This window comes from Pseudogracilibacillus sp. ICA-222130 (assembly GCF_037892545.1).
Lineage (GTDB): Bacteria > Bacillota > Bacilli > Bacillales > Amphibacillaceae > Pseudogracilibacillus.
Genome location: NZ_JBBKBG010000001.1, coordinates 173,014 through 230,684, shown reverse-complemented (window position 1 = coordinate 230,684; position 57,671 = coordinate 173,014). Strand labels below are relative to the sequence as shown.

The following is a 57,671-nucleotide window of genomic DNA, read 5'->3' as shown; positions in this document are numbered from 1 at the left end:
GATTGTATAGACGACGAGTAAATGTTCCTTATTTTTATCAATTAATATAAGAGGCATGAGGCTCTTCTCTATATTTTTCATCTCTGTCATTGGAATGATATAATTTTTATACAGCCCTTCCCAAAGATGGCCAATGATAATATCTGTATCGTTTTGGTTCATGTTTGGGAATGGGGTTTGTTCATATAATGGCAAATCAATTAAAGGGAATGTATGATATAAATTTGGATCAATCTGTAGTCTTTGTAAAATGGAATTCATTTTATACATATATTTCATTTTTGTCTGTTCATCAGCAAATGTTGTTCGATTTTGTAAGGTGTCTCCGTTAAAAAATGATGATTGGTAGGACATTTTTCCAATAGAAGTAAATGCTTCATCTCGTACGACCTCACCATAATGGTATGAAAGCACATCAATAGGGCTGTTTTTTGTTAATAAAACTGATTGTTCCATTTTCAGTTCATCTATGTTTTCCTTCCAAATGTTTCCGATTCCTTTTACATACATATGAATAAAAACGATAAAAACATCTTGTCTTAACCGTACTGGAGTATTCGTTTTTGATTGGACCTGAATCAGTAAATTATTATTATGTAATTGAATTACAGATGACGCTTCAGTCATCGTTACATGCGGGTCTTCAGGAAAATATGTAATGGTTTCCATTGTGTTATGTTCATAGATGAAAAAAAGGATAAATATTTGTATGATAATGAATAAAGAAGTAACTTTTTTATACATAAAATCAACCTCAATAAATATGTTTTTTTCCTCTGGTGAAAACATTCTGTGTGTAAGGATTTCATGTGATTATGTAAGGTGGTGATGATGGATGGAAACGATGTATGATGTCCAACAACTGTTAAAAAGATTTGGAATTTTTATCTATACGAAAGATCGGATCGCAGACTTAGATTTAATGCAGGAAGAAGTTAAAAATTTATACGATGCAAAGTTAATATCAATGACAATATATCAACAAGCAATATTATTAATTCGAAAAGAGATGAGAATTGTAAAGAAATTGTAATGTTTTAAACAAACACAATTCGGGAATCAATCATATGAATGAGTATGTCTGTAGGAGGATTATTATGCTACATCGGCGAAGGAAAGTACCACTTTTTGTCCTTGCTGCATTATTGTTCGGTTTTAAAACGTATGTCGTTTATCGTTTTGTTTTTGATATTGAACTTGACAATCTATTGCAGGAAATTATTATTTTCATCAACCCATTTATCGCATCCATTATATTTTTTGGACTGAGTGTATGGTTTAAAACAGAAAAACAACAAAAACTATTTGTTCAGTATAGTGCGTTAATTGGAACGATAATTATTTATTTTAACGTTGTATTCTATCGCTCTTTTACTGACTTTTTAACCATTCCACAATTATTCCAAACGAGTAATATTTCAGATCTTTCTTCTAGTATATTAGAGTTAATTAAACTATATGATATATTTATTTTTGTTGATGTGATGATTATTTGGTATATAACGAAGAAAGTAACAAATATTTATGTCCCAGTTTATTCACGTCGGAAAAAAATATTTACACTCGTTGTTTCCTTGCTACTTTTATCTGGTAACTTTTTATTAGCGGAGATGGAAAGGCCCCAATTATTATCGAGAGCCTTTGACAGGGAATATTTAGTGAAAAATATTGGCCTGTTTTATTACCATGTCTATGATGCCGCATTACAATCTAAAATGCGTACACAAAAAGTAATTGCAGATGATAATGATCTCGTAGAAATTAAGAAATATATTCATGAAGAAGTGCGAAGTGATGAACAATCATCACTATATGGTATTGCGAAAGATAAAAATGTTATTTTTGTCTCTGCAGAATCATTGCAATCATTCGTTATTGAAAATACATTACATGGGGAGGAAGTAACGCCATTTTTAAACCGATTGATTGATGATCCAGGAACATTCTATTTTGAAAACTTTTACCATCAAACAGGACAGGGGAAAACATCTGATTCAGAGTTTATTACAGAGAATTCATTGTATCCTATTGCAAGTGGGGCTGTCTTTTTCACTCACGCGGATAACAATTATTATGCAATGCCTGAAGCATTAAAACAACATGGTTATCAGTCAGTCGTCTTCCATGCGAACACGGAAACATTTTGGAATCGAAATCAAATGTATGAAAGTCTCGGTATAGATACGTTTTATGATTATGATTCTTATGATGTTACAGAAGAAAACTCCATCGGATGGGGGCTAAAAGATAAACCGTTTTTTGAACAAACGATTCCATATATGAAAGAGTTGGAGACACCATTTTATGCGAAGTTAATTACGATTACGAATCATTTTCCTTTTGATTTAGAAGAGGAAGATAAAACGTTAGCAAACTATGATTCAAATTCTAAAACATTAAACCAATATTTCTCAACCGTTCGCTATATGGATGAGGCTATTGAACAGTTTTTCATGCATTTAAAATTAAATGGATTATATGAAGATTCGATTATTATTATAATGGGAGACCATGATGGAATTAGTGCCAACCATAATAAAGCGATGGCACAATATTTAAATAAAGAAGAAATTACGCCATATGATTTATTACAATTGCAAAGAGTACCATTTTATATTCATATTCCAGGGTATGAACATGGTGAGCGTATGGATAAAATAGCAGGGCAGGTCGATATTAAGCCGACTGTTTTAAGGCTTTTAGGTCTTGATACGAGTAATGATTTATATTTTGGTAATGACCTGTTCCATGATGATCGAAAAGGATTTATTACACTAAGAAATGGCGATTTCATTAGTGATGATTATGTGTTTGCTAGTGAAATTTGCTATGATCGTGAAACAGGGGAACCGATAGATGCATTAAATATGTATGGAGAAGAAGAATCAGCCTGTGCTGAAGTTTCGAAAAAAGTTACAAAAGAGTTACAGTATTCGGACGCAATCATTTATGGTGACTTATTCAGGTTCGTCGACTTTCAGACGAAATAGGGGATAACAAACAAAAATAGAGGCTAAGGTATTATACCTTAACCTCTATATTTGTTTGTAATATTAAGGACAGATTCCAGCATCTGTTAATCGACAAATAATCTCCATGACTGAGAAATACCCAAAGCAAAGAGTTGCTAGTGCAGAGAAAACTATAGCTAAGTAGTTTTTAATTTTAAATTGTCTAATTAACGACACAGCTGAAAGTAAAGCAACGACTAAAAAGATGATTGCTAGTACCATTTTAATTACATCCTCCTTATGACCATGTTAAAATGAAAGTTAATCAAGCTTCATATATGTAATAAATAGCATGATAGCTAATACTTATTCTATAATATTGCTTGATGTTTGTCGAGTTATATTCATTTTTATTTTTAGAAAAGGATATTGGAGGAAAAAAGATGCGAATTGATACATTTTCTTTAGGACCATTAGGAACAAATTGTTATATTCTTTCCAAGGATGGAAAATGTCTTATTGTAGATCCAGGTGGTGAGGCACATATTGTGAAACAACATCTTAAAGCCCAACAATTAGAACCGTTAGCTATTTTATTAACACATGCCCATTTTGACCATATCGGTGCAGTAGATGAGTTAAGAAATGACTTACAGTTAGACGTATATTTACATGAAAGTGAAGAAGAGTATTTGTTGGATGCGACAGTAAATCGATCAGTTATGTTTTTAGGAGAAGATTTTAAAATTGAAACGTCCGCACCAGAACACTTTTTAATCGAGGGAACTTTAACCATTGGACCATTCACGATGGAATGTGTTCATACGCCAGGACATTCTCCAGGAAGCATGTCATTTATTTTTGCACATGATAAATGTGTTGTAAGTGGAGACGTATTATTTCAACAAGGCATTGGTCGAACGGATTTACCTGGTGGTAGTATGGACGTATTAGCAAATAGCATCGTTCATAAATTATATACATTAGAAGACGATGTCATTGTGTATCCTGGTCATGGATCAAGCACAACTATCGGGGATGAAAAGGATACAAATCCTTTTACATTACAATTTTATCAAAGGTAATTGATTGAAAAAATTATACATGAGATGAGTGTAGGACGAGAGGAAAATATGATTCCATTTGTCTACACTCATCTTTTTTTATATGTCCAATAGATGATGTTGGTAGAAAATTGGATTTTCTTCATAAATAATTTTCCAAAATTTAAAAATAGCTACGATAGTTATTTAGAATTACAAATTTGGTGAAATAGGCAATTTTTCATTGAATAATAAAAAATTGTTTATTAAAATATTATATAAATTAGCATATAAGCACTAAAAGGAGGTGAAGAAAATAAATCGTACAGAAAAAGTTACCCATATGCTCTTGGAAGAAGCATGTAAGAAACAGGCATCCGATATTCATTTTTATCCCAGTCATGATGAAGACCACGTAGATATTTTTTATCGCCTACTTGGTAAAAGAGTATATATTCGGTCGGTTAAAAAGAAGTTATATGCAATTATTTTAGCTTATCTTAAATATAGTGCTCATATGGATATTAGTGAAAAAAGAAAGCCACAAAGTGGGAAGATGCACTATACGACAGAAAACAAGGAATTATACGCATTACGTTTATCAACACTTCCGACAATGCAGGAAGAGAGTTTAACGATACGTCTGTTACCACAAAGCAATTTTAAAATTGACGAACTATTTGTCTTTCCATATCAATTTAAACGAATGAAACAATGGTTTCATCAACAAGCAGGGCTCATACTCATCACAGGGCCGACCGGTTGTGGCAAATCCACTACAATGTATGCATTGATGCAAGCGTTAACAGAAAAACAATCATATCAAGCAATTACATTGGAGGATCCAATTGAACGGACACTCGATAATGTCATCCAAGTAGAAATGAATGAAAAAGCGGGTGTAACCTATCATACAGGATTAAAAGCCGCCTTAAGGCATGATCCGGATATTATTATGATAGGTGAAATAAGGGATGAAAAAACAGCGAAATTTGCTTTAGAAGCCTCTTTAACGGGACATTTAGTCGTGAGTACCATTCATGCTAAAAACGCGGTTGGGACAATTGATCGTTTACTCGATTTAAATATATCGAAAAACGATATTGCACAAACCTTGCTTGCGATAGCCTCCATACAATTGATTCCTATTTTTACAAAAGGGGATGTGAAACGTGGTGCGATTGTGGAATTGATTGATGGAAGTAATATAACCTCCATTTTATCCGGAAACAAAGAAGCACAACAACTGAATATGGAGACTTTTGAACAATTAAAGGAGAAAGTGAAAAGATATGGATTTTTACAAGATGATTCAATGGATGAAACGTCGAAAAGCGTATAAATATTTTTTCCCAATCGAAAAGCAATTACAATATTTAAAACATGTACATTTTTTAATGTCTCACGGTTATTCGTTTAAAGAGGCATTAGATCATTTGTATTACAATACAGATTATGAAGCACAAACAAAAGAGATAATTACAGCATTTAAACGGGGAGATTCATTAGATAAAGCATTTGAACATGCAATGTTTCATCATTCTATTGTTGCATATTTACAGTTTTCACAAGCACATGAAAGCATGATAGATAGTATTAAAAATTGCGTAGATATGGTGGAATATCGATTGAGTTATATTGAAAAATTAAAGAAAACGATTCGTTATCCATTGTTTTTACTCATTATTATTGTGTTGCTACTTATTAGTCTCAATCGTTATGTGTTGCCAATGTTTTTGGACTTGTTCCAATCACATGCTTCATCATCCAAAACATTGTTACTTTCTATCTCCTTTATTGAATTTATTACTACATTTTTTTTAGTACTCCTATTGACACTTTTTATTTTTTCTTTCATATGGAAAAAATATAAACCACAAATACCTATAGAAACCCAATTAAATATATATAAAAAAATCCCATTTTATCGTTCATTTTTAACATTATATACATCGTATTATTTGGTCACATATATCAGTATGTATTTAAAAGCAAGTTTACCTATGCGAGAAGTAGTGAAACAACTAAAAAGTCATGATCGTTTAACGATCTTAGCATATTATGGTGAGGAAATTGATATGCAACTAGAGGCTGGACAATCATTAGCTACGGCTGTTAATCAATTATATTTTATTGATCGTCATACGAAAGGAATTTTTAGTAGAAGTATGGACCATCGTAGCTTTGAAAAAGAGTTATCAGTTTATGCCGTATTTTTAGGTGAGAAAATTCGCAACAAATTAGCGAAAATGATTCAATTTATTCAACCGATTATATTTTCTATTGTCGCGTTTTTTATTATTTTTGTTTATCTTACATTAATGATTCCAATGTATCAATTAATTCAAACAATTTAAAGAGAGGAGAACATATATGAGACATGTAAAAGGGGAAGGTGGATTCACGTTAATCGAAATGCTCGTCGTACTTCTTATCATTACTGTTCTAATTTTGTTGTTGTTACCTAATTTAACGAATCGGAGTAGTGATGTACATGAAAAAGGCTGTAAAGCTCTAACTTCTACGGTTCAGAGTCAAGTATATGCATATCAATTAGAAGCAGGGAAGTTACCAACTAGTTTAGATGATTTAGTACAAGAAAACTACATTGAAGCAAGTCAGAAAAAATGTTCAAACAATACCCCATTACAATACAATGTATCGAGTGGGAAAGTGTATGTGAATGAATAAAGAGGCTGGTTTCACATTGTTAGAATTACTCTTTGTATTGCTTATCATTTCCATTTTCATTTTATTAACTACACCAAGTATGGTTGCATTAAAAGAAAAATCAGAAGTGAATGCATTTAAACATTTGCTGGATGCGGATATTTTGCATATTCAAAATAAAGCATTTCATCATAGAAAAGAGTATACTTTAGGTTTTTTAAGAAATAATCAATATGTGCTGCACTATGGTAAAACAGGCGATAGGGAAGTAGTAAGACAGATTCCTCCGACGGTATCGTATTCAATGAAGAACACGAATATAGTGTACAATTTAAAAGGAACAATTGTCCAACCAGGCACATATGTTTTTATCGCAGATGGTCGTCTATACAGGCTTGTATTTCCATTGGGGAAAGGTAGGCATTGGATAGATGAATCGTAATGGTTTTACATTTATTGAAGCGTTAGTTTCTTTAAATATTATCATTTTTATTAGTCTCACGGTTGCACCGTTATCAACACTAGTCATGCAAGAAAGAGTAAATGCATTATTAAAGCGAGATGTTGTACATATGTTGTATGAGGATTTATTGTATAGAGCGAATGGAAATGATGCAACAATGCACTACGAAAAATCGATACAGCAGACAAATGTACAATTTACATTTCAATTAGAAAACGAATATATGAGGGGTTGTGCAAATTGGGAAAATAAAAAGACACGAAAAGAAACGTTTTGCTTATATAGCGATTACAAGTGATGAAAAAGGCATGACACTACTTTCTGTTCTATTTGGATTAACCGTGATCGTAGTTACGTTTCCATTGTTCATGTATATCTTAAAGAATTTGTCGGAAACAAATTATTCAGAAGACTTATCGTATCGCCAGTTTTTTCTTTTCGTTCGGCAAGAAAATTTAGATGCAGAAAGAATGTTCGAACGAAATAATACTTTATATTTCCAATTGAATGAAGATGAAGTTTCTATGATAGAACAATATCAGGATGTTATTCGAAGGCGCGTAAATTATTTAGGTCATGAAATATATTTGCGTGATGTACAAGCATTTGAAACCGAAACATTGGATTACGGTATTAAAATCACTGTAACATCCAGCGAAGGGGGAATTTATGAAAAAACAATCCCATTTGAACGATAATGAACGAGGCTTTTTCTTACCATATGTGATGGTTTTGAGTACCATTATTTTAATTTTTGTTACGAATGCTATTTATATTTATGAAAACGAATTGGAGATTTCTAGTAATGTAATTGATCAAATTACGTACGAAACACAGTATAAAATGGCAATTAATAAATTATTACGAGAACGACCATTTGAACATACGAAAGAAGGAATGGAAGCTTATTATTTACCTAATGGTAAAACAGATGTATTTTATACAAAAGAACATGGTCGTTTACAAGTAAAAGTACAAGTTTATGGGGAAGATGATTATATGTATCCATTTCATCGGACGATTCATTTAAAAGAAGATATCATGACAGAATGAGGAAAAAATCATTGTTCTAACATATGTTTCATTTACAATATTCATTTCCTAGTTTATAATGATATTTGTATTAGGTTACGTTAAAGGAGGGGAAAAAGCATGGATCGAATGTTTCGAGTGCTTGCCTTTTGGACAGGAGTTTTCATGGTAATGTTCTACGTTGGAGAAATGTATAATACTGCTGTATTATTCCTAGTACAAACGGCTTTTTTCCTAACACTAAGTTATTTAAAGCTTTCAGAACGAATGTACTTATATTTGTTCGGTGCGTACTTAACAGTGTTTATGATCGGATTTACTTGGTATACAGAATTTATTATGATTCCAAGCTTCGGTTAATAAACAGAAAAACACCTCTGCTATATGCAGGGGTGTTTTTCATGTCGTACGAAATTGGTTATTCCTTATATAAATGAGCGCACCTTGTAATACTTCTACGTGAATTTTTGGTTGTAGCCTTTTATACATAGCCGCCTTTTCATTATTAAGTATATTCGTATCATGTTTTTCCCATATTTTTTCTTCTAATTTCATCTCATGATAACTTGTCATTGCCCATTCATATGATTTTGATTCTAAGTATTGATTAATTGCCTTGTCCATTTGTTTGTATCCATTTAACACAGAAATTATTGGCGCAATGGTGTAACAATAATCATTCGGTTTTTCTTGTAATGATTTTTCCGCTAGTTTTTCCATCATATGAAACTCGATAATACCGTGTATTAACTGTAGCCCAATAGAAATGATTTCCTCTGTATGTATTTTACCTTCATAACCAATTTTTACATTTAATAATAGCCATGGATATAACATCGTCTCTGTATTTGTATGAATGGCTTCATAATAAACTCCATAAACTGTATTTTTCTGTAACCATGACATTGTACGATTGTAGAGTGGAGTGTCGTACTGGAGTGTATACCCATTCGCAGTTTTGTCGTTCGTTGTAAAGCACACTTTTTGGGGAATTCCTTCTTGTTGTATTGTTTCCATATATGTCCAATAATATGGACGGTGCATGATTGCTTTATCTATTTCTTTCGTTAATTGCACCGTTATGGAATCCTTTTCTTCAGACAAAATATTACAGTTTGTCATGCGAAAAAAATTTTTATAAAATGTTTGCAGAAAAGATAGAGTGGACATCTTTTTCACGTCCTTTCCATATGTACTTTTGTTTATGAATCAACCATATATTCATTCATTGTTTGTTCTAACAGTTTATCCATTCCACCAATTGATGCTTGAAAGACATTTATTTTTTGGTAAATGACACGTAAAATATGAGCTTCAATCGTATGTTCAAGTACGAGATGAATCATCCGTACATCATTTTTTTGCCCGAAACGATGAATCCTACCAATCCGTTGTTCTAAACGCATTGGATTCCAAGGTAAATCATAGTTAATTAAAATATGGGCGAAATGTAAATTGATTCCTTCACTACATGCGTCTGTTGCTACTAGTACTTGTTTATCATTTTTAAACTGTTCCACCATCCACTGTTTATTTGATTGTGATAAATCTCCTGAAAAGGCAACACTCTGTATCCCGTGTTGCTGTAAATACCACTGAATATAATATTGGCTCGGTTTATATTGGGTAAAAATAACGACTTTTTCATTTTGTATCGTTTGAAACAGATCTATCAACACTTTTGCTTTTATATGATGGGGGAGACTTGCAATTTCAGATAATAATTGTTTTTCAGATGGTTCGTTTTTTTGTAGTGATAGATAACATGCTTCTCTAGAAGAACAGAATTGCTTTAGATAAACCCAATGAGGTGTTTTAGATTGGATCATTTGTTTTTTTAGTTGATCGTATACCGCTTGTTCTTCCTCTGTAAAGTAGATAAATTTAGTTTCTATATTTCTTTCAGGGATAAAATTTATATGGTCCTGTCGTTGATTGCGAACGAGTACACGACTTAACCTTTCTCTGAATATGGACTGATTGGATGTATATAATTGTCGAAATGAATCGATGTCTGCAAATAATGTCGGTTGTACGATTTGAATTAAATAATAAATATCATCGAGTGTATTTTTCATTGGGGTAGCAGTTAATAGTAGACAATATTTCTTGTTTATTTGTTGGACCATTTGATAATTGATCGTTTTTGGATTTACAACTTTATGCGCTTCATCAATGATGAGCAAATCAAAACAATGTTGCTCAAATATTTTTCGATTCCGTTTTACTTGTTCATATGAACAAAGAACGATGTCGTCTAAATGGGAAGCATTAATTTTTTTATAAACGGTTGGAAAAATAAAAAACTTTAACCGTAATTCTTTTTCCCATTGATAAATAAGAGAGGCTGGAACAATAATTAATATTTTTTTCGCCATTTTACGAACTAGCAATTCTTTCATAATAAAGCAAGCTTCAATTGTTTTACCTAAACCTACTTCGTCAGCTAAAATAGCTCTTCCGTTCATTGAAAAGAGTACCTTTTCACATACTTCCTTTTGATGAGGTAACATCGTAGTATTTTTAATATAATGTGTACTTTCTAATTGATTCATCGTTTTATGTGCACGTTTTTGTAACATATTATAATAGAGGGAGAATAACCCCCAATTACTATTTGTTGATTGAAGCTCATTTTCTTTATACCATTGTATCCAGTTATGATCTTTATGTACTTTTATTTCCATATAAAATATAACCTCCATTATGGTTAGGATGGTTCGGAATGTATAAAATATACAAAAAAACATATATAGGATTTTTGTCATCCTATATATGTTTTTCGTTTATTTTTTTTGGTCAATTTTTCCAGTCCATTTTTTAAAGCCACCTTGCAACATATAGATGTCTGTAAAGTGATGCTTTTTTAAAATAGCTGCGGCTCTCGTTGAACGAGTTGTGTTTTGACAATATAAATAAACAGGCTTGTCAGGGCGTAATGCATTAATACTCTGTTTAAACGTTGTTAAAGGAATATTTCTAGCACCACGAATATGCCCGTTATCAAATTCTTTCTGTTCTCGAACATCGACAAGTTGAGCCTTACGATATCCTTCTATAAATTGTTCTTGCGTTAAAACGGTTAAATATTTTCTTTGACGAAAATAATTAAACAAGGCATAAAGAATGATTAAAAGTAAAACAATTAGTAAACCCCAAAGCATGTAATAATCCTCCAATATAAAATATAGTAAATAAGGTTGCCACATATACTATATATATTATATGAATTGATACATCTTTTTACAAATAATCAGTAGATTTTTTTCTTTGAAACAGGTAGAATACTGTATTGTCGGCTTTTATGTAAAAAATTTATTTCAAACATAGAATGATCATTTTTTCAATATATAGCACTTTATAACCTTTTTAAACACAACATATTGATTTATTGTCATTTTTTGTGTACATTAGAAATAGAATAATTTACAAAAGCAACGAGAAATACGTACGTAGGGAGCGATCAATAGTGGCAACAAATTTATCAGTAAAAGAAAACATTAACATTGCGTCTTTAAACGAGGATATAAAACAATTTAAGCAAGTTGAACCCATTACAGATGATATGAAAATTATGCATGAAGGCGTTTCAAGACTAGTAATGTTAGACCGCTATGCATTTAAAGATACAGAGAAGAAAACATTAAAAAAAGGGGATTTTGTCGTTTTAACCGTAAAACCAGATCCTAAATTCCCAGCACGTGGTTATGGATTAGTAGAATCGATTGATTGGGAAGAAAATAAGGCTGAAATTAAGATAGCGGAAGAATTTATTGCCGTACTAGATGATGAACAAGAAGTTAAAACAGGTATCATTAAACGTGACCTAGATACGATTGATAAACCTTTAGAAATTTTTTATGAACAAATTGCAGCACGAAATGCGAAAGGTCTATCATTAGTTGAAACGACTGAAGAAAAAAGACAAGCATCTTATGAGATGTTTAAAGAACAATTAGAAACTTTACGTTTTGTTCCTGCGGGAAGAGTGTTATATGGGGCAGGATCAGAAACGGATGTAACTTATTTTAATTGTTATGTAATGCCTTATATTCAAGATTCAAGAGAAGGGATTTCAGATCATCGTAAGCAAGTAATGGAAATTATGTCACGCGGTGGTGGAGTTGGAACGAATGGTTCCACATTACGTCCACGTAATACGTTAGCACGTGGTGTAAATGGTAAATCTTCAGGATCTGTTTCTTGGTTAGATGATATTGCTAAATTAACACATTTAGTTGAACAAGGTGGTTCACGTCGCGGAGCCCAAATGATTATGCTCGCAGACTGGCACCCTGATATTATCGAATTTATTATTTCAAAAATGCAAAATCCACGTATTTTGCGCTATTTAATTGAAAATACGACAGATGAGCAAATTAAACAATTAGCAAATGAAAAATTAAAATTTACACCTTTAACCGAAACAGAAAAAGACTTATATCAAGGGATTGTGAACTATAAAAACATGCCTGGTTTAGGTGGATTTACAAAAGAAGCAGTAAAAGAAGCAGATGAAAAATTAAAAACTGGCGGAACATACGACGTACATCAATCAGAATTTTTAACGGGAGCGAATATTTCTGTTTGTTTAACGAAAGAATTCATGGAAGCTGTTGAAACAGATGGGGAATATGCTTTACGTTTTCCAGATGTTGAGAACTACACGCAAGAAGAAATGAAACAGTATAATGAAGAATGGCATAAAATCGGGGATGTACGTAAATGGGAAGAAAAAGGTTTTCGTATTCGGACATATCGTAAAGTAAGAGCAAAAGAATTATGGGATTTAATTAATATTTGTGCGACATACTCAGCTGAGCCAGGCATTTTCTTTATCGATAATGCAAACGATATGACAAATGCGAAAAGTTATGGTCAACAAGTTGTTGCTACGAATCCATGTGGGGAACAACCACTTGCACCTTACTCTGTATGTAATTTAGCTGCAATCAACTTAGCTGAAATGGCGAATAAAACAACGAAACAACTTGATGTAGAAAAGCTAAAAGAAACCGTCCGTGTTGGTGTGCGCATGCAAGATAATGTGATCGATGCAACTCCATATTTTTTAGAGGAAAATAAAAGACAAGCACTTGGTGAGCGACGTATCGGATTAGGTGTAATGGGATTACATGACTTATTAATTTATTGTGAAACACGCTATGGATCGAAAGAAGGTAACCAATTAGTAGATGAAATATTTAAAACGATTGCTGTCACGGCTTATCGTGAATCTGTAGAACTTGCAAAAGAAAAGGGAAGCTTCCCATTTTTAATTGGAAAAACAGAAGATGAAACAAAAAAACTTCGGGAAGCATTTATCCAAACAGGATTCATGAAGCAAATGCCTGAAGATATTCGTCAGGATATTGTAACGTATGGAATTCGTAACTCTCATTTATTAACGGTCGCTCCGACAGGGTCAACGGGAACGATGGTCGGTGTAAGTACAGGTTTAGAACCATATTTCTCCTTTTCATATTACCGAAGCGGTCGTTTAGGGAAATTCATTGAAGTAAAAGCTGATATTTTACAAGAGTATTTAGATCGTCATCCTAATGCAGATGAAAATAACTTACCAGATTGGTTTGTATCCGCAATGGAATTAAGTCCAGAGGAGCATGCAGATACACAATGTGTTATCCAAAAATGGATTGATAGCTCTATTTCAAAAACAGTTAACGCACCAAAAGGATATTCTGTGTCACAAGTTGAACAAGTTTATCAACGCTTATACAAAGGTGGCGCAAAAGGTGGAACAGTATATGTGGATGGGAGTCGTGATTCACAAGTACTAACGTTAAAAGCAGAAGAGTCTACATTTAATGAAGTGGAAGAAACTAATGAAGCATTTGATGTTGTGAAACCAAAAGTAGTTTTAATGGAAACTATTCAAGAATTAGATAAAACGACGGTCAACATAGGTTCTGAAGTTGGCGATCGTTGCCCTGTATGTCGTAAAGGACATGTTGCTGAAATCGGTGGGTGTAATACGTGTACAAGTTGTGGTGCACAACTTAAATGTGGTTTATAATCCATTCGATTTTAAATAAATAGAGACTATTTCTATAAAAATGACGGTCATGTTTATCATAAAAAGATGGCTCTACAATATATGGTGTTGGTGGAAAAAATCCACTGGCACCTTTTTTATGCATAAAAATAAAAAACAAGTAAAATTCCCTTCAGAATTAAAGTCGATGAAAACAAATCTAGGAAGGAAACCACTTGTCTTCTATCAATTATCAATACTTTTTTAGCGTCGGAAGATATTTCTTCCTATCTTCGTCATGTGATCCATGTTTCTGGACAATAGACGTAGACGCACTGAATGTGCTATTACATGCTTTACAGTAGAAACGTTGCTTTTCAAGTTTAAATCTATTGGGTACAACCCTGAAATAGGCAATGTAATCCGTGAGTTTTTCTTGTATATCAAGAAGTATTGGGGCGCTTATTATTAAAAAGTAAGAACAACGTATCTCGCACAGATTATAACTATTTAAAAATAGAATCATTTTACATTTTAAATGAAGGTCTATCATTTAGAGAAAAGAAACCTCCTTCGTGTCATAAGCCACAAAGGAGGGGAAAATAAATGTGTACACAACAAAATGAAACGTAGGAAATGTACGTAGACTCCTGCGTGAGGATAGGCATAGATAAGACAAGGGAAGGCAAAGCCTGAGCTTGGCTTAGCAGCCGCACGCGGAAAGCGGAGTACATTTCCGAAGTGACATATTTACACAAACTTATGAATAGGTCTATACATTTACATATAAAGTAACTTTAATTGGCCACCAACACCATTTGTAAAAGGGCCAAATAGATTAAGTAAGAAAAATTCGAGTTCATTCTCTATATTGCCTAGATTTTAAACCATCATATGAGTAAACGATAAAATACTTAATTGGCTAAGTCTTATCTACGGAACGTGAAGCAGATTGAAGGTGTGAGAAAATAAGACAAACAAAAGGAGTCCCAATAATATTTTACTGAAACTCCCTTTTCTACTCAACAAGCTATTGTCCTAGGCTCTATAGTGATTTATTGTGAAGCTAATGGATTGTTTCGGTTTTTAAGAAGATGTGCCTCTCTTTTTTGCAACATACGCTGATATAAGTTATTTAAAATGATCATCGAACAAACAATGGCAGCACCTGCCCATTCATAACCTGTTATTGTATGTCCTTGGATCAAACGAATAACAATAGTCGTTACCGGTGCCAAGTTAATGAATAAAATAGCATTAATTGGTTTTAACATGACAACTCCCTTATTCCAAAATAATAAAGCAAAAATACCTGGTAAAGTTATCATAAACAACATATTGTATCGAACGGTATATATTTCTTGGAGTGTTGGAACTTCTACATATCCAAAAATACTACTGAAAATGACAACAACTGTAGCTGTTAATGTTCCATATAAACAAGTTAAAGTAGAATATCTTAGAACAGACCATTTAGGGAACTGACTACCACCGAATGTATATAAAGCCCAACCTGCAGCAGCTAAAAATAAAATGATCAATGGAATGAATCGACCAGGACCGAACAAAGCTTGAAAGTTGCCATTCGTTACGACTAATAATACGCCAATAAACGCACCAAATACAGTTAAAATGGTAAAAGTGTAAGGACGTTTTTTCGTTAAAATCCAAACAATTAAAATCGATATAATTGGTGCTAAGGCTTCCATAATGGAGGCTAATAAAACACCAGCATCGCCTAATAAATTTTGACCCCAGAAAATGAATAAATTATAAATGGTAAAACCCATTGTTCCGAAAAACCAAATCATGAACCCATGACCTTCTAATTTAAACGCTTGTTTTCCCTCGATAAAATATAGGAAAATTATTAATAGAACAGTTACAGGTAAATAGCGAATGATCGTAAAATAAAATGGGTCAATGTATTGAAACGCGTGATCTGCAACAGGGAACATAGCACCCCATGACATACTCGCAACAGCACAAAGAATTGCTCCGATTAAAATACTGTTTCTCATTTTAATATCCCCAATCAAAAATAATATGTATATATTAATGGTTACTTATTATTTAACAATAGAACTACTATCATGTAAAATGATTATAAGAGATAATATGTATCTCGATTAGTGATAGGGGTGATTCAAATGAACATGAAAGATTTACAAATATTTTATACAGTTGCACATTGTGGAAGTATTAATCAAGCAGCAAAACAATTAAATTATGTCCAATCAAACGTAACATCCCGTATAAAAAAACTCGAACAATCATTGAACACAACATTATTTCATCGGCATCAAAAAGGAATAACATTAACAAATGAAGGCCATGCAATGCTGCCATATGCAAAAAAAATTCTTTCTTTAATAGAAGAAATGAAAATGATTTCATCCGATAGTGAAAATCCTACAGGAAAATTAGATATTGCATCCGTAGAAACAGTGATTAAATTGCCATATATTTTATCACGCTATTTAGAAAAATATGACCTTGTAGATTTAACATTATCAACAGGTGTAACGGCAGAATTAAAAGAAAAAGTGATGAATTATGAGTTAGACGGTGCATTCGTTACGAAAAGCGAGATTACGAATGACCCGAATTTACACCAAATGGAAGTATTCCATGAAAAATTAGTGCTTATTTCAAATGATCCAGATATGTCTATGGATGATATTTTAGAAAAACCAATTTTACGTTTTAGTGAAGGTTGTGGCTACCGGCAAAAATTAAATGAATGGTTGCATAATCAACAAATAATTCCGAAAAAAGTGATGGAATTAGGCACTTTAGAAACAACATTAGGATCCGTTATATCTGGATTAGGGGTTGCTTATGTACCATATGCGGCAGTGGAGGAATATGTAAAACAACATTTAATTCATTGCTATGAATTACCGGAAAAGTATAGCCATATTACAACGGTTTTTATTTATCGTAAAACAGACCATCATACACCGGCATTAAAGAAATTTATTGATACGATTGAAGAAGTTACAGAATTTTACGTATAAAGAAACACTTTTTCTTTAAATTGTTTATCCATATCCTTCTATATCCATACTTGTCAGTTAAACATATTTACGGTATAGTAATAATAGAAAAAATGTTGCCCTTACTAAAAACAGAAAAGAGGAAATCATTTGCCAGTACCAACTCCTAGTATGGAAGATTATATTGAACAAATTTACAATTTAATTGATACAAAAGGCTATGCACGGGTAACAGATATTGCGGAAGCATTACTCGTACATCCATCTTCTGTAACAAAAATGATTCAAAAATTAGATAAGGACAATTATGTCCACTATGAGAAATATCGAGGTTTTATTTTAACGGAAAAAGGAAATAAAATAGGAAAACGCCTCGTATTTCGACACGAACTTTTAGAAGACTTTTTAGAAATTATCGGAGTAGATGAGGATAAAATTTACGAAGATGTAGAAGGAATTGAGCATCATTTAAGTTGGAATGCAATTGACAGGATTGCGGATTTAGTTCAATTTTTTGAAGAAGACTCATCCAGAATTGCTCGATTACAACAAATTAATAAAGAGAGTAAGCAACAAGAAAACGATCTAGAACAAAAATGACCAAGCATTAATTAGAAGCTTGGTCTTTTTTGTTCTCTTTTATTGATTTTTTCCCTTCAATCACAGTTAAGTGTGGCGCATTTCTTCGACGTTTACGTTTCTTTTTTTGTTTTTCGATTTCCTGTTTATTGTACTGTCTTGGAACAAACTTTTCTGCCATACTTTTTGATTGTTTTTTTCCGAAACGTTCGTTCGATTGTTTTGCCGCTTTTCGGTATTTTTTCATTTCATCAGATGTTTCGCCAGTTCGTCTTTGTAGAAAATATGATAACACTTTAAAAAGGACATATGCTATCACAATCATGATGACGATTTGAATGAAAAACTTTCCAGGGTTTCTCACTAAGGATGCACCTAAACCGATTGCCGCTAAACCGATAAGCATAAGTATAAATATAGGGGGCTTATTGCGTTTCATTCACATATACCTCCTTTACAAAGCTAATATTACATGACTTGATTACTTTCTTCTAATACAATTGCTTCCGCTTCTTTTACGTCGTCATTTTCTAACACTCTTTTAAATGAATGTAATGCAACCTCAACTTGCTCATCATCAGGTTCTTTCGTTGTTAGTAATTGCAACCATAATCCAGGGTACCCTAATACATGTAAAACTGGAATGTTTCGAAGTTTGTTTGTTATATATAATACTTCAAATGATAACCCAATTACGACAGGGATTAAACAGATACGGTTTACAATTCTCCACCATAATGGGTCTGTTGCTACGAACATATAGACGAATATGCCGACAAATACTGTAAACAGCATGAAACTTGAACCACAACGATAATGTAATCTTGATTGACTTTGTACATTTTCAACAGTTAATGGTAGATTACTTTCATAACAATTAATTACTTTATGTTCTGCACCATGATATTGAAAAACTCGTTTTATTAGTGGTGTAAGTGAAATAATGTAAATGTAACCAAGTAATAAAATGAGTTTAAATAAACCTTCTAATAATACTTGCCCCGTTTTGGTCGGAACAAGATCGGTAAAGAAGTTTGCTACAATAGCAGGTGTTACCGTAAAGATTAGTTTACTGACGATAAAAGAAAGTACGCCAACTACTCCAATCCCTAACATCATTACGAGCTTCGAGGTTTCTTTTTCCTCTAACATTTTTTCATCATCTTTCGGGTCGACATCGTAACGATCAGAGGCGAAATCTAAATGTTTAATTCCGTTGGCACTAGCTTGAACAAGTGCAACAATCCCACGAAGCAACGGAATTCTTTTTAATTGTTTCGCTATATTTGATTCTTCCCGTTCTACCTCAAAATATTCAATACTATTGTCTTTTCTTCGTATAGCAGATACGAAACTGTTTTTACCGGCAAACATAACTCCTTCAACTAATGCTTGCCCACCGTAATTCGTTTCTCTTTTATTCAACAGTGATCACCAACCTTATCTTTATTTTACTAGAAAAAACAGAATATCACTAGTAGAGATAACTTTTTTATGATGAAAATTAAAAAAATGGATATATTAATGAATAAAAGGAGGATTTTTTCATGCAAAAAAAGTTATCTACCTATGATGTATTTCTATATTCGATATTGGTTGGATGTGTTGCGACGATTTTTTTACTATTCTTTTTACTTTTTTTCCATACGTTTCATTTTATTACGTTTCATCCATTTTTTATAACAGAAAAGGTTATTATAAAAGACCATTGGTTCATCCGATTATTATATTACAGTTGTCTTTTTATTGTATATTGTATATGTTCCGTCGTCTTATCGTTAATTTATTTTCTGTTTTGGCGAAAAAGAAAAGAATGGCAAATAGGTGTCGTTTACGGCATCGGCTTATGGGCAATTTTTTATATATTATTCCCATACTTCTTTGTCGATAAACTGTATATTATCCATTTGCCTTTGAAAATGACTGTATCGATGTTATGTTTAAGTGTTTTGTATGGCGTGTTTGTAGGGTATTCGATATCTTATTATGATCAAAGTGTTTCCGTATCAACTTCTACGTAATAGTTCACACACACTTCGTCTTTATGCTAAAATAAGAAAATATAGGAAAGGAAATGTTTCGGTTGAATCATGATAGATGCATGATTAGTTTTTTCATTTTATGATGCAACGATTTTCTTTTAACCTAAACAAGTACAGATGAATTTATAGAAAAGAAGGTGAAAAAGTGAAACTTGAACAAGTAAGAAAAAAACTAACAGAACAAGACCTGGATGCTATACTCGTTACAAGTCCTTATAATAGAAGATATATGACAAATTTCACTGGTACAGCTGGCGTAGCAATCATTACGCAAACAGAAGCATTATTTATAACTGATTTTCGTTACACAACACAAGCTACAGAAGAAGCGAAAGAATTTACAGTGATTGAACATACAGGGTTATTATTAGATGAAATTGCAACTCAATTAAGCATGCTTCGAGTTGCAAATGTTGGTTTTGAAGCAGATGATATGACTTATGATCAATATAAAACGTATGAAGCAAAAATTAACGCAAAACTAGTTCCATTGAAAGGTTTTTTTGCATCATTACGTGAGATCAAAACTCTAGATGAAATACATATTTTAGAAGAGGCTGCTAAAATTGCAGATGATGCATTTGAACATATATTAACTGTTATAGAACCAGGAATATTAGAAATCGATGTAGCAAATGAATTGGAATTTTTCATGCGTCGTAAAGGTGCGTCTTCTTCCAGTTTTGATACCATTGTTGCATCTGGTTGGCGCTCTGCATTACCTCATGGGGTTGCTTCTCAAAAAAAGATTGAAACGGGAGAACTCGTTACATTAGATTTTGGTGCTTATTATAAAGGATATTGTTCAGATATTACAAGAACAATTGCAGTTGGTGATATTAATGATCAACTAAAAGAAATATATGACGTCGTTTTAGAAGCACAAAAATTAGGAGTAGCAAACATTAAAGCTGGAATGACAGGAAAAGAAGCAGATGACACTACGCGAGATTATATTACAGAAAAAGGATATGGACAATACTTTGGTCATTCAACAGGACATGGAATTGGGTTAGAAATTCATGAAGGTCCTGGTTTATCTCAACGTTCATCCACGGTGTTACGACCGAATATGGTTGTAACCGTAGAACCGGGAATTTATATTCCAGATGTGGGTGGATGTCGAATAGAAGATGATATTGTGATTACGGAAGACGGGAATCGCGTTATCACACATTCGCCAAAAGAATTAATTATTGTGTAATAATGTATAATGGATGATAAGGAGGCTACAAAAAATGATTTCAGTAAATGATTTTAAAACAGGTTCAACTATCGAATATGAAGATAATATTTGGCAAGTGATTGAGTTCCAACATGTTAAGCCAGGAAAAGGAGCAGCTTTCGTTCGTTCTAAATTACGTAATTTACGTAATGGGAACATACAGGAGAAGACATTCCGAGCTGGTGAGAAAGTAAAACGTGCCCATATTGAGCATAATAAAATGCAATATTTATATGCATCAGGAGATGTACATGCATTCATGGATACAAATACATATGAACAAATTGAATTACAAGCATCTCAAATTGAAAATGAATTAAACTATATTATTGAAAACTCCTTTGTTGATATCATTATGTATCAAGGAGAAGTAATTGGAATTGACATTCCAAATAATGTAGATTTAACTGTGACAGAAACAGAACCTGGAATTAAAGGGGATACGGTAAGTGGTGGTTCAAAAGCTGCTAAATTAGAAACTGGTTTAGTGGTGCAAGTACCATTGTTTATTAATGAAGGGGATGTTTTAACGATTAGTACTTCAGATGGTAAATATGTGTCTCGTAAAAATTAATATTGTATGGAAAAACTAGCAAATGATCATCATTTGCTAGTTTTTTTATTTTTCCTTCATATTTATTTTAAGACGAACATATAGTGAAGAAAGAAGGGAAAAGGTGTGTTGCAGATGGAAGAGATTTTCCAATTGTTTTCACCGAATGTGAAAAAGATGTTAGAAGAAAAAGTGTACAACCAATCAAACCAACTAGAAGAAATACGCCTCCGCATTCAAAAACCGATTGAATTAAATTTTTTTCAAAACCATATATTGCTAGATTATACTTTCACAGAACAAGAGCGAATGTATTTTTTAAGGCAATTAACGAATCATTCTATTTATCGAATGGACGAACCGTTTAAACAAGGTTTTTTAACGATTAGCGGAGGGCATCGAATCGGATTTTCTGGAGAAGTATTAACAGATGAAAAAAAGATTAAAGAAGCAACTTTTTTTAATATTCGTATTGCACAAGAAATAAAAGGAATCGCCAAACCATTATTAAATAATATTAAAGAAGGAAATACATTGCAACATACCATCATTTTTGGCGCACCACAAACAGGTAAAACGACTTTACTCCGAGATCTTGCAAAACAAATAAGTGATGATGGGATGATTTCCCAAAAAGTTGCGATTGTAGACGAGCGTTCAGAATTGGCTGCATGTAAAAATGGAATCCCTCAATTAGATATCGGTGTACGCACGGATATAATGGATAATTGTTTAAAACAATTTGGGATGTTTATGATGATTCGTTCCATGTCACCACAAATATTAATTATAGATGAAATAGGAAGCATAGAAGATGTACAGGCAATTTTAGAAGCGATTCGAACTGGTGTAACGATCATCTGTACCGCGCACAGTAACAATATGGACGAATTGATGGAAAGGCCGCAGTTAAAAAGTTTATTTGAACAACAGTTGTTCAAACGTTTTGTTCATGTAACTCGAGATACAAATGGTGCTTTTTCATTTACGATGTTCCATAAAAAGAATGAAAAAATGAACTTTTATAAGGTGCATAAAAGATGAAATGGTTTGGTGCATGTATGATTTTACTATGTACTTCATGGTTCGGTCACCGCTACAGCATGTTGTATACAAAAAGAGAAAGACAATTAAAACAATTAATTTTTTCATTTCATATCATGGATGCAGAAATCGTACATAATCAACGCCCACTACAAGAGACTTTTTCTATTATAAGTGAAAAAGTTGCAGACCCGTTAAAACAGTATTATCAATCATTAGTAAATGAAATGGAAACGATTATTACAAATTTATCTGTTATTTGGGAAAAAGAAACAGATCATTTATTACAAATAAGTGCGCTTCAAAAGGATGAAATAATTGTCTTAAAGCAATTTGGCCATACATTAGGTGATTATACTCTCATGAAACAACATGAACAAATCACATTAACAATTACTTATTTGGAACAAATTTTAGAACAAGCAATGGAAGAACGTAAGAAATATAGCAAACTATATACGAAACTTGGTATATTTCTCGGTATTTTCCTTGTCATTTTACTTATGTAATGACGATATATTAAATGTACATGAAGCTAGAAAGGGGTTATGTTTATGTTGGTTGACGCTACCATATTATTTCAAATTGCTGGGATTGGGATTGTAACAGCGTTAATCCATACTGTTCTTAAGCAGATGGGCAAAGAAGACATTGCTCAATTTGTATCCCTTGTCGGTTTCATTATTGTTTTATATTTTGTTGTAAATCATTTATCACAATTATTCCAACAAATGAAATCCATTTTTTTTATGTAGGAATAAAACATGACTATTATACAAATTATCCTCATTTGTATCGTTGCAGCATTTTTATTTATCGTTGTAAAAGAAGTAAATGCATCTATTGCCTTTGTGATCGTTCTTTGTACAAGCATGTTTGTTTTGTTTATCGTCATGTTGGAAATAACGAAAATCATCCAATTGTTACAATCATTAGCACAACTAGTTCGTATTGACTCCATTTATATCCAAACCATCTTTAAAATTATTGGAATTGCTTATGTAACAGAGTTTGCGGCAAATATGATGCGTGATGCTGGATTATCATCCATTGGTTCAAACATAGAACTTGCAGGAAAAGTCTTCATTTTAATTTTAGCAATACCTATTATTCAAGCGGTCATTCAAATTATTTTACAATTTATCCCAACGGAATATCCTTTTTAAAAGGAGTGGAAAGGATCGAAATAAATGTATGAAAAACAACATCCTCCTTATTGTTATATTGATTCTAATTCATCCATCTCAAGTGGTTGCGGAAGATAGCTTAACGGAGAAAGGCATTCAAATTGAAGACGAATTATTACAGTCGATTCCACTGGAAGATATCGAATTATACTGGGAAACAATCCAAAAGGAGTACGGAGCGTATTTTACTGAATTAACGAATAAAGATATAAAAGATTTAATTATGCAAGATGGAAGTTTTTCAATTAAAAATATGGCAAAAGGATTGTTTCATTATTTGTTTCATGAAATATGGATACAATCTACACTCCTTTCACAATTATTGCTCCTTGCGATATTACATTTACTTTTACAAGCAATTCAACATGCATTTTTACATGAAACAGTAAGTAAAGTAGCCAATTTCATCGTTTATATCGTGATTTTATATATTTCACTTCAAAGTTTTCACCACGTGTTTACATATACAAAAGATACGATTTTAATGATGAATAATTTTATGATAGCACTTTTACCAATCTTACTCTCCTTACTAGCAACTTCAGGACAATTACTAACCGCTGCATTTTTTCATCCAACTATTATATTTTTAACACATATAAGTGGACTATTAATGACTAGGCTCGTCCTTCCATTTTTGTATATCGGTCTACTATTAACGATGGTGAGCCAATTTAATGAACGGTTCCAAGCAACTAAATTAGCGCATTTATTTAAACATGTAAGCATAGGAATAATTAGTGTATTTTTCACTGTTTTTCTTACCGTTTTATCCATACAAGGGGCGGTTCATACAGTTCAGGATGGTTTGCTTTTAAAAACGACAAAATTTCTATCGAGTAATATTATTCCGATAATTGGGCGGACCTTTACCGAGGCGACCGACACATTTTTATTTGCAGCACAATTGTTAAAAAACGGAGTTGGAATTGCCGGAGTTGTGATACTTGTAATGATTGCGATATTTCCTTTAATTAAGATTGTCATTATTGCATTTCTATATAAGTTAGCTGCCGCACTTATTCAACCTTTAGGAAATAAAGAAGTGAGCGCCATGTTACAAACTGTTAGTCAATATATGATGTTCTTATTTACATGTTTGCTTATCGTGTCCTTTATGTTTTTTATTTCGGTCGTCATTATGATTGTTTTGAGCAATATTCCGCTATTTTTGAGGTAGGGATCATCATGCAGTATATCGTTGATTGGGTTACTCAAATAATAATTTTTATTTTTATTGGAACTATTATTCAAATATTATTACCAGAAAATCAATTTAGAAAATATGTAGAAATCGTGCTTGGGCTCTTTTTATTACTTATCTTTTTACAACCGATTGTTAGTTTAATGAATATATCCCTTGATGTATCTTGGCAAAAAATGGAACAGATACTAATACCGGAAAATGTAGAAGAAAATATTGGTTGGAATGGTTTAGAATCAGAAAGAGATGCATATATATGGAATGAGTCAAAAGAAATTTTAATCGATGAAGCAAATCGACAATTAACTGGACAAGTAATACATGATATAGAATTTATCATGGAAGAATCGAGTTTGCAGGAAATAGTTGTTTATATGGATGAAGAATCAGAGCAATTTATTCACGTTGATAAAATCATTGTAAATGACGATACATCCTATTCAACCCAAACGGATAAAGACGAAAAACTAGTGAAAAAATTACAACAAATATGGGAAGTAAATGATGTGCCAATTAAAGTAAAGTGGGGGAGGCGATTATAATAAAATGGATCAAATATGTTGTAAGTTGGATAGAAAAGGATAAAAAAAATAAATATATTTTACTTATTGGCTTAATAGGGATGCTCGTATTATTTATTGGAAATAACAACAAAAAAATAGAGGAACCGAATGATGTATACATACAAGAACAAGACGCACAAAAAGAGACGGAAACCATACATGTAGAAGACGAACATATTCGTGTATTAGAGGAACAATATGAACAATCACTGCAACATATTTTGAATAAAATGAATGGAATACAAGATGCAGAAGTAATGATCAACATTGATTCAACTAATGTGCAAATATATGAAAAAGATCATTTGACACAAAAACAACAGACAGAAGAACAAGATACAAATGGTGGGACTCGTCAAGTGGAGGACGAGTCTAAAGAAACAAAAATTGTCTTTGTAAGGGAGGGAGAAAAAGAAGTACCATTATTAACTCAATTAAAAAAGCCAGAAGTAAGAGGCGTATTAATTATTGCAAATGGAGTCCAATCTGCTAATAAACAAAAAGAAGTAATTGATGCCGTTGCAAAAGTGTTAGATATACCAACATATAAAATTTCTGTACAACAAAAATGAAAGGGGTAAGTAAATGAAACGACAAACAGTTTGGTTATTGACGATGTTAAGTTTAATGATTGTTTTAAGTGTATATTATATTGTATCTGATAAAGAAAACATGACGTTTCAAGAAGTAAATGATGACTTTTTGGAAGAGGAAATAACGATTGAAGATATTGAAGAGGTCAGTGTGAATGAATTATATACGACGATTCGTATGGAGTTAGAAGATGAACGAAATTTAAAAAAGGAGCGTTTAAAAGAAATCATCGCTTCAAATGATGCAACAACAAACGAAATAAATGAAGCATTGAATGAGATGTCTACATTGGAGTCATTATCAACGAAGGAACAAATATTACAAGAAATGATCAAAACGAATTATGAAAATTTTAAAGATGTGCTCGTTCGAACAGATGATGACAAAGTCCATGTACACATATTATCTGATTCATTAGAAAAGCAAGAGGCAGTACAAGTGATGCAAATGGTAAAAGATGAATTTACCGAAAAAGAAATCGATGTAAAACACGAACTGATCACGAAATAATGCTGTACATACAAAGTGGATATTAACTTTATTTTTTCTGTAGCGATGTTTATATAATATATTTGAAACGAAATAATGGGTGCATTGAATATTTTCATGCTATCTATTGTTTCGTTTTTTGTGTAAGGGTTGAAAAAGAGCATACTATGTTTATTTTTTCAAAACAACCTTTCTATGGTAAAATTATGTTTACATTTAATTTTAAATCGTCCATTTATGACCGAATAACGGTGGATGTAAACAATATAATTAAAATTAAGTGTATTTTGAATATTTGTGTTAAAATGAATATCGAATGAGTTAATTATTTGAAAAAGGGGAGTTATACATATGTTTAAGGTACAAGAATTAAGAGAATTAATTAGATTAATCGACCAATCGTCTATTAGTGAATTCACGTATGAGAACGATGGATCTACGATGACAATTAAAAAAGAAACTAAACAACCGATCGTAAATCAAGTAGAAGAGGTAGTACAACAAGCGGCACCAGTACAAACTCAAGCTGTTGTAGAAGAGAAGAAGGAAGAAGTTGTTTTAAAAGAAATTCCTAAACAACAGGCAGTTCCTGCACAAACAGAAGAAGATGACTCTATTATTGAAATCGTTTCCCCAATGGTTGGAACGTTTTACCGTAAGCCATCACCAGAAAGCGATGCATATGTTGAAGTTGGATCAACAATTAATGAAGAAACAATCGTTTGTATTGTAGAAGCAATGAAGTTATTCAACGAAATTGAAGCAGAAACAACTGGTGAAATCGTAGAAATTTTAGTTGGTGATGGAGAATTAGTTGAATATGGACAACCATTATTTAAGGTGAAAACTAAGTAAAAGTAAGGGGACGATATAACGTGATTAAAAAATTATTAATCGCAAATAGAGGAGAAATTGCTGTAAGAATTATTCGTGCATGTAAAGAATTAGGTATTCAAACCGTAGCAATTTACTCTGAGGCAGATAAAGAAGCATTACATGTACAAATCGCAGATGAAGCTTATTGTATCGGACCTGCGCCTGGACCAGAAAGTTATTTAAATATGACGAATATTTTAACGGTAGCAAAATCAACTGGTGTAGATGCCATTCATCCTGGGTATGGATTTTTAGCAGAAAACGTAGATTTTGCAGAATTATGCCAAGAATGTAATGTGAAATTCGTCGGTCCGACACCTGAAGCGATTCAAAAAATGGGAATTAAAGATGTAGCTCGACAAACGATGAAAGAAGCAGGAGTACCAATCGTTCCTGGTTCGGATGGAATTTTAGCGAATGAAGACGAAGCAGTAAAAATAGCGAATGAAATTGGTTACCCAGTCATTATTAAAGCGACAGCAGGTGGGGGCGGTAAAGGTATTCGTATCGCCAAAAACGAAGAAGAGTTAATTAACGGTTTCCGTATCACACAAAAAGAAGCAGAAACATCATTTGGTAACCCTGGTGTGTATTTAGAAAAATGTATTGAAGATTTTCGCCATGTTGAAATTCAAGTAATGGCAGATGAACACGGTAACGTCATTCATTTAGGGGAGAGAGATTGCTCTATCCAACGCCGTTTACAAAAATTAGTCGAAGAAACACCATCACCAGCAATTACACCTGAGCTTAGAAAAGAAATGGGAGAAGCATCTGTCCGTGCTGCTAAAGCTGTAAATTATGTTGGTGCTGGAACGATCGAATACATTTTCAACCGTGAAAATAATGAATTTTATTTCATGGAAATGAATACTCGTATTCAAGTAGAGCACCCCGTAACAGAAATGGTTACTGGTGTTGATTTAATTAAAGAAATGATCCGTGTTGCAAACGGGGAAGAATTGGCCTATAAACAAGAAGATATCGAATTAAACGGTTGGTCAATTGAATGCCGAATTAATGCGGAAGATCCATTTAATAACTTTATGCCTCAACCTGGTAAAGTAGACATGTATTTAGCGCCAGGAGGTTTAGGAGTACGTGTTGATTCAGCAGTTTATCCTGAATACTTCATTCCACCTTTTTACGATTCCATGGTAGCCAAGTTGATTACACATGGTAGAACGAGAGAAGAAGCAATTCAGCGGATGAAACGTGCATTAGATGAATTTGTAGTAGAAGGAGTTAAAACGACTATACCGTTCCATTCAAGAATTATGGAACATGATGTATTCGTTCAAGGGGATTTTAACACAAACTTCTTAACAGATTATCCGATCACACCAAAAGATGAGTAATACGATGAAGGTTGGAATGAAATTATTCCAACCTTTTTCTTTGTTCCTATTAGTAACTTTTAATCTGTCATGGTATGATAAAATCATGATAAAGATTAACAATGATAAGTAGAAGGGAACAAAATTCATGGAGCGAAGAGCTGCTAGAGAAGAAGCATTTAAACTTTTATTTTCTGTAGACTTAAATGAAGAGGGAGTCACGGAAGAATATATAGAGGATACATTCGTTAAAACAATCGTACATGGAGTTATTTCGTATAAAGAAGGTATCGATCATCAACTTGAAGAACATTTAACGAATTGGACCATTGACCGGATTGCATTAGTAGAAAAAACCATTTTACGTATTGCTATCTATGAAATTGAGCATATAGAGGATGTACCAACAGCTGTTTCGATTAATGAAGCAGTGGAATTAGCACATAAATATGGTGATGAAAAATCAGGTAAATTTATTAATGGAGTTTTAGCAAAATTAATTAAGTAGTTAGGGAGGCATTTTTATGACAGCGGAAGTAATAAACGGACTAGAATTAGCGAGTAATTTACGTGAAGAAATGAAACAAGAGGTTGCAGCATTAAATAACAAGAAGATTTTCCCAAAATTAACCGTCATTTTAATAGGAGATGACCCTGCATCACAATCTTATGTAAAAGGAAAACATAAAGCATGTAACGAGGCTGGGATTATTTCAGAAATTATCCGCAAAGATGCATCCATTTCAGAAGCGGAATTATTAACAGAAATTGACCGTCTAAATAACGATAAAACGGTACATGGGATTTTAGTACAATTACCAATTCCAAAACATATTGATGAACAAAAAATAATTGAAGCGATTGATCCCAAAAAAGATGTAGATGGATTTCATCCAATTAATGTCGGGAAAATGATGACTGGTCAAGAAACATTTTTACCTTGTACACCACATGGAATTATACAAATGATTCAATCAAAACAAATTGAAACAGAAGGAAAACATGCGGTTGTAATCGGAAGAAGTAATATTGTCGGTAAACCTGTTGGACAATTATTACTAAATGAAAATGCGACAGTGACGTACTGCCATTCACGAACAAAAAATATGAAAGACATTACAAAACAAGCTGACATTTTAATTGTCGCGGTTGGAAAAGAACATGTAATTGATGCAAGTTATGTCAAAGAAGGTGCCGTCGTGATAGATGTCGGAGTGAACCGTACAAAAGAAGGTACTTTAACAGGAGATGTGGACTTTGAAGATGTAAAACAAGTTGCGTCATACATAACTCCAGTACCAAAGGGTGTTGGGCCAATGACCATTACGATGTTATTAAGAAATACGATTGAAGCAGCGAAAAGGATCGAACAATAGTGCAAAAACGCTATGTAACCATCACTGCTTTAACAAAATATTTAAAGAAAAAGATGGATATTGACCCTCATTTACAGGAACTTTATATAAAAGGGGAAATATCGAATTTTAATTTACATCGAAATGGGCATATGTATTTAACTTTAAAAGATGATGGCGCGAGAATTCCTGCTGTTATGTTTTACGGTGATAATCGTCATGTGAAATTTCGTCCAGAAAATGGAATGCACGTACTGATAAAAGGGCAAGTAACGGTTTACGAACAATATGGACAATATCAACTATACATAAAAGACATGGAACCTGATGGAATTGGAGCACTTTATTTAGCGTATGAGCAATTAAAGAGTGACTTACAAAAACGTGGGTTATTTGATATGCACCATAAAAAAAGTATTCCTCAATACCCAACTTCCATCGGCCTTGTCACTTCGCCGACAAGTGCCGCTGTACGTGATATGATCACGACTATTAAAAGAAGGTACCCCATTGTGCAAATAACCGTTATTCCTGCAATTGTACAAGGAAATGAAGCGAAAGAATCGATTGCACAAGCGATTGAATTAGCGAACCGAGTTCATACGTTTGATACGCTAATTGTTGGTCGTGGTGGTGGCTCATTAGAAGATTTATGGGCTTTTAATGAATTGCGAGTGATTGAAGCAGTATTTGCATCAAACATTCCTATTATTAGTGCAATAGGACATGAAACAGATACGACATTAACAGATTTTGTATCAGATTTACGTGCACCGACACCAACTGGTGCAGCGGAATTAGCAGTACCTTCCATCATCGATGTAGAAGAAAATCTACTACATATGTCCGTTCGTTTAAAGCAATTACTACAACTAAATATTGCCCGTCGGAAAGAATTATTACAAAAGATAGAACAATCACCGTCATTTCAAATGCCAAAACAAATTATCTATGAAAAACAACAATTTGTCGATACATTGGATGATCGTTTACAACAGCAAATAGAGGAAAAATTATATCGAACACAACATTGTGTACAACAAATAGAGACAAAATTATCCTTTTATCATCCTGACCGTAAGTTAAAACAACTACATGAAAAAGTACAATTATTAAGTAGCCAATTGGAGGATAAAACAGCACAACATATCCGTCAGTCTACACAACAATTTGTACACATAATAGATAAATTATCACTCGTCAATCCCCTACATATTTTAAAGAGGGGATTTGCATTACCTTATGATGAAGAGAATCGAGTCGTTAAGTCGATAAACCATGTAGAAACTAAAGATTCTATTAGACTTAAATTGCATGACGGTGACTTATACTGTCAAGTACAGGAAATACGGAGGGACCCAAAAAATGAGTGAACAATTGAATGAACTTTCGTTTGAGGAAGCATTAAAAAAATTAGAGGAGATTGTTACATCTTTAGAAAATGATGATATCCCATTAGAAAAATCGATGGCTTTATATGAAGAAGGTATGAAGTTATCCAAACAATGTAATCGTATGTTAAAAAACGCAGAAGAAAAAATGACAGAATTAATGCAGGCTGATGGAACGACAGAACCTTATGATGAAGTATTGGAGGATTAATATAATTGAATAATTCTATAAAAAATTATATACAACATGGGAAAGAATTAATTGAACAGAAGCTATCATCCTTATATACGGATGCGAATATTCCAAAAAACTTAAAGGCTTCCATGGAATATTCATTGCTTGCAGGTGGTAAAAGATTACGACCGATATTGCTACTTGCAAGTTATCAATCGTTTCATAAAACAGATGAAGCGAAAACATTACGTACTGCAGCAGCATTAGAAATGATTCACACATATTCACTCATTCATGATGATTTACCTGCGATGGATGATGATAATTATCGTCGTGGTGCTTTAACGAACCATAAAAAATTCGATGAAGCTACAGCCATTTTGGCTGGAGATGCATTATTAACAAACAGTTTTGAATTAATTGCAAAAGACGAGTTATTAACGGCAGAAGAAAAAGTCTTTTTAATTACTGAATTATCCCATGCAAGTGGACCTGAAGGAATGGTCGCGGGGCAGGTTTTAGATATGGAAGGAGAAATGAGTCCTCTGTCATTAGAAGAGCTTGAAAAAGTACACGAACATAAGACAGGGAAGTTAATTTCTTTTGCGATTATTGCTGGAGCGTATTTAGGTAATGCGACAGAGACACAATTAACACATCTGAAAAAATTCGCTTACTATTTAGGGATTATTTTTCAAGTACAGGACGATATTTTAGATGTGATTGGTGATCAAGAAAAATTAGGAAAACCTATCGGTAGTGATGAAGAGAATAAAAAGAGTACATATCCAAATTTACTTGGATTAGAAGGTGCAAAAAATCATTTAACTGCATATACAGAAAAGGCTTTACACGCATTACAAGAGGCAAATATAGAACAATCCTATTTAGAACAACTTCTATATTATTTTGGTGAACGTGACCATTAATAAAAACTGTTTCGTTCATGGAATTCTAGCTTTTTTCATGATATAATGTTTCTAATAATGGAATGGTGCAGTATCCTAGTCAGTCCCCCTGTTTTGAAGGCGGGCCTAAAAATCCGCCAAAGGGCATATCGATGAAGTTCCTTGTGTAGGCTTGAGGCGCCCAGCCTTGGGTCGATGCTGGGAGTTAAGGTTTATGGGCGATCCACAAAGGCATGTGGGCGTTGACCCATTTACCGCGGAGGCCCATCTCTGTCACGGTCTACCGATTCGGAGACATGATGGAATGGGGTATGAACCTGTCGAAAGATTAAGTTCTTTCATAAAAAGACAGAGTAGCCTGCCTTGAGTGATTGCCGAGAGGATTAAAGTTTTTAAAATAATAAGTAGGTGGCCACTACTTCATTATTTTGTAGCGCTTTATGAAATCGGAGTTGCAAAAGAGGCTAGAAACAGGTTAAAGACTGTTAGAGGAAAGCTCCTAGGCTGTTCATGTTGACATTTATAAGGGATTATAGTGCGGACTAAGTGGTAATCCAGTCTAACTTCTGGCAACAAGTTAAGATAGATTTAAAAGGGAACTGCCTTAGTGGCGACACTAGGTATCTATCTGGGAAAACCTACTGGACCTAAGCCGCAGTCTTAACTTTATAAATGACCATTCCTTCTATAATACGATGACTCAAATAAGGTATGATATACATATGAACGATAAAATAAAAAGATCGATAAAATTTAGTTTAACGATAGCCGTTATCACGTTCGTGTTAGCGGCTATTTTTTCAAGTTTTTCTTCTACTATCTTACCGAAAGTCTCTTGGATGATTGGTATGATACTTGTTTTATTTTTTGTCCTAATTGGCATCTTTTTTGATATGTTAGGTATTGCAGCAGCTGCAGCAGATCAAAGGCCACTACATGCGATGGCGGCAGAAAAAGTTACAGGTGCAAGAGAAGCTGTTTTAATTTATAAAAATGCGGATAAATTCGCCAGTTTTTGTAATGATGTGATTGGGGATATATCTGGTATTATAAGTGGTAGTGCACTAGCAGTTGTTATTATTGAAATAGGTAATTTAATGAATGAGAGTCCCGAATCCCCGATGCAATTAGCATTATCCATTGTATTAACGAGCCTGATTGCTGCATTAACAGTTGGCGGTAAAGCATTAGGAAAATATTTTGCGATGAATGCATCGACAAATATTTTGTTAATGACTGGAAAAGCAATTTATTTTATTCAAGAGAAAATGAAAATAAATATCTTTTCATCGAAAAATAATCAAGATAAAATTAAGAAAAAAGGAAGAAAAAAATGAGTAAAGAACGACTAGATGTACTATTAGTTAAACGAAATTTAATCGACACACGTGAAAAAGCGAAACGACTAATTATGGCCGGACAAGTGTTTTCTGAAAATGAACGCTTAGATAAACCAGGAGTAAAAGTCGATGAAAGTATTCCACTTACTGTTAAAGGACAGTTACCATACGTTAGTCGTGGTGGATTTAAATTAGAGAAAGCATTACAAATATTTGATGTATCTGTTGAAAATAAAATCATGGTAGATATCGGCTCTTCCACTGGCGGTTTTACAGATTGCGCTTTACAAAATGGAGCAAGTTTAGTGTATGCTATAGATGTAGGATATAATCAATTAGATTGGAAATTACGTTCAGATGATCGTGTCATCGTTCGTGAAAGAACAAACTTTCGTCATGTAAAACAATCATTTTTTGATCAAGGTTTACCGAATTTTGCAACGATTGATGTATCATTTATTTCATTGAAAATTATTTTGCCAGTATTAAAAACGATTGCGCAAAATGGGACAGATGTCATCGCATTAATTAAACCACAGTTCGAAGCAGCTCGAGAACAAGTTGGAAAAAAAGGGGTCATCAAAGATAAAAAAATACATGTAGAAGTGTTAGAAAAGATTATTTCATTCGTTGAGAACGAAGGGATAATGTGTAAAGATTTATCATTCTCACCGATTACAGGTGGTGAAGGAAATATTGAGTTTTTAGCACATTTATATATCGATGAAGTGGTTGATTCTTCTACGTCCATAATGGATAAGATCCCAGACATTGTCAATGAAGCACATGATACACTTAAATAATATCGAGCAGGAGAGAAGGAAATGAGTAAATCAAAGCGACATTTTAAAATTAGGGAAATAATTTCCGAAAACGAAATTGAAACACAAGATGAACTTGTAGAACGTTTAAAAAATTTAGGATTTAATGTAACACAAGCGACTGTATCACGTGATATAAAGGAATTACATCTTGTCAAGGTACCATCAAAAGCAGGTATATATAAGTACAGCTTACCAACAGAACAACGTTTTAACCCACTAGAGAAATTAGAACGATTAATTATGGAAGCATTCGTTAGTATTGACCATGCGAAGAACTTTATCGTATTAAAAACACTTCCTGGAAACGGAAATGCTATTGGAGTATTAATCGATGATATTGAATGGGAAGAAGTTCTCGGTACAATTTGTGGGGATGATACGTGCCTGATTATTTGTCGAGAAGAAGAACATGCGGTAGAAGTAAAAGAACGTATCGTGCAAATGTTATAAAGTAACAAATTGCGAGGTGATGACCGTTGTTAACTGAACTATCGATACGAAATTTCGCTATTATTGATGATATTTCGATCACATTTCACGAAGGATTAACGGTACTAACTGGAGAAACAGGTGCTGGAAAGTCGATTATTATTGATGCAGTAGAATTATTAGCAGGTGCTCGTGCATCTGTTCATTATGTCCGTCATGGAGAAAAAAAGGCAGAAATTAGCGGTTTATTTTCATTAAAAGATGGGGATGACCATCTAAAGGATATGGCAAATTTTTATGACATTGATATCCACGACCAAATGCTAGTACTTGAGCGAACCATTACAAAACAAGGAAAAAGTATTTGTAAAATAAACAATAAAATCGTAACTTTATCTGTTTTAAAAGAGATTGGTCAAAAAGTAGTGAATATCCACAGTCAGCATGATACTATTCAGTTAATGGATGAAGAAACACATATACAATTATTAGATGCTTACGATGAAAAACAAATTGATCCATTAATAAAAATGTATGATGCACTGTATACGAAATTAAATACATTGAAAAAAAAGCATCTACAATTACAAACGAATGAACAGGATATGGTACATCGTTTAGATTTCATTCAATTTCAATTACACGAAATAGAAGAAGCGAATTTGCAAATTGGGGAAGATGAAGCATTAACAGAAGAAAGAAATAAATTACATCATCATGAGAAGTTATATCGGACAGTTGATGAGGCATATAGTTTGTTAGCTGGCGAAAAACACGCACTTGAATTACTTGATATTGCTCAAAATAATTTGCAACAAGTAAAGGAATTAGATGAGAATTTAGAACATCATGCAGATGATTTGTCATCTTTATTTTATCAACTAGAGGAAATTAGCTTTTCATTGCGTCAATATATTGATACTTTATATTATGATGAGAACGAACTAAACGACATAGAAAGCAGACTAAATGAAATAAATCATTTAAAGAAAAAATATGGTTTAAACATAGATGAAATTTTTAAGTATAAAGTAAAAATTGAACAGGAAATCGATGAAATTGAACATAAAGAAGATCATCTACTTCAATTAGAGAAAGAAATAACGGCTATAGAAAACGAAGCATTCATTATTGCGGAACAATTGCATAACGCAAGGAAAAAAGCAGCTTTGTCATTGGAAAAAGAAATTGAAGTGGAATTAAAAGATCTCTATTTAGAAAATGCGACTTTTTCTGTGCATTTCGAAAAAAATGACACCAATACATTGTATGCAAACGGAATAGATCAAATTTCTTTTATGGTTAGTACGAATATTGGAGAGCCGTTAAATGATTTGGCGAAAGTTGCCTCTGGCGGAGAACTATCACGAATTATGCTTGCATTAAAAAATATTTTTTCTAAACATGATCAAATCCAAACCGTAATTTTTGATGAAATTGATACAGGTGTTAGTGGACGCGTTGCACAGTCCATTGCCGAAAAAATGTATGAAATTACAAAAAATGCACAAGTTTTATGTATTACACATTTACCTCAAGTTGCTGCCATGTCAGATAACCATTTACTTATCGAAAAACATGAAGTAAATGAACGTACAGCAACAAAAATAACGGATTTATCCAATAATGAAAAAATAAATGAAATTGGTAAAATGTTTACTGGAACCGAATTAACGGAAACAGCAATTGAACATGCTCAACAATTATTGCATTTAACAAATAAATTTAAACGAACGGTATCTTAAAAACTGGATGGTAATGGCACCATTCAGTTTTTAAGATGGGATTACTTCACACTTGCTACCCTCCTCACATTGCCTCATTTTTTATTCATCCAAAATTACACAAATTTGCTTAAGTTTTGCTCGTTTAAAATAGAGCCATTTTGGTCACATTAAACATATCGAAACAAAAACGAATGAGGAGCTGACCAAAATTGCATGTACAGAAAAAAATCATTCGTCTTTTTTATTTTTTTACTCTTTTACTCTTTCTATACACACCGTTTTCTTCCATAACATCTATTTTTACCGATATTCCAAACACTGTTGAAACAAACCTCCAATACTTCAGTGACAAATCTTATGAAACAGAAGTTACGACCACTACATCTACAGATGAAACAGAAATGACATTTTACGCGAATCAAGTGCCATTGAAGAAAATCCAAGCTACAAATGAAACACGAAAAAAAGTAGTACCAGGTGGTGAATCGATCGGAATACAATTACAATCAACAGGTGTGGTCGTCGTTGGCCATCATGCATTAGATGGAAAAGATGTAACATCACCAGCAAAACAGGCAAACATAAGAGTAGGTGATATTATTTTATCCATGAATGATGAAAAAATTAAAGACATTAACGAAATTCCTACGATTGTTAAAAAGTATGCAGAAAAAAATGAAGATATTGCCATTACATTAAAAAGGAATGGAAAAGAAATTTCTACCAACGTTAAACCTGTAAAAAATAAAAAAGAAAATAAATATCAGATTGGGCTCTATATGAAAAATGCTTCTTCTGGTATTGGCACCATTACTTTTTATGATCCGACAACCAAAAAATATGGAGCATTAGGACATACAGTAAATGATGCTGCAACAAATAAACCTGTAAATATTCATGACGGAAAAATTGTTTTATCAAAAGTAACGAGCATTAAAAAAGGAAATAAAGGAATTCCTGGTGAGAAAAAGGCAACATTTTCAATGAAACAAAATAAATTAGGAAATGTTGTAAAAAATAGCCCTTTTGGTATTTATGGTACTTTAAACGACAATTTATTAAAAAGTGAAGAACCATTAGATATTGCCTTTGCACATGAAATCGAAAAAGGTCCTGCTGAAATATGGACGGTTATTGAAAAAGATAAAATCGAAAAATTTGATGTGGAAATTTTACACGCATCCAAACAACCGTTCAAAGCGACGAAAGGAATTGTATTAAAAGTAACCGATAAACGCTTATTAGATAAAACTGGCGGGATTGTCCAAGGAATGAGTGGAAGTCCAATCATTCAAAATGACAAAATAATCGGTGCGGTGACACATGTTTTCGTCAATGATCCAACATCAGGTTATGGTGTGCATATCGAGTGGATGTTAGAGGAAGCGGAATTAACATTAAAAAAGAAGAATGATGCGGCATAAACTTTCTGTCTCCAGGCAGAAAGTTTTTTCTTCTTTGTGAAGGAATAAATGTAATCTTGTCGAATAATACATATAGAAAGCAATTTTATAAGGGGTGTGGATGATTGGGGAAAATTAAGATTTCTGTTGCCGATGACAATCGAGAGCTAGTCAATATTTTACACACGTATATTTCTGAACAAGATGACATGGAAGTAGTTAGTATTGCACATGATGGAGTAGAATGTGTCGAAAAATTAATGAGTGTAAAGCCAGATGTTGTATTACTTGATATTATTATGCCACATAAAGACGGACTGGCTGTATTAGAGTGGATGAATGAATCGATGGAAGAAAAACCTAAAGTGATTATGCTAACGGCATTTGGACAAGAAGAAGTAATGCGACAAGCATTAAATTATGGTGTTTCTTATTTTATGTTAAAACCATTTGATTTCGAACATTTAATGACCAAAATTCGTGAAGTGATGGATCGTGAAAGTACTTATGCAACACAATCACTTGTTTCAAATGAAAAGACAAAAAATGTATCGAAAGAAAATATTGAGACGACCATTACGAATATCATGCACGAAATCGGTGTACCAGCACATATTAAAGGATATTTATATATACGTGAAGCAATTCAAATGGTGTACGAAGATGTTGAATTACTCGGGGCAATTACAAAAATTTTATACCCAGATATTGCAAAAAAATACAATACGACTCCATCCAGGGTGGAACGGGCGATACGACATGCAATTGAAGTGGCATGGGATAGAGGGAATATCGACTCTATTACGGAAATGTTTGGTTATACAGTGAATATTGCCAAAGCGAAACCGACAAACTCTGAATTTATCGCCATGCTCGCTGACAGATTAAGATTAAATGCAAAAGTGAGTTAATTGTTTACCTCTTCCGAAATGATTATTTTAATATGTATTATTTAGTTGTAAAAATTTTATCAGGTAATTTATATATGTCATCATTGTTTCTTTATCATGCATAAAAAGTTTGGAATAGGATGGGAAGTAAATAAAAACACGAATAATGAGACGGAAAATGAAAGCTAATGTACATAATTTATGGTCACAGAGTAAATCATAATTTACAAAGTCAATAGGGGGGCGTATCATGTGATCCCTATTGACAAAGTTTTACCCATGTATATGACTTAGTACATTGATATCGCATTTATCCAAAATCAATTATTCGTGTTTTATTTATTTTTACTATATGTTTCAAACTTTTTTAATAACTTTATATACTATTCGAAGTAAGCTCTATATAATGCTTTAATTGCTCGATGTAAATCATTTGCTTTAATACCGAACATCATAGAAACCTCAGATGAACCTTGGTTGATCATTTCTAAGTTTACATTCGCTTCGCCTAAAGCAGTTGTTGCTGTTTGTGCCATACCAATTGCTTCGTTCATTCCTTCACCAACGACCATAATTAAAGCTAAATCACGATGAAATGCAACAAAATCAGCATGTAATTCATCATAAATACGTTTGACAATTTTTTGTTCCTTTTCCTCTGTTAATTGACTGTCTCGAATAATAATGGACATGTCATCAATTCCAGAAGGGGAGTGTTCAAATGATACTTGTTCATTTTCGAGAATTTGAAATAATTTTCGTCCAAACCCGATTTCACGGTTCATTAAAAATTTACTTACATATAAACTGGAGAATCCCGTGTCACTTGCAATTCCGACGACACATCTATCATCTACTTCACGGTCTGCAACAATCATTGTTCCTGGAGCAGATGGATTATTCGTATTTTTAATACAAACAGGGATACGTGCATTAAATGCAGGTATTAAAGCTTCATCATGGAATACGGAAAATCCAGCATAGGATAGTTCGCGCATTTCACGATATGTAAGCTGTTTAATTTCATGTGGATTTTCAACAATGGATGGATTCACCGCATAAACTGAGTCAACATCTGTAAAGTTTTCGTATAATGTTGCTTCCACGCCTGCTGAAATAATTGCCCCAGTTATATCAGACCCTCCTCGTGAGAATGTTGCCAATTGTCCGTCTTTTGTGAAACCAAAAAATCCTGGGATAACTGAAACACCATCTTTTTCACGTAAAGTATAAATTTTTTCATAACTATCTTCCAGCAATTGAGCACCATGTGGATCATTTTTGACGATAATCCCGGCATCTTTAGGGTTTACGTAATGTGCATTTACACCTAATGTTTGTAAATAGGCACTTAAAATTTTTGCCGAGCTATCTTCACCTAATGCTTTAATTTGATTCATTAAATCTTCATAAGATAAAGAAGCATCTAATGTCGCATCAATTTTCGCTTTAATTTCTTCCACTAATGCATCATCCACATTTAATTCATTGATTATTTTTGTAAATCGATCAATAATCGTAATGTAATAAGATTTATACTTATCTTTATTGTAAAATGCATTTCCTAAATTAATTAATAAATCTGTTATTTTATAATCTTTATCATGTCTTTTTCCAGGTGCAGAAACAACAATAAACTTACGTTCTTCATCCTCCATTACAATATTTGCTACTTTTTTAAATTGTGTTGCATTTGCTAATGAACTACCACCGAATTTTGCTACTTTCATGTTTATTTGGTCTCCTTCTTCCTTATTTCTCTGTATATTCTTTTTCTTTGACTAAATTTCGTTTTTTATCACGATGATAAATAAATCCTCCAATAAAAGCTAAACCGAATAAAAATAAAATTAATCCAACAACAAACTGAATACCTTCATTTATTAATAACGCATATACTTCATTAAAAACTGCATCACGCATCAGTTTAATTCCAAATGCTCCAAGAATGCCAGGAATAAACAAAATTGCTGCAGCGATAAATCTTATCATTTTCTTCCCCTTTTTCTAGATAGAATACTATTATTATATCAAACCTTCTCTGTTTATTAAAATGTAAAGGAATAGTTCTTGTTATTATACGTAAGTTCTATTATGATTAAAGTAGGTTCTTGCAATTTATTTCAAGGTGGTGACTATGATGCATGAAATTTTAATCAATGGTACAAATAAATTGGGTCAAGATTTTGCAAGTTTTATTGATAAATTACCGAATATGCATGGCGTCGTCTTGGATGAGAAAACATTTGATCATTATGTTACAAATGAATTATTCGTCCACTTTGATTATATTTTAGATGCAGTCGGAAACCCGGAAACATTGTCGATATTGCGACAACTTAAAAGAGAAGATGCGATGCTTATACAAAAGGATACATTAATGGCATTTCGTCCAATCTTAAATGAAAAAAAGTTGCATATGATGCATATAGAACTTCTATTAAACCATATACAAGACGGGATTATTTTCATTAATATTGATAGTAATATTCAAATGATGAATAAAGCGGCAAAAGAAATGATTGGGTGGAAGGACGACCCGATTGGTACTCATATCTTAGATGTGATTCCAAATAGTAAATTACCTGAAGTGTTACATAGACAAGAAATTGAATTACATAAAAAATTAACGTTACAAAATAATAGGGAAATTATTACAACACGAATGCCGCTTCGAAATAGCTCGAATCAATTAGTTGGGGCATTTGCGATATTTAAAGATGCAAAACAATTGAAAGAAATTGCAGAGGAAAATACGGACTTAAAAGAAATTAAATCGATGTTAGAAGCAATTATTTATTCTTCAGACGAAGCGATTAGTGTCGTAGATGAAAATGGAATTGGATTAATGATCAATCCTGCATATACAAAAATAACAGGATTAACGGAAAAAGACGTCATTGGACAACCAGCTACTGTTGATATTTCTGAAGGGGAAAGTGTTCATATGAAAGTTTTGCAAACTCGTCGGCCTATTCGAGGTGCTAAACTATTTGTTGGTCCGAATAAAAAAGAAGTTGTCGTCAATGTTGCGCCGATCATCGTTCAAGGAAAATTAAAAGGGAGTGTCGCTGTTATTCATGATATGTCTGTCATACATGAATTAACAAATGAACTAAATCGCGTCAAACAAATTATACGTAGCTTAGAAGCGACCTATACATTTGAAGATATTATCGGAACATCTCAAGAAATGAAACTTTCCATTGAACAAGCGAAGATTGCAGCAAACACACACGCAACTGTTTTGTTAAGGGGAGAATCAGGAACGGGGAAAGAATTGTTTGCCCACGCTATTCATAATGCAAGTAATCGAAGGCATCGCAAGTTTATTCGAGTAAATTGCGCTGCTATTGCAGAATCTGTGTTAGAAAGTGAATTATTTGGTTATGAAGACGGTGCTTTTACTGGAGCAAAACGTGGTGGGAAAAAAGGCTTGTTTGAAGAAGCGAATTACGGCACGATCTTTTTAGATGAGATTGGTGATTTATCGCTCCATATGCAGGCGAAAATTTTACGAGTGTTGCAAGAAAAGGAAATTACAAAGGTAGGGGGCACAACCTCTATTCCACTAGACATTCGGATCATTACAGCAACAAATGTAAATTTAGAAAAAGCGATTACAAATAAAAAATTTAGGGAAGATTTATATTACAGACTAAATCGTTTGCCTATTTTCATTCCACCATTACGTGACAGAATAGATGATATGCATCAATTAGTTCATTATATGATTGAGAAGGTAAACCAACAATATGGTAGAAATGTTCAATCTATTTCTGCTGTGGCAATGAAAAAATTGAAACAATATAGCTGGCCAGGAAATGTAAGAGAACTAGAAAATGTGATAAGTCGTGCGATTATATTTATGGATATATCAGAAGAAGAAATATTGTACACACACTTGCCAATGTTAGAATTTGAAACCGATAAACAACAAACTCAGTTTCAAGTAGAGGATCATCTTTCACTACAAACTGCAACAGAACAGTTTGAGAGAGAATATATTTATAATGTGTATAAAAATAATGATTTTCATAAAACGAATACCGCAAAACAATTAAACATTTCTGTTCGAAACTTATATTATAAGTTAGAAAAATATGGAATCGATTAAATTAAGCGCATTTTTTCATGCAATAATTTGCATGTTTTGCAAAAATATGCGAAATTCATTCCACTAAATCATTGATTTATCTAGTATTCAAAGTTGGTACGATAATTGCATATATAAATAATAAAGAGAAGGGGTAAAAAATGATGGCTATTTTTAAAATGATGGAACAGGACGATTATGAGCAAGTAATCTTTTGTTATGAGAAAAGTAGTAACTTGAAGGCGATTATTGCAATTCATGATACAACACTTGGACCAGCATTAGGTGGTACGAGAATGTGGAATTACACTTCAGAGGAGGAAGCATTAGAAGATGTGCTTCGTCTTGCCAAAGGGATGACATATAAAAATGCAGCAGCTGGATTAAATATCGGTGGGGGAAAAGCAGTCATTATCGGAGACCCGAGTAAGGATAAATCCGAAAGTATGTTTCGTGCATTCGGGAGATATGTAGAAAGCTTAAACGGCCGTTATATTACAGCGGAAGATGTTGGAACAACCGAACAAGATATGGATTATATTCATATGGAAACAAATTATGTTTGTGGCACATCTTCAGGAGGCGTCGGTGATCCATCACCAGTAACTGCATTAGGTATTTATAAAGGGATGAAGGCTGCCGCATTTGCTGCATTTCAATCTGACAGTTTACAAGGGAAAAGAATTGCCGTTCAAGGTGTCGGTCATGTTGCTTATGCATTATGTACCTATTTACACGAGGAAGGTGCACAATTAATCGTTACAGATATAAATGAAGCGCAAGTGGAACGAGCGGTGAAAGATTTTGGTGCAGAAGCCGTTGCACCAGAAGCTATTTATGATGTGGATTGTGATATTTATGCACCGTGTGCTTTAGGTGGCACCATCAATGATGATACGATTAAGAGATTAAAAGCAAAAGTAATTGCCGGTAGTGCGAATAATCAATTAGCAGAAGCACGTCACGGAGAAATATTACATGAAAAAAATATTATCTATGCACCAGATTATGTAATTAACTCAGGTGGAGTCATAAATGTGGCAGATGAATTAGAAGGTTATGATGAAAAACGTGCATTAAACAAAGTGGAAAATATTTATCATGTGCTTACAGCTGTTTTTGAAAAATCAAGAAAAGAAGATATCCCAACCTATAAAGCAGCGAACAAAATTGCAGAGGAACGGATCGAAGCGGTGCAAAAAGCACGTGGACAGTTTTTACCGAAAAACAAAAATATTTTAAGTTACTAATAGAGATGGGGCGTTGTTGTGCAAAAAAGAAGTAGAACATTAATTATGATACCGAAACCAACGTCAACGATCATTGCAGTCTATTTACAAGATGTTTGTATTTTAAAGGAGACTATTTACCATCACTCTACTCCAAACGAACGAATAGAAGATCAGGTAAAAGTACGAAAAAAGGCTATTATACAATTGCTAATTGATGTAGGTATTAACTTATCAAAACTGGACGCCATTACAACGACTGGCGGATTAATTCGAGCTGTAGAAGGTGGAACATACATTGTAAATGAACAAATGTATGCAGATTTAAAAAATAATTATAATGGAAAACATATTTCGAATTTAGGTGGTTTAATCGCTTATTCCATTGCCTCAGATTTAAATTTACATGCATTCATTGTCGATCCACCAGTAGTGGATGAGCTAGAAAACATTGCGCGTATATCTGGCGCCCCTTTTGTCGAAAGGAAAAGTGTTTTTCATGCTTTGAACCATAAAGCTGTAGCACGTCTTGCTGCAGAGGAACTATCTGTTCGGTATGAGGAAGCAAATTTTATCGTAGCCCATTTAGGGAATGGGATTACTATAGGTGCTCATCGAGAAGGTAAAGTAGTGGATGTAAATAATGGCCTACATGGTGAAGGCCCTTTTTCCTTAGAAAGAGCAGGTTCCATACCAACGGAAGATGTACTTCATGTGGCATTTTCAAAAGAGAGTGATGAAGCTTCATTTATTCATCAAGTAACTTTTGAAAGTGGATTAAAAGGATATTTACGTATCGACACATTGGACCAATTATTACGTGAGATAGAGAAACAAGAACGACAAACACTGTTCTATGTAGAAGCGATGGCATATCAAATTGCAAAAGAAATAGGTGCAATGTCCACTGTATTACACGGGAAAGTTGATGGCATAGTGTTAACAGGACAATTATCGCATGTCAATGAGCTTGTAGCATCCATTTCGAAAAATGTCCAATGGATTGCGGATATACATGTATTTCCCGGAGATTATGACTTAGTCGCATTACAATCTGGAACTTTACGTGTATTACAAGGTTTAGAACAACCAAAGCGATATTTTGAATAGAAGGAGTATGTTTATGTCAAAAGAATATGACCTAGTCATTTTAGGTGGAGGAACAGGTGGCTATGTTGCTGCAATTAAAGCAGCACAATCAGGCATGTCTGTAGCCATTGTTGAACAAGACAAAGTTGGGGGAACTTGTTTACACAAAGGTTGTATTCCTTCAAAAGCATTATTACAATCTGCTAATGTTTATCGAGAAACAAAAGAGGCAGCACAATTCGGTGTGAGTGTTTCGGATGTGTCATTTCAGTTAGATATTGCACAGAAAAGGAAAACAGAAATAGTAGAGAAACTATATGCCGGTGTGCAAGCGTTGTTGAAAAAAGGCAATATTACTATTTATAAAGGGAAAGGAAGAATTTTAGGACCGAGTATTTTTTCTCCACTTCCCGGAACGATTTCTATCGAACATGGTGAGAATGAAGAAAACACGATGTTAATTCCAAAATATATTATTATTGCTACTGGTTCGCGGCCTAAAGAATTTGCAACATTACCAGTGGATGGAACCTATATCGTACATTCAGATCATATTTTGCAACTAGAAAACATTCCTACCTCTGTTGCGATTGTTGGCGGGGGTGTCATAGGAATAGAATGGGCATCATTATTGCAAGATATCGGTGTTCAAGTAACTGTTTTTGAAGCAGGTAACGATATTTTGATGACAGAAGACAAGGAAATTCGTACACATGTACAACGAGCCCTTGAAAAGCGTGGTGTACATTTTGAAACGAATTGTACAATAGACAGTTATGCCATTGATGAAAAAGCAAATAATATCACGATTACGTATATGGATGAAACGTCAAAACAACTAACCGTCGATAAAGTGTTACTGTCTGTCGGAAGAGAAGCAAATACGGATGATATTGGTTTAGAGAACACAAATATTAAACTAGTACATGGAAACATTCAAACAAATGAATATTTTCAAACAGAGGAAAGCCATATCTATGCAGTTGGAGATTGTATTGGTGGCCTACAATTAGCACATGTTGCATCTGCCGAAGGAATGGTAGCAGTAGAACATATGTTAAATAAATCACCACATATAATGGAAGAATTGAATGTCCCTCGTTGTATTTATAGTTATCCGGAAGTTGGTGCGATTGGTTTAACAGAAGAAGATGCAAGAAATGCTGGCTATGATATTAAAATTGGACGTTTTCCATATCAAGCAAATGGTAAAGCGCTTATTAAAGGAGAAACGGAAGGGTTTGTTAAATTCATTTCGGATAAAGAAACAGACGATATTTTAGGGATTCATCTTGTAGGACCACAAGCGACAGATATGATTTCTGAAGGAAGTTTAGCAAAATTATTGGATGCTTCAACATTTGAATTTCAACAAGTTGTCCGACCACATCCATCTTTATCAGAAATTTTTACAGAAGTTGCATTAGATGCAGATGGAAAACCAATACATTTATAGAGGAGGATTAAAATGAAAACAGTGGAAAATGAACATGTTCATTTAGGTTTAACGGATGAAGATGTCTTAGAAATGTATAAAAAAATGTTGTTAGCTCGTAAATTAGATGAACGAATGTGGTTATTAAATAGAGCTGGAAAAATTCCTTTCGTTATTTCATGTCAAGGCCAAGAAGCGACACAAGTTGGTGCGGCTTTTGCTTTAGATCGTGAAGTTGATTATATTGCTCCATATTATCGAGATTTTGGGGTTGTACTATCATTTGGTTTCACAGCAAAGGATATAATGTTATCAGCCTTTGCTAAAGAAGAAGATCCTAATTCAGGTGGGCGTCAAATGCCAGGTCATTTTAGTAGTAGAAAACATCGAATTATTACAGGTTCATCTCCTGTTACGACTCAAGTACCACATGCAGTCGGTTTTGCTTTAGCAGCAAAAATGAAAAAAGAATCTTTTGTTACATTAACTACACTTGGAGAAGGGTCCACCAATCAAGGAGATTTCCATGAAGGTTTAAACTTTGCAGGCGTGCATAAATTACCTATTATTACCCTTGTTGAAAATAATAAATTAGCAATCTCCGTTCCTTATGATAAACAAGTTGCAAGTGAAACGGTTGCGGCACGTGCTGAGTCTTATGGAATGTATGGGGAAAAAATTGATGGGACAGACCCATTACAAGTATTTAAAGTGATAAAAGAAGCAAGAGAACGTGCAATAAATGGGGAAGGACCATCATTGATTGAGGCGGAAACTGTGCGTCTGACAGCACATTCTAGTGATGATAATGATGCTGCTTACCGCACAAAGGAAGAAAAAGAAGCGGATAGAAAAAATGATTGTATGGTGAAGTTTGCAGATTACTTAAAATCATGTGGAATTTTAACAGATTCAATAGAAAAGAATTTAGTAGAAACGATTCAGCATGAAATTAATGAAGCGACAAAATATGCAGAAAACGCACCGTTTGCACCTGTTGCATCATTGACAGACTACGTATATGAACAGTAAGGAGGGGAAACAATGACCGAATTAAATTATATTCAAGCAATTACATTAGCAATGGAAGAAGAAATGAATCGAGATGAGAATGTCTTTGTTGTCGGAGAAGATGTCGGCATCAAAGGGGGCGTATTTCGAGCGACAGATGATTTATATAATAAATTTGGAGAAGATCGTGTGATTGATGCACCACTTGCAGAATCAGCAATTGTCGGAGTAGGTGTTGGAGCGGCAATGTATGGAATGCGACCAATTGCGGAAATTCAATTTGCAGATTTTATTTTTCCAGCAGTAAACCAAATCATTTCAGAAGCAGCAAAAATAAGATACCGCTCGAACAATGATTGGAATTGTCCGATAACCATTCGTGCACCATTTGGCGGTGGTATAAGTGGGGCGCTTTATCATTCACAATCTGTGGAGGCAATATTTAATAGTACACCTGGATTAAAAGTCGTTGTTCCTTCTTCTCCAAGAGATGCAAGAGGATTGTTAAAAGCAGCAATTCGTGATAATGATCCTGTATTATTTTTCGAACATAAACGAGCATATCGTTTGTTAAAAGAAGATGTACCAACCGAAGAAGATGAAATTATCCCGATTGGGAAAGCAGCAATCAAACGTGAAGGGGAAGATGTAACGGTTATAACGTATGGTATTAATGTCTCTATCACGGAAAAAATTGCAACAAAATTAGAAAAAGAAGGTACGACCGTCCATCTTTTAGACTTACGAACGATATATCCATTAGATCAGGAGGCAATTATCGAAGCAGCTAAAAAAACTGGAAAAGTATTACTTATTACAGAAGATAATAAAGAAGGTAGTATCATTGGCGAAGTGAGTGCAATCATTGCGGAACATTGTTTATTTGACTTAGATGCTCCCGTGAAACGTTTAGCTGCACCGGATGTACCGGCGATGCCATATGCACAACCTTTAGAGAGAGAATTTATAGTGACGGAAGATAAAATTGAAGATGAAATTAAACAATTAGCACGTTTTTAGTTTGGTGAATGGAATAGGAGGGAAATCATGTCCATTGAAAAAATTGTCATGCCTAAATTAGGTGAAAGTGTAAATGAAGGTACAATTACGACATGGTTAGTGGAAGTCGGGGAACATGTGAATGAATATGATCCAATCGCAGAAGTAATGACAGATAAAGTAAATGCAGAAATTCCTTCTTCTTATACAGGAACAATCCAAGAGATAATCGTTCAAGAAGGAGAAACGATCAAAGTTGACGAATTAATTTGTTATATAAAAACAGATGGGAAGGAAACGGCAGAGGAATTAAATGCTACTAAAGAGAAAATCGATATAGATGAACCGATGACGGAAACAACTGAAGAAGGATCGATGAGTCATCGTTACTCACCTGCTGTTTTATCATTATCTCAAAAGCATGGCGTTCATCTGGACGATGTAACTGGAACAGGAATTGGTGGAAGAATTACCCGTAAAGATATCCAAAAATATATTCAAAATCGAAAATCTACTATAGCAGAAGATACTACGCAAACAGAAAAAAGAGCGAGTAAATCTGTTGTTCAACCTCCGTCGACAGATCCCTATAATGAGGGATATGAGTTAACAGGTGTTAGAAAAGCGATTGCAGATAAAATGGTGTTATCGACAACAGAAATCCCCCACGCTTGGATGACAGTAGAAGTGGATGTTACAAACCTCGTGAAATATCGTAATAATGTAAAACAATCATTTAAGGATAAAGAAGGATTTAATTTAACATATTTTCCATTTTTTATTTATGCGGTTGCACAAGCATTACAGGCACATCCAATTTTAAATAGTACTTGGCAAGGAAAGAAAATCATTCAACATAGAGATATAAATATTTCGATTGCAGTTGCAAATGAAAATGAATTATACGTACCTGTTATTCGCAATGCAGATGAAAAGACAGTAAAAGGCTTGGCTAAAACGATTCATGAACTTGCAAATAAAGCAAAAACAAATCAACTCACACAAAATGATATGACTAATGGTACATTTACGGTAAATAATACAGGTACTTTTGGTTCTGTTTCATCAATGGGTATTATCAACTATCCTCAAGTAGCGATTTTACAAGTGGAATCGATTGTAAAACGACCTGTGATCATTGAGGATATGTTTGCTGCTAGAGATATGGTGAATTTATCATTATCCCTGGACCACCGTGTGTTAGATGGACTTGTAGCAGGTAGATTTATACAACATGTGAAGCAAATATTAGAGAATATAGACGAGACTACAACCCTGATCTAGTAATCGCTTTATATTGATATTCTTCCAAATTGTTGTTAAAATTATAAGTAAATTTAGAAAGAAAGAAGGTCTTTAAATGAGCTTTGATGATTTTATGATAGATGTAGTAAGAGTTGCAAGAGAAGATATGGTAGACGCAGGTTACGAGGAATTAACTACACCTGAAGAAGTAGATGCAGCTTTTAAAAGAGAAGGAACTACTTTAGTGTTAGTTAACTCAGTATGTGGTTGTGCTGGTGGAGTGGCAAGACCGGCAGCAGCAAATGCCATTCATTATGATAAACGTCCTGATCATTTAGTAACAGTTTTTGCTGGACAAGATCGTGAAGCAACAGAGCAGGCGCGTAAATATTTTGAAGGATACCCACCTTCATCTCCATCGATGGCATTTTTAAAAGACGGAAAAATTGTAACGATGTTAGAACGTCATGATATTGAAGGTTCTAATCCAATCGAAGTAATGAATCGTCTTCAATCATTATTTGATGAATATTGTGAAGAATTATAATAAGGGAATGAGGAGGTTAGGGCAATACAGTTGCCCTAACCTTTTTGTCCATACCATATTTTAAAGGAGTCTATGCAGTGAAAATTGGTTATCGAACGATTAAAACTGCCATTGCAACACCAATTGCCATCACGATTGCCCAACTTGTTGGCGTAACAAATATTGCTTCAGCAGGGATTTTAACGATTTTATGTATTCAACCATCACGAAAAAAGTCAGTTGAGAGTGCTTGGCATCGATTTCTCGCATGCATTTTAGCTATTTTATTTTCAATTGTGATGTTCGAATTGCTCGGATATTCTCCGATTATCTTAGGGATCTTACTAGCGTTATTTATTCCTACTTGTGTGTTTTTAAAAATTGAACAAGGGATTATGACGGCAACTGTTATTACATTAAATTTATATGGATTTGGACTTATCCAAATGAATTTTTTATATGAACAGTTTTTATTAATTTTTATCGGAATCGGAACAGGCTTAATCGTTAACCTATATATGCCTAGTTTAGATAAAAAATTACAAGAAAAACAACGTGAATTAGAAAGTAATTTTCAAATTATTTTATACGAAATCGCCTTATACATTCGTGAACAACATATGGACTGGGATGGGAAAGAAATTGCTGAAGTTGGAAGGATTTTAGAGGAAGCGGATGAATTGGTCAAGCGTGACCAAGAAAATCATTTATTACGAGATGATCACTTTTATCATAAGTATTTTAAAATGCGTAAAAAACAATATGAAATCCTACAACAGATGTTGCCATTAGTTACTCGTCTTCCTGAAAAAGACCATGTGTCAGAACGAATTGCCGATTTTTTCGAGAAATTAAGTAATTCTGTTCATCCTGGGAACACGGCTATTTTATTTTTAGAAGAATTAAAAGAAATTAGAGAAGCTTTCCATGAAGAAGAACTACCAGCGACGAAAGAAGAGTTTGAAACCCGTGCAAGTTTGCATCAACTTTTACATGAAATAGAAGAATATTTATTATTAAAAAGTAAATTTAAAAAATCAGATGTCATGCTACGTGAAAAGAAGCCGAAAAGAATAAAAAAAGAGAAAAAGACGAAACAATAATTGTCTTTTTCTCTTTTTATTAAAATACAAAACTCCCGATTGCACCTGTAAACAAGGATAATACCATTGCAATAACCATTAGTATGACGACGACTTTCATTCGTCTTTCTCGTTTCGATTTTCTTTTAGGAGCTTGTTGTTTATTATTTGACACATTAAATCCTCCTTCACTTCCATTTACACATTGTTTCTAAAGTAATTGATGATGCATTTCCTTCATACATAATATTACATCCACGAAATCATCTTTATTTTAACATTATTTTAATTAAATTTCCTGTAAAATCTGTTATATCTATATAAATATTACTGTATACAAAGCGAACTATGTTAACTCTTCCATGCAAAATTTACATACAAGTTAACCTAAAATCTCTACATGTTATCTTCAACTTTATCCATACTGATTGAATTGTAGGAATATTTTTTATATAAATGGTAAAATAAACAAGTATAGAGAAAAGCTTGAAGATGAATGGGGGATTTTTGTATGACAAAATTGGACGCACCAAAAGAAATTGCACATATTGGTATTGCAGTACATAGTTTAAACAGTGCGCTTCCATTTTACACGGAGTTAATGGGAGTGCAACTTGAAAAGTTGGAAGAAGTTGAAAGTGAACAAGTTAAGGTTGCTTTTTTAAAAATTGGAGAAACACGTATTGAATTATTAGAACCATTAAACGAATCTTCTGCGATTTATACGTACTTACAAAAAAAAGGGGAAGGCATTCACCATATCGCGTTAGAGGTGGATGATATTGAAGAACGTTTACAACACTTAAAAGAAAACGGTATCAAGTTGATTCATGATACACCGAAAACTGGCGCAAACGATAGCCAAATTGCATTTTTACATCCGAAATCAACGAATGGAGTTTTATTTGAACTTTGTAAACATAATTAAAGGAGTGACATGAAATGGATATTTATAGCAAAATTGATGAACTGTATGATAAAAGAAGAGAAGTAGAACTAGGTGGTGGGGATGAACGGATTCAAAAGCAATACGAACGTGGAAAATTAACAGCGCGTGACCGTATCAACTATTTATTAGATGATGATACATTTGTAGAATTAAATCCATTTATGGAACACCGGACAACAGACTTTGGAATGAATGAAGTAGAAGCACATGGTGAAGGAGTTGTAACCGGATACGGGAAAATAAATGGACGTCCAGTCTATTTATTTGCACAAGATTTCACCGTGTTTGGTGGAGCTTTGGGAGAAATGCATGCAAAAAAAATAGCGAATGTGATGGATTTGGCAGCAAAAAGTGGTGCACCATTTATCGGTTTAAATGATTCGGGCGGAGCGCGTATACAAGAAGGGGTAGGATCGTTAGATGGGTATGGACAAATTTTCTATCGAAACTCTATCTATTCAGGAGTAATTCCACAAATTTCTGTTATTATGGGTCCGAGTGCAGGGGGAGCAGTTTATTCTCCTGCTATTACAGATATTATTATTATGGTGGAAAAAACATCTAAAATGTTTATTACTGGCCCGAAAGTAATTGAAACAGTAACTGGTGAACAGATTTCTGCAGAAGACTTAGGTGGTGCACATGTACATAATACGAAAAGCGGAAATGCCCATTTAAGTGCGAAAACAGAGGAAGAAGCATTAGATTATGTGAAGCAATTATTAAGTTATTTACCTGATAGTAATGAACATAAACCACCAGTAATGGAATATGAGAAAAAAGAAGACGATCATTATCGTAGCGAATTATTAGAAATTGTCCCATATGATACGACGAGACCATACGATATTAAAAAAGTTGTCAATGAAATTGTGGATGAAGGAAGCTTTTTTGAAATTCATAAAGATTTCGCAAAAAACATCGTGGTTGGTTTTGCTCGCATTAACGGCCAATCTGTTGGGTTAATTTGTAACCAGCCAAAATATATGGCGGGTGGAATTGATATTGATTCCAGTGATAAAGCATCCCGTTTTATCCGTTTTTGTGATTCATTTAATGTACCATTAATTACTTTTGAAGATGTAACTGGATTTTTCCCTGGTATTAAACAAGAACATGGTGGAATTATTCGTCATGGCGCAAAAATCTTATATGCATATTCAGAAGCGACAGTGCCGAAAATTACAGTTATCGTACGTAAAGCGTTTGGTGGAGCTTATGTTGCATTAAATAGTAAGTCCATTGGTGCAGATTTAGTGTTTGCATGGCCGAATTCTGAAATTGCAGTTATGGGACCTGAAGGGGCTGCAAATATTATTTTTGCACGCGAAATCGCAGAAAGTGATCACCCAGAAGCAACTCGTCAAGCAAAAATTGACGAGTATAAAGAAAAGTTCGCAAATCCTTACATTGCCGCTGGTTTAGGAATGGTAGACGATGTAATAGATCCGCGTGAAACACGTGTCAAACTAATACAATCATTAGAAATGTTGTATAATAAACATGAGGAAAGACCGAAAAAGAAACACGGAAATATTCCTTTATAATAAAGTGGAGGAGAATGATTGTGTTACAAGTTAAAACAGAACGATTATTAGACCAATTTTTGGAATTAGTAAAAGTAGATTCAGAAACAAAGTTTGAAGCTACTATTTCAAAAAAATTAAAAGAAATTTTCGAATCACTCGGCTTAGAGGTAGAAGAAGATCAAGCTAGTGATCATATTGATCATGAAGCAAATAATTTAATCTTTACATTACCTGCTAATAGGGATGGGGTAGATCCTATTTACTTTACATGCCATATGGATACGGTAACTCCTGGTGTTGGAATTCAACCATCTATTCAAGACGGTTATGTTATTTCAGATGGTACAACGATATTAGGAGCCGATGATAAGGCGGGAATTGCAGCGATGATTGAAGCGATTCACGTTCTACAAGAAACGAATATGAAACATGGTATGGTACAATTTGTCATTACTGTCGGAGAAGAATCTGGTTTAGCTGGAGCGAAAGTAATCGATCAATCTTTAATGAAAGCTAAATTCGGGTATGCGCTTGATAGTGATGGCCCTGTCGGAAATATTGTAACATCTGCACCATATCAAGCACATATTAAGGCAAAAGTATTTGGAAAATCTGCTCACGCAGGTGTTGCACCTGAAAAAGGGATCTCTGCCATTACTTTAGCTGCAAAAGCAATTGCTAAAATGAAATTAGGCCGAATTGATGAGGAAACGACAGCAAATATTGGTTACTTCAAAGGTGGAAAAGAAACTCAAACAAATGTTGTAGTCGATTATGCGGAAATTGTTGCTGAAGCAAGATCTTTAAATGGTGAAAAACTAGAAGCGATTACAGCACAAATGGAAGAAGCTTTTCAATCAACGGTTGCAACATTAGGTGGCGATGTAGAAGTATCGATTGAACAAATGTATCCAGGATTCCAAATGGAAGAAAATAGTGAAGTCGTTCAAGTTGCTAAATCTGTAGCAACATCCTTAGAACTACCATTTGCAATGGTGCATAGTGGTGGCGGTAGTGATGCAAATATATTCAATGGTCATGGCATTCCAACAGGGAATTTATCTGTAGGTTATGAATTTATTCATACGACAAAAGAACGTATTCCGGTAGAACAACTAGAAAAATTAACAACGTATATTTTACACATTATGAAGCATGTAGCAGAACGTTAGTAATCAAACACTTTCTTTTATTTAAATGGATAAAAGAAAGTGTTTTTATTTCTTCAGTAAAATGCTCCTTCTAGGATGCCTTTCGTATGTATCGAAGTGAAAAGGTACTATACTTACATTCACATATGGAATTATAAGAACGGATATTGGACGATTATTTCGATATTCGCTAAAATAATAAGTAAGCACATGACAAAGGACGATTATTATGCAAAAACGAAGGCATCGAGTTATCTTTCATATTGACATGAACAGTTTTTACGCATCGGTTGAAATTGCTCATAATCCATCATTAAAAGGCAAACCTATCGCCATTGCTGGAAATCCAGAAGAACGAAAAGGTATTATCGTTACAAGTAGTTATGAAGCACGTGCTAAAGGTGTGAAAACGACGATGGCATTATGGGAAGCAAGAAAACTATGTCCAAATTTAATCGTTTTACGACCAAATTTTGAACGGTACCGAGAAATGTCAGCTAAAATTTTTAATATATTATATGAAATTACTCCATTTATTGAGCCAGTCTCTATTGATGAAGGGTATATGGATGTAACAGATCACGTAATACATCCACTAGAACTTGCCAAACAAATACAACAGCGTATTTTACATGAATTACATATTCCATCAAGCATTGGGATAGGACCGAATAAATTTTTAGCAAAAACTGCTTCAGATATGAAAAAGCCTTTAGGCATAACCGTTTTAAGAATTCGTGATTTACAAGAAAAATTATGGCCGCTTCCCATCGATGAAATGTATGGCGTTGGGAAAAAAACGGCAGAAAAGTTGCATAAAATTGAAATTCATACGATCGGTGATTTAGCATTAGCAGATGATTATATATTAAGCCAGTTATTAGGGATTAATGGAGAACGATTAAAAAATCGGGCAAATGGCATCGATCCAAGACATGTGGATCCAGACTCGATTCATGATTTTAAAAGTATCGGAAATTCACAAACATTGCCATATGATTCTGATGATGAGCAACAATTAAAACAATTGCTTCATCAGCTTGCAATGCGAGTAGAAGAAAGATTACAGCGTCGAGAATTAAAAGGTAAAACAGTGCAATTGATGATTCGTGATAAAGATCGAAAAACGATGACACGTAGTAAAAAATTGCCTTTCTATATTGATACGAAAGAGGAAATTATGCTTGTGATCGATGAGTTATTTCAATTACATTGGAACAAAGAACCGGTACGCCTATTAGGAGTGACAGTACAAGATTTACTTGAAAAGCAACATGTCGTAAAACAATTAAGCTTGTTTTCATATGAACAAGATGAAAAGGAAAACCGAGTAAATGAAACCATTCAACAACTTGAAAAGAAGTTTGGAGAAAATTTATTCATTTCTTTAGAGAATGAAGAAAAACAAGCTAAAAATAAGTTATTGCGAACGAGTTTTCAAAAAGATTTTTTAGATGATTATAAACATAAAAAATAAAACATCCTCCTACAATACTACGAATATTGCATAGGAGGATGTTTTAATTATATCGTTAGCGAAACAATTTTTTGGCAATGCTCTCTGTTAGTTTACTGCCTGGATAGCGAACAGGAATGTCGAAAGCATTCGTCTGTTTTAAAACGCTTTTTTCGTGTGAAAATGTGTCAAAACTTGCTTTTCCATGATAGGCACCGATTCCACTTTGACCGACACCACCAAACGGTAAATGAGGGTTTGCTAAATGATACAATGTATCATTGATGCATCCACCTCCAAATGAAAGAGAGGACAATACTTTTTCTTCTTCTTTTTTATTTGTACCAAAATAATATAAAGCAAGAGGCTTCTCTTCTGTACGAACTTTTTCAATGACATCATCGATATGATCATAAGTTAATATAGGCAAAATTGGTCCAAAAATTTCTTCCTTCATTACTGCGTCATCCCAAGTCACGTTATCCATAATGGTCGGAGCAATGCGTAAATCTCCTTGATGAACTTGGCCACCAAAAATTACTTTTTTCGGTTCGATTAATGTACGTAGACGATGGAAATGGTTCTC

The 57,671-nt window shown here is 33.6% G+C and carries 62 protein-coding genes and 1 pseudogene (2 of these 63 only partly in view); 51 read left to right on the top strand and 12 right to left on the bottom strand.

What is annotated here, in order from left to right; all coding sequences use genetic code 11:
- On the bottom strand, nt 1-744 hold the 5' portion of the coding sequence (locus WKT09_RS01150; RefSeq protein WP_340414268.1) for a hypothetical protein. The gene continues 45 nt to the left of window position 1, outside the view; 744 of the gene's 789 nt are visible here — the first part of the coding sequence; the start codon lies at nt 742-744; its stop codon lies beyond the left edge, outside the window.
- 91 nt (nt 745-835) lie between these two features.
- Between WKT09_RS01150 and WKT09_RS01145 the strand changes: the two genes are divergently transcribed.
- Nucleotides 836-1,033 carry a YqgQ family protein gene (locus WKT09_RS01145; protein ID WP_340414267.1) on the top strand — a complete coding sequence of 66 codons (198 nt, stop codon included), beginning with the start codon at nt 836-838 and terminating at the stop codon, nt 1,031-1,033.
- A 64-nt stretch (nt 1,034-1,097) separates the two neighbouring features.
- The gene (locus WKT09_RS01140; RefSeq protein WP_340414266.1) at nt 1,098-2,990 is read left to right on the top strand and encodes an LTA synthase family protein; all 1,893 of its coding nucleotides are present in this window, start codon (nt 1,098-1,100) and stop codon (nt 2,988-2,990) included.
- A 63-nt stretch (nt 2,991-3,053) separates the two neighbouring features.
- Here the strand turns inward: WKT09_RS01140 and WKT09_RS01135 are convergent, their stop codons facing one another.
- Nucleotides 3,054-3,233 (bottom strand): DUF2759 family protein, encoded by a 180-nt coding sequence (locus tag WKT09_RS01135; protein ID WP_340414265.1) that lies wholly within the window; start codon nt 3,231-3,233, stop codon nt 3,054-3,056.
- A gap of 161 nt (nt 3,234-3,394) precedes the next feature.
- Between WKT09_RS01135 and WKT09_RS01130 the strand changes: the two genes are divergently transcribed.
- The 9 genes from WKT09_RS01130 to WKT09_RS01090 all read left to right on the top strand — a co-directional run bounded on the left by WKT09_RS01130 (nt 3,395) and on the right by WKT09_RS01090 (nt 8,519).
- Nucleotides 3,395-4,036 carry an MBL fold metallo-hydrolase gene (locus tag WKT09_RS01130; protein WP_340414264.1) on the top strand — a complete coding sequence of 214 codons (642 nt, stop codon included), beginning with the start codon at nt 3,395-3,397 and terminating at the stop codon, nt 4,034-4,036.
- 265 nt (nt 4,037-4,301) lie between these two features.
- Nucleotides 4,302-5,336 (top strand): competence type IV pilus ATPase ComGA, encoded by a 1,035-nt coding sequence (comGA, locus tag WKT09_RS01125; protein ID WP_340414263.1) that lies wholly within the window; start codon nt 4,302-4,304, stop codon nt 5,334-5,336.
- On the top strand, nt 5,302-6,351 hold the full coding sequence (locus WKT09_RS01120; RefSeq protein WP_340414262.1) for a type II secretion system F family protein: 1,050 nt from the start codon (nt 5,302-5,304) through the stop codon (nt 6,349-6,351). Before comGA ends, WKT09_RS01120 begins: the two co-directional genes overlap by 35 nt.
- A gap of 16 nt (nt 6,352-6,367) precedes the next feature.
- A complete protein-coding gene (gene comGC / locus WKT09_RS01115) occupies nt 6,368-6,685 on the top strand; it encodes a competence type IV pilus major pilin ComGC (RefSeq protein WP_340414261.1) in 318 nt (105 codons plus the stop codon).
- Entirely contained in the window at nt 6,678-7,106 is a 429-nt protein-coding gene (gene comGD, locus WKT09_RS01110) for a competence type IV pilus minor pilin ComGD (RefSeq protein WP_340414260.1), read from the top strand. Before comGC ends, comGD begins: the two co-directional genes overlap by 8 nt.
- Nucleotides 7,096-7,425 carry a hypothetical protein gene (locus WKT09_RS01105; RefSeq protein ID WP_340414259.1) on the top strand — a complete coding sequence of 110 codons (330 nt, stop codon included), beginning with the start codon at nt 7,096-7,098 and terminating at the stop codon, nt 7,423-7,425. The genes comGD and WKT09_RS01105 overlap by 11 nt, the downstream gene beginning before the upstream one ends.
- Entirely contained in the window at nt 7,361-7,825 is a 465-nt protein-coding gene (locus WKT09_RS01100; protein WP_340414258.1) for a ComGF family competence protein, read from the top strand. Before WKT09_RS01105 ends, WKT09_RS01100 begins: the two co-directional genes overlap by 65 nt.
- Nucleotides 7,797-8,180 (top strand): hypothetical protein, encoded by a 384-nt coding sequence (locus WKT09_RS01095; RefSeq protein ID WP_340414257.1) that lies wholly within the window; start codon nt 7,797-7,799, stop codon nt 8,178-8,180. Before WKT09_RS01100 ends, WKT09_RS01095 begins: the two co-directional genes overlap by 29 nt.
- A gap of 99 nt (nt 8,181-8,279) precedes the next feature.
- Nucleotides 8,280-8,519, top strand: a complete 240-nt coding sequence (locus WKT09_RS01090; RefSeq protein ID WP_340414256.1) for a DUF2626 domain-containing protein — start codon at nt 8,280-8,282, stop codon at nt 8,517-8,519.
- Between the two features lie 39 nt (nt 8,520-8,558).
- Here WKT09_RS01090 and WKT09_RS01085 read toward each other — a convergent pair whose 3' ends face one another.
- From WKT09_RS01085 to WKT09_RS01075, 3 genes are all read right to left on the bottom strand, one after another.
- Nucleotides 8,559-9,329: a YqhG family protein gene (locus tag WKT09_RS01085; RefSeq protein ID WP_340414255.1), complete on the bottom strand. Its 771-nt coding sequence runs from the start codon at nt 9,327-9,329 to the stop codon at nt 8,559-8,561.
- A 32-nt stretch (nt 9,330-9,361) separates the two neighbouring features.
- Nucleotides 9,362-10,846: a DEAD/DEAH box helicase gene (locus tag WKT09_RS01080; RefSeq protein WP_340414254.1), complete on the bottom strand. Its 1,485-nt coding sequence runs from the start codon at nt 10,844-10,846 to the stop codon at nt 9,362-9,364.
- Nucleotides 10,847-10,945: 99 nt separating this feature from the next.
- Nucleotides 10,946-11,323, bottom strand: coding sequence for a rhodanese-like domain-containing protein (locus tag WKT09_RS01075; protein WP_340414253.1), 378 nt, complete (start codon nt 11,321-11,323; stop codon nt 10,946-10,948).
- A gap of 305 nt (nt 11,324-11,628) precedes the next feature.
- On the opposite strand from WKT09_RS01075, the gene WKT09_RS01070 reads away from it, so the two are divergent.
- Nucleotides 11,629-14,196 (top strand): vitamin B12-dependent ribonucleotide reductase, encoded by a 2,568-nt coding sequence (locus tag WKT09_RS01070; protein ID WP_340414252.1) that lies wholly within the window; start codon nt 11,629-11,631, stop codon nt 14,194-14,196.
- Between the two features lie 1,013 nt (nt 14,197-15,209).
- On the opposite strand, the gene WKT09_RS01065 is transcribed toward WKT09_RS01070, so the two are convergent.
- A complete protein-coding gene (locus WKT09_RS01065) occupies nt 15,210-16,175 on the bottom strand; it encodes a DMT family transporter (protein WP_340414251.1) in 966 nt (321 codons plus the stop codon).
- A gap of 129 nt (nt 16,176-16,304) precedes the next feature.
- Here WKT09_RS01065 and WKT09_RS01060 point away from each other — a divergent pair, with 129 nt between their 5' ends.
- Both WKT09_RS01060 and mntR read left to right on the top strand, forming a co-directional pair.
- Complete coding sequence (locus WKT09_RS01060; protein WP_340414250.1) at nt 16,305-17,174, top strand: LysR family transcriptional regulator; 870 nt, start codon at nt 16,305-16,307, stop codon at nt 17,172-17,174.
- A gap of 150 nt (nt 17,175-17,324) precedes the next feature.
- Complete coding sequence (gene mntR, locus WKT09_RS01055) at nt 17,325-17,753, top strand: transcriptional regulator MntR (protein WP_340414313.1); 429 nt, start codon at nt 17,325-17,327, stop codon at nt 17,751-17,753.
- Between the two features lie 7 nt (nt 17,754-17,760).
- Here mntR and WKT09_RS01050 read toward each other — a convergent pair whose 3' ends face one another.
- Together WKT09_RS01050 and WKT09_RS01045 are read right to left on the bottom strand one after the other, a co-directional pair.
- Nucleotides 17,761-18,171 (bottom strand): SA1362 family protein, encoded by a 411-nt coding sequence (locus WKT09_RS01050; RefSeq protein WP_340414249.1) that lies wholly within the window; start codon nt 18,169-18,171, stop codon nt 17,761-17,763.
- Nucleotides 18,172-18,200: 29 nt separating this feature from the next.
- Entirely contained in the window at nt 18,201-19,106 is a 906-nt protein-coding gene (locus WKT09_RS01045; protein ID WP_340414312.1) for a DUF1385 domain-containing protein, read from the bottom strand.
- Nucleotides 19,107-19,279: 173 nt separating this feature from the next.
- Between WKT09_RS01045 and WKT09_RS01040 the strand changes: the two genes are divergently transcribed.
- The 24 genes from WKT09_RS01040 (at nt 19,280) to spo0A (ending at nt 39,309) form a co-directional block, all read left to right on the top strand.
- Entirely contained in the window at nt 19,280-19,753 is a 474-nt protein-coding gene (locus WKT09_RS01040) for a YqhR family membrane protein (RefSeq protein ID WP_340414248.1), read from the top strand.
- A 166-nt stretch (nt 19,754-19,919) separates the two neighbouring features.
- Nucleotides 19,920-20,978, top strand: a complete 1,059-nt coding sequence (locus WKT09_RS01035; protein ID WP_340414247.1) for a M24 family metallopeptidase — start codon at nt 19,920-19,922, stop codon at nt 20,976-20,978.
- 34 nt (nt 20,979-21,012) lie between these two features.
- A complete protein-coding gene (gene efp, locus WKT09_RS01030) occupies nt 21,013-21,573 on the top strand; it encodes an elongation factor P (protein ID WP_336267015.1) in 561 nt (186 codons plus the stop codon).
- Between the two features lie 114 nt (nt 21,574-21,687).
- A complete protein-coding gene (gene spoIIIAA, locus WKT09_RS01025; protein ID WP_340414246.1) occupies nt 21,688-22,596 on the top strand; it encodes a stage III sporulation protein AA in 909 nt (302 codons plus the stop codon).
- Nucleotides 22,593-23,105 (top strand): stage III sporulation protein AB, encoded by a 513-nt coding sequence (locus tag WKT09_RS01020; RefSeq protein ID WP_340414245.1) that lies wholly within the window; start codon nt 22,593-22,595, stop codon nt 23,103-23,105. Before spoIIIAA ends, WKT09_RS01020 begins: the two co-directional genes overlap by 4 nt.
- A 45-nt stretch (nt 23,106-23,150) precedes the next feature.
- Nucleotides 23,151-23,351, top strand: coding sequence for a stage III sporulation protein AC (spoIIIAC, locus tag WKT09_RS01015; RefSeq protein ID WP_340414244.1), 201 nt, complete (start codon nt 23,151-23,153; stop codon nt 23,349-23,351).
- Nucleotides 23,352-23,360: 9 nt separating this feature from the next.
- Nucleotides 23,361-23,762, top strand: a complete 402-nt coding sequence (gene spoIIIAD / locus WKT09_RS01010) for a stage III sporulation protein AD (protein WP_340414243.1) — start codon at nt 23,361-23,363, stop codon at nt 23,760-23,762.
- A gap of 28 nt (nt 23,763-23,790) precedes the next feature.
- Nucleotides 23,791-24,963 carry a stage III sporulation protein AE gene (spoIIIAE, locus tag WKT09_RS01005; RefSeq protein WP_340414242.1) on the top strand — a complete coding sequence of 391 codons (1,173 nt, stop codon included), beginning with the start codon at nt 23,791-23,793 and terminating at the stop codon, nt 24,961-24,963.
- Between the two features lie 8 nt (nt 24,964-24,971).
- A complete protein-coding gene (spoIIIAF, locus tag WKT09_RS01000; protein ID WP_340414241.1) occupies nt 24,972-25,529 on the top strand; it encodes a stage III sporulation protein AF in 558 nt (185 codons plus the stop codon).
- Nucleotides 25,511-26,122 carry a stage III sporulation protein AG gene (spoIIIAG, locus tag WKT09_RS00995; RefSeq protein ID WP_340414240.1) on the top strand — a complete coding sequence of 204 codons (612 nt, stop codon included), beginning with the start codon at nt 25,511-25,513 and terminating at the stop codon, nt 26,120-26,122. Before spoIIIAF ends, spoIIIAG begins: the two co-directional genes overlap by 19 nt.
- 13 nt (nt 26,123-26,135) lie before the next feature.
- A complete protein-coding gene (locus WKT09_RS00990) occupies nt 26,136-26,654 on the top strand; it encodes a SpoIIIAH-like family protein (protein WP_340414239.1) in 519 nt (172 codons plus the stop codon).
- A gap of 330 nt (nt 26,655-26,984) precedes the next feature.
- Nucleotides 26,985-27,488, top strand: a complete 504-nt coding sequence (gene accB / locus WKT09_RS00985; protein ID WP_340414238.1) for an acetyl-CoA carboxylase biotin carboxyl carrier protein — start codon at nt 26,985-26,987, stop codon at nt 27,486-27,488.
- Between the two features lie 20 nt (nt 27,489-27,508).
- Entirely contained in the window at nt 27,509-28,867 is a 1,359-nt protein-coding gene (gene accC / locus WKT09_RS00980) for an acetyl-CoA carboxylase biotin carboxylase subunit (protein ID WP_340414237.1), read from the top strand.
- A gap of 127 nt (nt 28,868-28,994) precedes the next feature.
- Nucleotides 28,995-29,354, top strand: coding sequence for a transcription antitermination factor NusB (gene nusB, locus WKT09_RS00975; RefSeq protein ID WP_340414236.1), 360 nt, complete (start codon nt 28,995-28,997; stop codon nt 29,352-29,354).
- A gap of 16 nt (nt 29,355-29,370) precedes the next feature.
- A complete protein-coding gene (folD, locus tag WKT09_RS00970; RefSeq protein WP_340414235.1) occupies nt 29,371-30,222 on the top strand; it encodes a bifunctional methylenetetrahydrofolate dehydrogenase/methenyltetrahydrofolate cyclohydrolase FolD in 852 nt (283 codons plus the stop codon).
- The gene (gene xseA, locus WKT09_RS00965; RefSeq protein ID WP_340414234.1) at nt 30,222-31,574 is read left to right on the top strand and encodes an exodeoxyribonuclease VII large subunit; all 1,353 of its coding nucleotides are present in this window, start codon (nt 30,222-30,224) and stop codon (nt 31,572-31,574) included. Before folD ends, xseA begins: the two co-directional genes overlap by 1 nt.
- Nucleotides 31,567-31,803, top strand: coding sequence for an exodeoxyribonuclease VII small subunit (gene xseB / locus WKT09_RS00960; RefSeq protein ID WP_340414233.1), 237 nt, complete (start codon nt 31,567-31,569; stop codon nt 31,801-31,803). The genes xseA and xseB overlap by 8 nt, the downstream gene beginning before the upstream one ends.
- Before the next feature lie 5 nt (nt 31,804-31,808).
- Nucleotides 31,809-32,696 (top strand): polyprenyl synthetase family protein, encoded by an 888-nt coding sequence (locus tag WKT09_RS00955; RefSeq protein WP_340414232.1) that lies wholly within the window; start codon nt 31,809-31,811, stop codon nt 32,694-32,696.
- 701 nt (nt 32,697-33,397) lie between these two features.
- The gene (locus WKT09_RS00950) at nt 33,398-34,012 is read left to right on the top strand and encodes a hypothetical protein (RefSeq protein ID WP_340414231.1); all 615 of its coding nucleotides are present in this window, start codon (nt 33,398-33,400) and stop codon (nt 34,010-34,012) included.
- Entirely contained in the window at nt 34,009-34,818 is an 810-nt protein-coding gene (locus WKT09_RS00945; RefSeq protein ID WP_340414230.1) for a TlyA family RNA methyltransferase, read from the top strand. Before WKT09_RS00950 ends, WKT09_RS00945 begins: the two co-directional genes overlap by 4 nt.
- Before the next feature lie 21 nt (nt 34,819-34,839).
- Entirely contained in the window at nt 34,840-35,289 is a 450-nt protein-coding gene (ahrC, locus tag WKT09_RS00940) for a transcriptional regulator AhrC/ArgR (protein ID WP_340414229.1), read from the top strand.
- Nucleotides 35,290-35,315: 26 nt separating this feature from the next.
- A complete protein-coding gene (gene recN, locus WKT09_RS00935) occupies nt 35,316-37,013 on the top strand; it encodes a DNA repair protein RecN (protein ID WP_340414228.1) in 1,698 nt (565 codons plus the stop codon).
- Nucleotides 37,014-37,204: 191 nt separating this feature from the next.
- The gene (spoIVB, locus tag WKT09_RS00930) at nt 37,205-38,419 is read left to right on the top strand and encodes a SpoIVB peptidase (protein ID WP_340414227.1); all 1,215 of its coding nucleotides are present in this window, start codon (nt 37,205-37,207) and stop codon (nt 38,417-38,419) included.
- 104 nt (nt 38,420-38,523) lie between these two features.
- Complete coding sequence (gene spo0A / locus WKT09_RS00925; RefSeq protein ID WP_340414226.1) at nt 38,524-39,309, top strand: sporulation transcription factor Spo0A; 786 nt, start codon at nt 38,524-38,526, stop codon at nt 39,307-39,309.
- A 362-nt stretch (nt 39,310-39,671) separates the two neighbouring features.
- Here spo0A and WKT09_RS00920 read toward each other — a convergent pair whose 3' ends face one another.
- Nucleotides 39,672-41,018 carry an aspartate kinase gene (locus WKT09_RS00920; RefSeq protein ID WP_340414225.1) on the bottom strand — a complete coding sequence of 449 codons (1,347 nt, stop codon included), beginning with the start codon at nt 41,016-41,018 and terminating at the stop codon, nt 39,672-39,674.
- A gap of 22 nt (nt 41,019-41,040) precedes the next feature.
- Nucleotides 41,041-41,280 carry a DUF2627 domain-containing protein gene (locus tag WKT09_RS00915; protein ID WP_340414224.1) on the bottom strand — a complete coding sequence of 80 codons (240 nt, stop codon included), beginning with the start codon at nt 41,278-41,280 and terminating at the stop codon, nt 41,041-41,043.
- A 145-nt stretch (nt 41,281-41,425) separates the two neighbouring features.
- On the opposite strand from WKT09_RS00915, the gene WKT09_RS00910 reads away from it, so the two are divergent.
- The 9 genes from WKT09_RS00910 to WKT09_RS00870 all read left to right on the top strand — a co-directional run bounded on the left by WKT09_RS00910 (nt 41,426) and on the right by WKT09_RS00870 (nt 52,021).
- A complete protein-coding gene (locus WKT09_RS00910) occupies nt 41,426-43,405 on the top strand; it encodes a sigma 54-interacting transcriptional regulator (RefSeq protein ID WP_445323953.1) in 1,980 nt (659 codons plus the stop codon).
- A gap of 143 nt (nt 43,406-43,548) precedes the next feature.
- Entirely contained in the window at nt 43,549-44,634 is a 1,086-nt protein-coding gene (locus WKT09_RS00905) for a Glu/Leu/Phe/Val family dehydrogenase (protein ID WP_340414222.1), read from the top strand.
- A gap of 45 nt (nt 44,635-44,679) precedes the next feature.
- Nucleotides 44,680-45,723: a butyrate kinase gene (gene buk / locus WKT09_RS00900; protein WP_340414311.1), complete on the top strand. Its 1,044-nt coding sequence runs from the start codon at nt 44,680-44,682 to the stop codon at nt 45,721-45,723.
- 13 nt (nt 45,724-45,736) lie between these two features.
- A complete protein-coding gene (gene lpdA, locus WKT09_RS00895) occupies nt 45,737-47,158 on the top strand; it encodes a dihydrolipoyl dehydrogenase (RefSeq protein ID WP_340414221.1) in 1,422 nt (473 codons plus the stop codon).
- Between the two features lie 12 nt (nt 47,159-47,170).
- Entirely contained in the window at nt 47,171-48,169 is a 999-nt protein-coding gene (locus WKT09_RS00890; protein WP_340414220.1) for a thiamine pyrophosphate-dependent dehydrogenase E1 component subunit alpha, read from the top strand.
- A 12-nt stretch (nt 48,170-48,181) separates the two neighbouring features.
- On the top strand, nt 48,182-49,168 hold the full coding sequence (locus WKT09_RS00885) for an alpha-ketoacid dehydrogenase subunit beta (protein ID WP_340414219.1): 987 nt from the start codon (nt 48,182-48,184) through the stop codon (nt 49,166-49,168).
- Between the two features lie 27 nt (nt 49,169-49,195).
- A complete protein-coding gene (locus WKT09_RS00880; RefSeq protein ID WP_340414218.1) occupies nt 49,196-50,431 on the top strand; it encodes a dihydrolipoamide acetyltransferase family protein in 1,236 nt (411 codons plus the stop codon).
- 76 nt (nt 50,432-50,507) lie between these two features.
- Entirely contained in the window at nt 50,508-50,939 is a 432-nt protein-coding gene (locus tag WKT09_RS00875; RefSeq protein ID WP_340414217.1) for a BrxA/BrxB family bacilliredoxin, read from the top strand.
- Nucleotides 50,940-51,016: 77 nt separating this feature from the next.
- Nucleotides 51,017-52,021 (top strand): aromatic acid exporter family protein, encoded by a 1,005-nt coding sequence (locus WKT09_RS00870; protein ID WP_340414216.1) that lies wholly within the window; start codon nt 51,017-51,019, stop codon nt 52,019-52,021.
- Nucleotides 52,022-52,040: 19 nt separating this feature from the next.
- Here the strand turns inward: WKT09_RS00870 and WKT09_RS00865 are convergent, their stop codons facing one another.
- Nucleotides 52,041-52,175 (bottom strand): DUF4044 domain-containing protein, encoded by a 135-nt coding sequence (locus WKT09_RS00865; RefSeq protein WP_340414215.1) that lies wholly within the window; start codon nt 52,173-52,175, stop codon nt 52,041-52,043.
- A gap of 336 nt (nt 52,176-52,511) precedes the next feature.
- Between WKT09_RS00865 and mce the strand changes: the two genes are divergently transcribed.
- The 4 genes from mce (at nt 52,512) to WKT09_RS00845 (ending at nt 57,106) form a co-directional block, all read left to right on the top strand.
- On the top strand, nt 52,512-52,928 hold the full coding sequence (mce, locus tag WKT09_RS00860) for a methylmalonyl-CoA epimerase (RefSeq protein ID WP_340414214.1): 417 nt from the start codon (nt 52,512-52,514) through the stop codon (nt 52,926-52,928).
- A gap of 14 nt (nt 52,929-52,942) precedes the next feature.
- Nucleotides 52,943-54,496 carry an acyl-CoA carboxylase subunit beta gene (locus tag WKT09_RS00855; protein WP_340414213.1) on the top strand — a complete coding sequence of 518 codons (1,554 nt, stop codon included), beginning with the start codon at nt 52,943-52,945 and terminating at the stop codon, nt 54,494-54,496.
- A 20-nt stretch (nt 54,497-54,516) separates the two neighbouring features.
- Nucleotides 54,517-55,650: a M20/M25/M40 family metallo-hydrolase gene (locus tag WKT09_RS00850; RefSeq protein WP_340414212.1), complete on the top strand. Its 1,134-nt coding sequence runs from the start codon at nt 54,517-54,519 to the stop codon at nt 55,648-55,650.
- 208 nt (nt 55,651-55,858) lie between these two features.
- Nucleotides 55,859-57,106, top strand: coding sequence for a DNA polymerase IV (locus WKT09_RS00845; protein WP_340414211.1), 1,248 nt, complete (start codon nt 55,859-55,861; stop codon nt 57,104-57,106).
- Nucleotides 57,107-57,161: 55 nt separating this feature from the next.
- On the opposite strand, the pseudogene WKT09_RS00840 reads toward WKT09_RS00845, so the two are convergent.
- Nucleotides 57,162-57,671: pseudogene (locus tag WKT09_RS00840) on the bottom strand (aldehyde dehydrogenase); it runs 857 nt beyond the window's last position.

Coding starts and splice junctions, on each gene's coding strand:
- WKT09_RS01145 (WP_340414267.1), top strand. CDS start 836: ATGGAAACGATGTATGATGTCCAACAACTGTTAAAAAGATTTGGAATT.
- WKT09_RS01140 (WP_340414266.1), top strand. CDS start 1,098: ATGCTACATCGGCGAAGGAAAGTACCACTTTTTGTCCTTGCTGCATTA.
- WKT09_RS01135 (WP_340414265.1), bottom strand. CDS start 3,233: ATGGTACTAGCAATCATCTTTTTAGTCGTTGCTTTACTTTCAGCTGTG.
- WKT09_RS01130 (WP_340414264.1), top strand. CDS start 3,395: ATGCGAATTGATACATTTTCTTTAGGACCATTAGGAACAAATTGTTAT.
- WKT09_RS01120 (WP_340414262.1), top strand. CDS start 5,302: ATGATTCAATGGATGAAACGTCGAAAAGCGTATAAATATTTTTTCCCA.
- comGC (WP_340414261.1), top strand. CDS start 6,368: ATGAGACATGTAAAAGGGGAAGGTGGATTCACGTTAATCGAAATGCTC.
- comGD (WP_340414260.1), top strand. CDS start 6,678: ATGAATAAAGAGGCTGGTTTCACATTGTTAGAATTACTCTTTGTATTG.
- WKT09_RS01105 (WP_340414259.1), top strand. CDS start 7,096: ATGAATCGTAATGGTTTTACATTTATTGAAGCGTTAGTTTCTTTAAAT.
- WKT09_RS01095 (WP_340414257.1), top strand. CDS start 7,797: ATGAAAAAACAATCCCATTTGAACGATAATGAACGAGGCTTTTTCTTA.
- WKT09_RS01090 (WP_340414256.1), top strand. CDS start 8,280: ATGGATCGAATGTTTCGAGTGCTTGCCTTTTGGACAGGAGTTTTCATG.
- WKT09_RS01085 (WP_340414255.1), bottom strand. CDS start 9,329: ATGTCCACTCTATCTTTTCTGCAAACATTTTATAAAAATTTTTTTCGC.
- WKT09_RS01080 (WP_340414254.1), bottom strand. CDS start 10,846: ATGGAAATAAAAGTACATAAAGATCATAACTGGATACAATGGTATAAA.
- WKT09_RS01075 (WP_340414253.1), bottom strand. CDS start 11,323: ATGCTTTGGGGTTTACTAATTGTTTTACTTTTAATCATTCTTTATGCC.
- WKT09_RS01065 (WP_340414251.1), bottom strand. CDS start 16,175: ATGAGAAACAGTATTTTAATCGGAGCAATTCTTTGTGCTGTTGCGAGT.
- WKT09_RS01060 (WP_340414250.1), top strand. CDS start 16,305: ATGAACATGAAAGATTTACAAATATTTTATACAGTTGCACATTGTGGA.
- mntR (WP_340414313.1), top strand. CDS start 17,325: ATGGAAGATTATATTGAACAAATTTACAATTTAATTGATACAAAAGGC.
- WKT09_RS01050 (WP_340414249.1), bottom strand. CDS start 18,171: ATGAAACGCAATAAGCCCCCTATATTTATACTTATGCTTATCGGTTTA.
- WKT09_RS01045 (WP_340414312.1), bottom strand. CDS start 19,106: ATGTTTGCCGGTAAAAACAGTTTCGTATCTGCTATACGAAGAAAAGAC.
- WKT09_RS01040 (WP_340414248.1), top strand. CDS start 19,280: ATGCAAAAAAAGTTATCTACCTATGATGTATTTCTATATTCGATATTG.
- efp (WP_336267015.1), top strand. CDS start 21,013: ATGATTTCAGTAAATGATTTTAAAACAGGTTCAACTATCGAATATGAA.
- spoIIIAA (WP_340414246.1), top strand. CDS start 21,688: ATGGAAGAGATTTTCCAATTGTTTTCACCGAATGTGAAAAAGATGTTA.
- WKT09_RS01020 (WP_340414245.1), top strand. CDS start 22,593: ATGAAATGGTTTGGTGCATGTATGATTTTACTATGTACTTCATGGTTC.
- spoIIIAC (WP_340414244.1), top strand. CDS start 23,151: ATGTTGGTTGACGCTACCATATTATTTCAAATTGCTGGGATTGGGATT.
- spoIIIAD (WP_340414243.1), top strand. CDS start 23,361: ATGACTATTATACAAATTATCCTCATTTGTATCGTTGCAGCATTTTTA.
- spoIIIAE (WP_340414242.1), top strand. CDS start 23,791: ATGAAAAACAACATCCTCCTTATTGTTATATTGATTCTAATTCATCCA.
- spoIIIAF (WP_340414241.1), top strand. CDS start 24,972: ATGCAGTATATCGTTGATTGGGTTACTCAAATAATAATTTTTATTTTT.
- WKT09_RS00990 (WP_340414239.1), top strand. CDS start 26,136: ATGAAACGACAAACAGTTTGGTTATTGACGATGTTAAGTTTAATGATT.
- accB (WP_340414238.1), top strand. CDS start 26,985: ATGTTTAAGGTACAAGAATTAAGAGAATTAATTAGATTAATCGACCAA.
- nusB (WP_340414236.1), top strand. CDS start 28,995: ATGGAGCGAAGAGCTGCTAGAGAAGAAGCATTTAAACTTTTATTTTCT.
- folD (WP_340414235.1), top strand. CDS start 29,371: ATGACAGCGGAAGTAATAAACGGACTAGAATTAGCGAGTAATTTACGT.
- xseB (WP_340414233.1), top strand. CDS start 31,567: ATGAGTGAACAATTGAATGAACTTTCGTTTGAGGAAGCATTAAAAAAA.
- WKT09_RS00950 (WP_340414231.1), top strand. CDS start 33,398: ATGAACGATAAAATAAAAAGATCGATAAAATTTAGTTTAACGATAGCC.
- WKT09_RS00945 (WP_340414230.1), top strand. CDS start 34,009: ATGAGTAAAGAACGACTAGATGTACTATTAGTTAAACGAAATTTAATC.
- ahrC (WP_340414229.1), top strand. CDS start 34,840: ATGAGTAAATCAAAGCGACATTTTAAAATTAGGGAAATAATTTCCGAA.
- WKT09_RS00920 (WP_340414225.1), bottom strand. CDS start 41,018: ATGAAAGTAGCAAAATTCGGTGGTAGTTCATTAGCAAATGCAACACAA.
- WKT09_RS00915 (WP_340414224.1), bottom strand. CDS start 41,280: ATGATAAGATTTATCGCTGCAGCAATTTTGTTTATTCCTGGCATTCTT.
- WKT09_RS00910 (WP_445323953.1), top strand. CDS start 41,426: ATGATGCATGAAATTTTAATCAATGGTACAAATAAATTGGGTCAAGAT.
- WKT09_RS00905 (WP_340414222.1), top strand. CDS start 43,549: ATGGCTATTTTTAAAATGATGGAACAGGACGATTATGAGCAAGTAATC.
- buk (WP_340414311.1), top strand. CDS start 44,680: ATGATACCGAAACCAACGTCAACGATCATTGCAGTCTATTTACAAGAT.
- lpdA (WP_340414221.1), top strand. CDS start 45,737: ATGTCAAAAGAATATGACCTAGTCATTTTAGGTGGAGGAACAGGTGGC.
- WKT09_RS00890 (WP_340414220.1), top strand. CDS start 47,171: ATGAAAACAGTGGAAAATGAACATGTTCATTTAGGTTTAACGGATGAA.
- WKT09_RS00885 (WP_340414219.1), top strand. CDS start 48,182: ATGACCGAATTAAATTATATTCAAGCAATTACATTAGCAATGGAAGAA.
- WKT09_RS00880 (WP_340414218.1), top strand. CDS start 49,196: ATGTCCATTGAAAAAATTGTCATGCCTAAATTAGGTGAAAGTGTAAAT.
- WKT09_RS00875 (WP_340414217.1), top strand. CDS start 50,508: ATGAGCTTTGATGATTTTATGATAGATGTAGTAAGAGTTGCAAGAGAA.
- mce (WP_340414214.1), top strand. CDS start 52,512: ATGACAAAATTGGACGCACCAAAAGAAATTGCACATATTGGTATTGCA.
- WKT09_RS00855 (WP_340414213.1), top strand. CDS start 52,943: ATGGATATTTATAGCAAAATTGATGAACTGTATGATAAAAGAAGAGAA.
- WKT09_RS00845 (WP_340414211.1), top strand. CDS start 55,859: ATGCAAAAACGAAGGCATCGAGTTATCTTTCATATTGACATGAACAGT.